Source organism: Azonexus sp. GW821-FHT04F04, from assembly GCF_059420025.1.
The window spans coordinates 1-54933 of sequence record NZ_JBWKSX010000019.1 but is presented as its reverse complement, the minus strand read 5'-3'; the positions used below and the strand labels follow the sequence as shown (position 1 = coordinate 54933).

General features: G+C 57.6%; 44 protein-coding genes, 1 tRNA gene and 2 pseudogenes. 30 read left to right on the top strand and 17 right to left on the bottom strand.

Annotation, left to right across the window (positions count from 1 at the left end):
* Positions 1–390 precede the first annotated feature (390 nt).
* The 8 genes from AC07TV_RS22245 to AC07TV_RS22210 are packed head-to-tail and all read left to right on the top strand — an operon-like array spanning position 391 to position 6943.
* Positions 391–1851 carry a 2-hydroxymuconic semialdehyde dehydrogenase gene (locus AC07TV_RS22245; protein ID WP_494650560.1) on the top strand — a complete coding sequence of 487 codons (1461 nt, stop codon included), beginning with the start codon at positions 391–393 and terminating at the stop codon, positions 1849–1851.
* Between the two features lie 8 nt (positions 1852–1859).
* Positions 1860–2657, top strand: coding sequence for a 2-oxopent-4-enoate hydratase (gene dmpE / locus AC07TV_RS22240; RefSeq protein ID WP_494650559.1), 798 nt, complete (start codon positions 1860–1862; stop codon positions 2655–2657).
* Positions 2654–3457, top strand: coding sequence for a 2-oxo-3-hexenedioate decarboxylase (gene dmpH, locus AC07TV_RS22235; RefSeq protein ID WP_494650558.1), 804 nt, complete (start codon positions 2654–2656; stop codon positions 3455–3457). Before dmpE ends, dmpH begins: the two co-directional genes overlap by 4 nt.
* A 22-nt stretch (positions 3458–3479) precedes the next feature.
* Positions 3480–3722 (top strand): tautomerase family protein, encoded by a 243-nt coding sequence (locus AC07TV_RS22230; protein WP_494650556.1) that lies wholly within the window; start codon positions 3480–3482, stop codon positions 3720–3722.
* An 18-nt stretch (positions 3723–3740) separates the two neighbouring features.
* Positions 3741–4655 (top strand): acetaldehyde dehydrogenase (acetylating), encoded by a 915-nt coding sequence (locus AC07TV_RS22225; protein WP_494650555.1) that lies wholly within the window; start codon positions 3741–3743, stop codon positions 4653–4655.
* Complete coding sequence (gene dmpG / locus AC07TV_RS22220; RefSeq protein WP_494650553.1) at positions 4655–5710, top strand: 4-hydroxy-2-oxovalerate aldolase; 1056 nt, start codon at positions 4655–4657, stop codon at positions 5708–5710. Before AC07TV_RS22225 ends, dmpG begins: the two co-directional genes overlap by 1 nt.
* 27 nt (positions 5711–5737) lie before the next feature.
* On the top strand, positions 5738–6493 hold the full coding sequence (locus AC07TV_RS22215; protein ID WP_494650552.1) for an SDR family oxidoreductase: 756 nt from the start codon (positions 5738–5740) through the stop codon (positions 6491–6493).
* A gap of 18 nt (positions 6494–6511) precedes the next feature.
* Positions 6512–6943 (top strand): tautomerase family protein, encoded by a 432-nt coding sequence (locus AC07TV_RS22210; protein WP_494650551.1) that lies wholly within the window; start codon positions 6512–6514, stop codon positions 6941–6943.
* Between the two features lie 472 nt (positions 6944–7415).
* Here the strand turns inward: AC07TV_RS22210 and AC07TV_RS22205 are convergent, their stop codons facing one another.
* From AC07TV_RS22205 to AC07TV_RS22195, 3 genes are all read right to left on the bottom strand, one after another.
* Positions 7416–9191 (bottom strand): sigma 54-interacting transcriptional regulator, encoded by a 1776-nt coding sequence (locus AC07TV_RS22205; protein ID WP_494650549.1) that lies wholly within the window; start codon positions 9189–9191, stop codon positions 7416–7418.
* Between the two features lie 75 nt (positions 9192–9266).
* Positions 9267–10064, bottom strand: coding sequence for an aldolase/citrate lyase family protein (locus tag AC07TV_RS22200; protein WP_494650547.1), 798 nt, complete (start codon positions 10062–10064; stop codon positions 9267–9269).
* Between the two features lie 343 nt (positions 10065–10407).
* Positions 10408–11220, bottom strand: coding sequence for an inositol monophosphatase family protein (locus AC07TV_RS22195; protein ID WP_494650545.1), 813 nt, complete (start codon positions 11218–11220; stop codon positions 10408–10410).
* A 66-nt stretch (positions 11221–11286) separates the two neighbouring features.
* Here AC07TV_RS22195 and AC07TV_RS22190 point away from each other — a divergent pair, with 66 nt between their 5' ends.
* Entirely contained in the window at positions 11287–12048 is a 762-nt protein-coding gene (locus tag AC07TV_RS22190; protein ID WP_494650561.1) for an RNA methyltransferase, read from the top strand.
* A 6-nt stretch (positions 12049–12054) separates the two neighbouring features.
* Here the strand turns inward: AC07TV_RS22190 and AC07TV_RS22185 are convergent, their stop codons facing one another.
* The 6 genes from AC07TV_RS22185 to tig all read right to left on the bottom strand — a co-directional run bounded on the left by AC07TV_RS22185 (position 12055) and on the right by tig (position 19361).
* Positions 12055–12933, bottom strand: a complete 879-nt coding sequence (locus tag AC07TV_RS22185) for an HDOD domain-containing protein (protein ID WP_494650543.1) — start codon at positions 12931–12933, stop codon at positions 12055–12057.
* 231 nt (positions 12934–13164) lie between these two features.
* Entirely contained in the window at positions 13165–13437 is a 273-nt protein-coding gene (locus tag AC07TV_RS22180; RefSeq protein ID WP_226495604.1) for an HU family DNA-binding protein, read from the bottom strand.
* Between the two features lie 163 nt (positions 13438–13600).
* Positions 13601–16015 (bottom strand): endopeptidase La, encoded by a 2415-nt coding sequence (gene lon, locus AC07TV_RS22175; protein ID WP_494650541.1) that lies wholly within the window; start codon positions 16013–16015, stop codon positions 13601–13603.
* Between the two features lie 67 nt (positions 16016–16082).
* Positions 16083–17345, bottom strand: a complete 1263-nt coding sequence (gene clpX, locus AC07TV_RS22170; protein WP_226495602.1) for an ATP-dependent Clp protease ATP-binding subunit ClpX — start codon at positions 17343–17345, stop codon at positions 16083–16085.
* Between the two features lie 14 nt (positions 17346–17359).
* Entirely contained in the window at positions 17360–17989 is a 630-nt protein-coding gene (gene clpP, locus AC07TV_RS22165; protein WP_117608969.1) for an ATP-dependent Clp endopeptidase proteolytic subunit ClpP, read from the bottom strand.
* A 67-nt stretch (positions 17990–18056) separates the two neighbouring features.
* Positions 18057–19361 carry a trigger factor gene (gene tig / locus AC07TV_RS22160; RefSeq protein WP_494650538.1) on the bottom strand — a complete coding sequence of 435 codons (1305 nt, stop codon included), beginning with the start codon at positions 19359–19361 and terminating at the stop codon, positions 18057–18059.
* 165 nt (positions 19362–19526) lie between these two features.
* Here tig and AC07TV_RS22155 point away from each other — a divergent pair.
* The 9 genes from AC07TV_RS22155 to AC07TV_RS22115 all read left to right on the top strand — a co-directional run bounded on the left by AC07TV_RS22155 (position 19527) and on the right by AC07TV_RS22115 (position 32882).
* A tRNA-His gene (locus AC07TV_RS22155) sits at positions 19527–19602 on the top strand.
* A gap of 177 nt (positions 19603–19779) precedes the next feature.
* Positions 19780–21018, top strand: coding sequence for a tyrosine-type recombinase/integrase (locus AC07TV_RS22150; protein WP_226495599.1), 1239 nt, complete (start codon positions 19780–19782; stop codon positions 21016–21018).
* A 28-nt stretch (positions 21019–21046) separates the two neighbouring features.
* A complete protein-coding gene (locus tag AC07TV_RS22145; RefSeq protein ID WP_494650536.1) occupies positions 21047–21538 on the top strand; it encodes a hypothetical protein in 492 nt (163 codons plus the stop codon).
* A 312-nt stretch (positions 21539–21850) separates the two neighbouring features.
* Positions 21851–22807 (top strand): tyrosine-type recombinase/integrase, encoded by a 957-nt coding sequence (locus tag AC07TV_RS22140; protein ID WP_494650534.1) that lies wholly within the window; start codon positions 21851–21853, stop codon positions 22805–22807.
* Positions 22804–23778 carry a tyrosine-type recombinase/integrase gene (locus tag AC07TV_RS22135; protein ID WP_494650532.1) on the top strand — a complete coding sequence of 325 codons (975 nt, stop codon included), beginning with the start codon at positions 22804–22806 and terminating at the stop codon, positions 23776–23778. The genes AC07TV_RS22140 and AC07TV_RS22135 overlap by 4 nt, the downstream gene beginning before the upstream one ends.
* Positions 23771–24784: a tyrosine-type recombinase/integrase gene (locus tag AC07TV_RS22130; RefSeq protein WP_494650530.1), complete on the top strand. Its 1014-nt coding sequence runs from the start codon at positions 23771–23773 to the stop codon at positions 24782–24784. The genes AC07TV_RS22135 and AC07TV_RS22130 overlap by 8 nt, the downstream gene beginning before the upstream one ends.
* 807 nt (positions 24785–25591) lie before the next feature.
* A complete protein-coding gene (locus AC07TV_RS22125) occupies positions 25592–27589 on the top strand; it encodes an alpha/beta hydrolase (RefSeq protein ID WP_494650528.1) in 1998 nt (665 codons plus the stop codon).
* A gap of 305 nt (positions 27590–27894) precedes the next feature.
* Positions 27895–29292 carry a transposase gene (locus AC07TV_RS22120; protein ID WP_494650527.1) on the top strand — a complete coding sequence of 466 codons (1398 nt, stop codon included), beginning with the start codon at positions 27895–27897 and terminating at the stop codon, positions 29290–29292.
* Positions 29293–29753: 461 nt separating this feature from the next.
* Entirely contained in the window at positions 29754–32882 is a 3129-nt protein-coding gene (locus AC07TV_RS22115) for a toll/interleukin-1 receptor domain-containing protein (protein ID WP_494650525.1), read from the top strand.
* A gap of 428 nt (positions 32883–33310) precedes the next feature.
* Here the strand turns inward: AC07TV_RS22115 and AC07TV_RS22110 are convergent, their stop codons facing one another.
* From AC07TV_RS22110 to AC07TV_RS22080, 7 genes and pseudogenes are all read right to left on the bottom strand, one after another.
* Positions 33311–33544: a hypothetical protein gene (locus AC07TV_RS22110; RefSeq protein WP_494650523.1), complete on the bottom strand. Its 234-nt coding sequence runs from the start codon at positions 33542–33544 to the stop codon at positions 33311–33313.
* 1257 nt (positions 33545–34801) lie between these two features.
* A pseudogene (locus AC07TV_RS22105) lies at positions 34802–34933 on the bottom strand (DUF3320 domain-containing protein); the annotation flags it as partial.
* A gap of 40 nt (positions 34934–34973) precedes the next feature.
* Positions 34974–37976 carry a TIR domain-containing protein gene (locus tag AC07TV_RS22100; protein WP_494650522.1) on the bottom strand — a complete coding sequence of 1001 codons (3003 nt, stop codon included), beginning with the start codon at positions 37974–37976 and terminating at the stop codon, positions 34974–34976.
* Between the two features lie 34 nt (positions 37977–38010).
* Positions 38011–39204, bottom strand: a complete 1194-nt coding sequence (locus tag AC07TV_RS22095; protein WP_494650520.1) for a patatin-like phospholipase family protein — start codon at positions 39202–39204, stop codon at positions 38011–38013.
* 35 nt (positions 39205–39239) lie between these two features.
* Positions 39240–41264, bottom strand: coding sequence for a hypothetical protein (locus AC07TV_RS22090; protein ID WP_494650518.1), 2025 nt, complete (start codon positions 41262–41264; stop codon positions 39240–39242).
* Positions 41265–41297: 33 nt separating this feature from the next.
* Positions 41298–41687 (bottom strand): hypothetical protein, encoded by a 390-nt coding sequence (locus tag AC07TV_RS22085; RefSeq protein ID WP_494650516.1) that lies wholly within the window; start codon positions 41685–41687, stop codon positions 41298–41300.
* A 540-nt stretch (positions 41688–42227) separates the two neighbouring features.
* Positions 42228–43136: a LysR family transcriptional regulator gene (locus tag AC07TV_RS22080; protein ID WP_494650514.1), complete on the bottom strand. Its 909-nt coding sequence runs from the start codon at positions 43134–43136 to the stop codon at positions 42228–42230.
* Positions 43137–43305: 169 nt separating this feature from the next.
* On the opposite strand from AC07TV_RS22080, the gene AC07TV_RS22075 reads away from it, so the two are divergent.
* The 6 genes from AC07TV_RS22075 to AC07TV_RS22050 are packed head-to-tail and all read left to right on the top strand — an operon-like array spanning position 43306 to position 46486.
* Positions 43306–43956 (top strand): class I SAM-dependent methyltransferase, encoded by a 651-nt coding sequence (locus AC07TV_RS22075; RefSeq protein WP_494650512.1) that lies wholly within the window; start codon positions 43306–43308, stop codon positions 43954–43956.
* Positions 43957–43964: 8 nt separating this feature from the next.
* On the top strand, positions 43965–44834 hold the full coding sequence (locus AC07TV_RS22070; protein WP_494650511.1) for an alpha/beta fold hydrolase: 870 nt from the start codon (positions 43965–43967) through the stop codon (positions 44832–44834).
* 42 nt (positions 44835–44876) lie between these two features.
* A complete protein-coding gene (locus AC07TV_RS22065; RefSeq protein ID WP_494650509.1) occupies positions 44877–45359 on the top strand; it encodes a hypothetical protein in 483 nt (160 codons plus the stop codon).
* Complete coding sequence (locus tag AC07TV_RS22060; RefSeq protein WP_494650507.1) at positions 45356–45757, top strand: hypothetical protein; 402 nt, start codon at positions 45356–45358, stop codon at positions 45755–45757. The genes AC07TV_RS22065 and AC07TV_RS22060 overlap by 4 nt, the downstream gene beginning before the upstream one ends.
* A 45-nt stretch (positions 45758–45802) precedes the next feature.
* Positions 45803–46273, top strand: a complete 471-nt coding sequence (locus tag AC07TV_RS22055) for a hypothetical protein (RefSeq protein WP_494650506.1) — start codon at positions 45803–45805, stop codon at positions 46271–46273.
* Between the two features lie 54 nt (positions 46274–46327).
* Positions 46328–46486, top strand: coding sequence for a hypothetical protein (locus AC07TV_RS22050; RefSeq protein WP_494650504.1), 159 nt, complete (start codon positions 46328–46330; stop codon positions 46484–46486).
* Positions 46487–46851: 365 nt separating this feature from the next.
* On the opposite strand, the pseudogene AC07TV_RS22045 reads toward AC07TV_RS22050, so the two are convergent.
* Positions 46852–47721 (bottom strand): annotated as a pseudogene (locus AC07TV_RS22045) (AraC family transcriptional regulator).
* Positions 47722–48241: 520 nt separating this feature from the next.
* On the opposite strand from AC07TV_RS22045, the gene AC07TV_RS22040 reads away from it, so the two are divergent.
* The 6 genes from AC07TV_RS22040 to AC07TV_RS22015 all read left to right on the top strand — a co-directional run bounded on the left by AC07TV_RS22040 (position 48242) and on the right by AC07TV_RS22015 (position 54899).
* Positions 48242–48865: a DUF4304 domain-containing protein gene (locus tag AC07TV_RS22040; RefSeq protein WP_494650503.1), complete on the top strand. Its 624-nt coding sequence runs from the start codon at positions 48242–48244 to the stop codon at positions 48863–48865.
* A gap of 82 nt (positions 48866–48947) precedes the next feature.
* Positions 48948–49694, top strand: coding sequence for a DUF695 domain-containing protein (locus AC07TV_RS22035; RefSeq protein ID WP_494650502.1), 747 nt, complete (start codon positions 48948–48950; stop codon positions 49692–49694).
* A gap of 208 nt (positions 49695–49902) precedes the next feature.
* Positions 49903–50175 carry a hypothetical protein gene (locus tag AC07TV_RS22030; protein WP_494650501.1) on the top strand — a complete coding sequence of 91 codons (273 nt, stop codon included), beginning with the start codon at positions 49903–49905 and terminating at the stop codon, positions 50173–50175.
* The gene (locus AC07TV_RS22025; RefSeq protein WP_494650499.1) at positions 50172–50495 is read left to right on the top strand and encodes a hypothetical protein; all 324 of its coding nucleotides are present in this window, start codon (positions 50172–50174) and stop codon (positions 50493–50495) included. The genes AC07TV_RS22030 and AC07TV_RS22025 overlap by 4 nt, the downstream gene beginning before the upstream one ends.
* Before the next feature lie 435 nt (positions 50496–50930).
* Entirely contained in the window at positions 50931–53936 is a 3006-nt protein-coding gene (locus tag AC07TV_RS22020) for a reverse transcriptase domain-containing protein (protein ID WP_494650498.1), read from the top strand.
* A 783-nt stretch (positions 53937–54719) separates the two neighbouring features.
* Positions 54720–54899: a hypothetical protein gene (locus AC07TV_RS22015; RefSeq protein WP_494650497.1), complete on the top strand. Its 180-nt coding sequence runs from the start codon at positions 54720–54722 to the stop codon at positions 54897–54899.
* Positions 54900–54933: the final 34 nt, after the last annotated feature.

Sequence of the window (54933 nt, the reverse complement as noted above, 5' to 3'; positions counted from 1 at the left end):
GGACTGTCTGAGGGCGAAGCCCGAGTTCCGCAGCCCCCGCCAGCACCGAGTAGCGCAGGGAACCGGCGCAGCCGGCATCGACCCAGGGTCGCCTTCTTCTTTGGCTACTTTCTTCTTGGCGAAGCAAGAAGAAAGTACGCCCGCCAATAAGGCGGAAACCCAAGCCAATTAACCGGACAGCCGCCAGCAAGGCAAAACCAACCCGATCCCACGGTCAACCAGAAATTTTGCCCAATTTCAAAAGATACCTAACGGGTATCAATTAACCAGAAACAAGGTATTGGACGGTATCGGCAACCCACCCCTAGACTGATTTCCATTCGGCCATGCCCGATGACCAAACAATTTTCCTGCTCGCCTTGAAGACGGGCAGCCAAGCAAGGAGATGCCGTGCAGCTGATCAAGAATTTCATCAACGGTGAGTTCGTCGAGGGGACGGAAGGCAAGACCTTCGAGAAGCGTTCGCCGCTCGACAACAAAGTCATTGCGCAGGTTTCCGAAGCCGGCAAGGCCGACGTCGACGCCGCCGTGCGCGCAGCTCACGCCGCCCGTCACGGCGTCTGGGGCGGCCTGACGACCGACCAGCGCGTCGATCTGCTTTACGGCGTGGCCGATGAAATCACCCGCCGTTTCGAAGACTTTGTTGCCGCCGAAATGGCTGATACCGGCCAGCCGAACCATGTCATGCGCCATGTTTTCATCCCGCGTGGCGCAGCCAATTTCAAGGTCTTCGCCGACGTCGTCAAGAACGTCCCGAGCGAGTCATTCCAGATGGCCACGCCGGATGGCGCTGGCGCGTTGAATTACGCCATCCGCGTCCCGAAAGGCGTGGTCGGCGTCATCTCCCCGTGGAATGCGCCTTTCCTTCTCATGACCTGGAAGGTCGGCCCGGCGCTGGCCTGTGGCAACACCGTCGTCGTCAAGCCCTCCGAAGAAACGCCGCTGACCACCACGCTGCTCGGCGAAGTGATGAACACCGTGGGCATTCCGAAGGGCGTTTTCAACGTTATCCAGGGCTTCGGCCCGAACTCGGCTGGCGAATTCCTGACTCAGCATCCGCTCGTCGATGCCATCACCTTTACCGGCGAAACGCGTACCGGCACGGCCATTATGAAGGCCGCCGCTGAAGGGATGCGCGATGTGTCGTTTGAACTGGGCGGCAAGAATGCCGGCATCGTTTTCGCCGATGCCGACTTCGATGCGGCGGTCGACGGCATTTTCCGCTCGGCTTTCCTCAATTCCGGGCAGGTTTGCCTCGGTACCGAGCGCGTCTATGTCGAGCGGCCGATCTTCGACAAGTTCGTTCAGGCGCTCAAAGCCAAGGCCGAAGCCGTCAAGTTCGGCCGTCCGGACGACAAGAATGCCAACTACGGCCCGCTGATCAGCGCCGAGCACAAGCAGAAGGTCATGTCCTATTACGCCAAGGCTGCGGCTGAAGGCGCCACGGTGGTGACCGGTGGCGGCGTTCCCAACATGCCGGCCGATCTGGCCGACGGTCACTGGGTGCAGCCGACCATCTGGACCGGCCTGCCTGAAACGGCATCGGTCGTCCGCGAAGAAGTTTTCGGGCCGTGCTGCCACATCAGCCCCTTCGACAGCGAAGACGAAGTGATCAACAAAGCCAACGACAACGACTACGGTCTGTCGACGACGATCTGGACGACCAACCTGGCCCGTGCCCACCGCGTTGCGGCGCGTATTGAGGTTGGCATCACCTGGATCAATAGCTGGTTCCTGCGCGACCTGCGCACGGCCTTCGGCGGCTCCAAGCAATCCGGCATCGGGCGCGAAGGCGGCGTCCATTCGCTCGAGTTCTATACAGAAACCCGCAACATCTGCGTGAAGCTCTGAGGCCAACCATGGACCAACAAAAAATCACCGCCTACGGCGACGAGCTTTACGAAGCCTGGCTCGCCTGCCGCCCGGTGCGCCCGCTACTCGAACGCGAGCCGGACATCACCATCGAGGACGCCTACCGGATTCAGGAACGCTTCGTCGCTCGCCGCGTGCAGGCTGGCGAAACGATCATCGGCAAGAAGATCGGCGCGACCAGCAAGCCGGTGCAGGATTTCCTCGGCGTCTATCAGCCTGATTTCGGCATGCTGCTGTCCGGCATGGTCTATCAGGAAGGCGACACCATCGACCTCGCCACGCTGATTCAGCCCAAGGCTGAGGCCGAGCTGGCTTTCGTGCTCAAGGAAGACCTGAAAGGCCCGGGCATCACGGCGATGGACGTCATCCGCGCCACCGATTACGTGTTGCCGTGCTTCGAGATCGTCGATTCGCGCATCACCGACTGGAAGATCAAGATTCAGGACACCGTCGCCGACAATGCCTCCTGCGGCGTCTATGTGCTCGGCAAGACCAAGGGCGACCCGCGCAAGCTGGACATCACGCTGGCCGGCATGGTTCTGGAGAAAAACGGCGAACTGTTCTCGACCGGCGTCGGCGCCGCCGTGCAGGGCTCGCCAGCCAATGCCGTGGCCTGGCTGGCCAACACGCTGGGCGAACTGGGCATTCCCTTCAAGGCCGGCGAAGTCATCCTCTCCGGTTCGCAATCGGCCCTCGTGCCGGTGGTCGATGGCGACGAACTGGTGTGCACGGTGGGCGGCCTCGGCTCCTGCTCGGTCAAATTCGCCGGAAGGAGCAAAGCATGAGTATGGACATCACCCTCGGCCGCGACGCCATCGCCCGCCTGTGCGACCGCGTCGAGGCTGCGCAGAAGGGCGCCTACGCCATCCCCAAGCTGACCGACGATTATCCCGGCATGACCATCGGCGACGGTTACGCCGTGCAGCTTGAACTGCGCCGTCGCTTTCTCGCCCAGGGGCACCGGCAGGTCGGCTGGAAAGCCGGCCTGACCTCCAAGGCCAAGATGATCCAGATGGGCGTCAATGTGCCATCCATCGGCTTTTTGACTGACCGCATGGCGCGTCCCGAAAGCTCTGCGATCAAGACCTCCGACATGGTCCATCCGCGCGTCGAGTGCGAGGTGGCCTTCGTCACCAAGAAGACGCTGAAAGGCCCGAACTGCACGCGGCAGGATGTCTTGGATGCGACCGACTACGTGCTGCCGGCCGTCGAGATCATCGACTCGCGTTTCTCCGGTTTCAAGTTCGACCTTCCCAGTGTCGTCGCCGACAACGGTTCATCGGCCCGCTTCGTTGGCGGCGGCCGCGCCCGTTATCCGGCTGATATCGACCTGCGCACGCTCGGCGTCGTCATGGAGAAAAACGGCGAGATCGTCACGCTCGGCGCTTCGGCGGCCGTGCTCGGCCATCCGGCCGAAGCCATCGCCATGCTGGTCAATATCCTCGCCGAATTGGGCGAGGAATTGCCGGCCGGCAGCTTCGTGATGAGCGGCGGCATAACCGAAGCCATTCCGGTAAAGCCGGGCGACAGCATTGTGGCGCGCTTCCAGGAACTGGGCAGCGTATCGATGCGGTTCATTGAATAAATAAAAACAGGAGGAGACACGGATGCCAATCATAGAAATGCATCTCATGCAGGGGCGCACCAATGAGCAAAAACGCGCCGTGGCCGAAGCTGTGGCAGAGGCCGTGACGCGCACGCTGGGGGTGGGGCCGGAGCAGGTTCGCCTGCTCATCACCGAGCACAGCAGCGAGGAATTCTCGGTTGGTGGGGTGACGGCCGGGCGCAAGCAGGAACTGGCTGTAATGCAGGCCGCAATGCCGGCCGCAACATCGGCCAAAAAATCGTAGTTTTTGGAGAGCAACAAGATGAAAAAAATCAGATGCGCCCTGATCGGTTCCGGCAACATTGGCACCGACCTGATCTACAAGATTCAGCGCAGCCCCTTCCTTGAGCCGGTGTGGATGGTCGGTATCGACCCGGAATCGGAAGGCCTGGCCCGCGCCCGCGACATGGGCCTGAAAACCACGGCGGCCGGCGTCGACGGCCTGTTGCCGCACGTGCTGGAAGACAATATCCAGATCGCCTTCGATGCGACCAGCGCCTACGTGCATGCCGAGAACTCGCGCAAGCTCAATGAGCTGGGCGTCATGATGATCGATCTGACGCCGGCCGCCATCGGCCCCCTGTGCGTGCCGCCGGTCAACTTGAAATCGCATGCCGAAAAGGTCGAGATGAATGTGAACATGATTTCGTGCGCCGGGCAGGCGACGATTCCCATCGTCTTCGCCGTGTCGCGCATTCAGGCCGTCGGCTATGGCGAAATCGTCGCCAGCCTCGCCTCGAAGTCGATTGGCCCGGGCACCCGCGCCAATCTCGATGAATTCACCTACACCACCTCGAACGCCATCGAAGTCGTTGGTGGGGCGCGCAAGGGCAAGGCGCTGGCCATCATCAACCCGGCCGAGCCGCCGATGATGATGCGCAACACCATTTCCTGCCTGACCGACGACGAGCCGGATCAGGCAAAGATCACCGAATCCGTGCTCGAAATGATCAAGGAAGTGCAGAAGTACGTGCCGGGTTACCGGTTGGTCAATGGCCCGCTGTTCGATGGCAAGCGTGTCACGGTCTTCATGGAAGTCGCCGGCCTCGGCGATTACCTGCCCAAGTACGCCGGCAATCTCGACATCATGACCGCCGCCGCGACGCGAACGGCCGAAATGTTCGCCCAGGAAATCATCGCTGGCGCGATCCAGCTCAAGTCACCGGAGGTCGCGTAATGAGCGCCGAGCAAAGTCTCAAGGGTCGCAAGATCATCATCCACGACATGTCCCTGCGCGACGGCATGCACGCCAAGCGCGAGCAGATGAGCATCGAGCAGATGGTGACCATCGCCACGGTGCTCGACGAGGCCGGCGTGCCGATGATCCAGGTCACGCACGGCGCCGGCATGGGCGGCAACTCGCTGCAGCACGGCTTTGCGCCGCACAGCAACGAGGAGTACATCACGGCCGTGGCGTCGCGGATGAAGCAGGCCGTGGTGTCGGTCCTCCTCATTCCTGGCCTGGGCACGATGAAGGAACTCAAGTCGGCCTACGACTGTGGCGCGCGCAGCGTGCACGTCGCCACCCACTGCACCGAAGCCGACACTTCTCCGCAGCACATTGCCTTCGCCCGCAAGCTCGGCATGGATACCACCGGTTTCCTCATGATGGCCCACCTCAATACGCCGGAAGGGTTGGCACAGCAGGGCAAGCTCATGGAATCCTACGGCGCGCAGACGGTGTACATCACCGACTCGGCCGGCTACATGCTGCCGGCCGACGTCAAGGCGCGGGTTGCGGCCTTGCGTGCCGTGCTCAAGCCGGAAACGGAAATCGGCTTCCATGGCCATCACAACATGGGCATGGGCATCGCCAATTCCATCGCCGCTATCGAGGAGGGCGCCAGTCGCATCGACGCTTCTGTCGCCGGACTCGGCGCCGGGGCCGGCAATACACCGCTCGAAGTGTTTGCCGCTGTTTGCGAGCGGATGGGCATCGAAACCGGTTGCGACCTGTTCAAGCTCATGGACATGGCCGAAGACATCATCGTGCCGATGATGGATCACATGGTTCGCGTCGATCGTTCGTCGCTGACGCTGGGCTTTGCCGGCGTCTATTCGACTTTCCTGCTCCACGCCAAGCGGGCTGCCGAGCGTTTCGGCGTCCCGTCGCGTGACATTCTGGTCGAGCTGGGGCGCAAGAAAATGATCGGCGGTCAGGAAGACATGATCGTCGATACGGCGATGACCATGGCCAAGGAACGCGGATTGCTCAAGGACGCGGCCGCCTGATTGGCGCCGGTAACAGGAGAAGAAATAATGGCAGAAGTCAGGGAATGGGTCGTCGTCGTTGGTGCCACCGGTGCTTTCGGCTCGGTCATGGTCGAACGCTTTCTTGCCCGCGGGCTGGGCGTGCTCGCCGTGGCGCGCAGTGCGTCGTCGCTGGCCGAACTGGCCGCGAAAAATCCGGGGCTGGTGCCCTGCGCGGCGGATATTTCCGATGACGCCTCCATCGAAATCATCAAGGCAGCGTTGTCCGGCCCGGTACGCATGGTCGTCCATGGCCCCGGCGTGGCGGTGGGCGGTGGCGTACTGACCATCGCCACCCAGGCGATGGTCGATGCGGTCAACATCAAGGTCGGTGGCTTCCTGCGGCTGGTGCGTGCAGTCGACGGGCACCTGTTGCCCAATTCGCGATTGGTCGCCATCGGCGGCCACTACGGTTTTGAGCCGACGGCCTACGCCGCCGCGGCCGGGGTCGGCAATGCCGCACTGGTCAATGTCGTGCGCCAGATGAGCCTGGCCTACGGGGCGCGCGGCATCACGGCGCACCTCGTCGCACCCGGCCCGGCCGATACCGAACGCCTGCGCCGGGTAGCGGCCGATCGCGCCAGGATGCTAGGCACGACGGTTGAAGCGGTCATGGACAGCATGCGGGGAGAGTCGTCGATTGGTGCCTTTACCGAACCGGGCCAGATAGCCTGGGCGCTCGAAATGTTGCTGGCGCCGGAGGCTTCGGCGATGACTGGTTCGTCGTTGATGCTCGATTCAGGCCGTCGCCACGGTCTACCGTAAAAAAGGGCCAAAATCGAAATGCCGATTCTCAACTTCCATCTCGTCCAGGGGCAGCATGCGCCGGCTCAAGTTGAAACCCTGCTGCTCAAAGCCAGCGCCTTGTTTGCCGAAGTGCTGGCTTGCCCGATCGAGCGCATCCGCGTGTTCGCTACAGAACATCCGCCGCAGCACGTCTGCATCGGTGGCCAACTGGTTAACCGGCAGGCGCAGGTCGCGCCGTATTTTTCCTTCATCGTCCTCGAGGGCCGTTCCCAGGCCGATCGCCAGCGCCTGCTCAGCGGTTTCACCGATCTCGTCGTCGACATTCTCGGCGCCCCGCGCGCCAATGTTCGGGGCGGTATCGTTCCGGTGGCGCCGTCTGACTGGAGCATTGGCGGTGTACTGGCCAGCGAGTTGCGGCAGGCCGAAATCGAAGCGCGGCGGCTGGCGGGGACAGCTGCGCCATCCTGACGATCTGCCCCTGTACGCTGGCCAGCCTGCGCTACCAGCGCCTTCCACGGCGACCCCATAGGCGCCCGGGCTTGACCGTTTTGCTGGAAAACCGGATTCCCACGGTCAACCGGAAAAAACGGCTAAAAATGAAATCTGCCGATTGTTCCCACCGGCCTCGTTCCCGTCACTCCCGCGGCCTCGACACGGCCCGGGACTCCGCTTCGCGGCTGGCGAAGCGGGAGTTGAGGGTGCTGGATTCCCGCTTGCGCGGGAATGACGGCGCCCAGATTCAGTCCGGGGTGTTTTATCGGGCCCCTTGAGAGGTGCCGAGCAACGCAGGGAATCGGCTCAGCCGGTATCGACCCAGGGTCGCCGTCTTCTTTGGCTAACTTTCTTCTTGGCGAAGCAAAAGAAAATACGCCCCCCAGCAAGGCGGAACCCGAAGCCCATTAAACCGACAACTGCCTAGCAATCAGCAAGATTGCTGCCGTTACCCTTTTTCCCCCGCCGGATGCGCCACCTTCTTCCCGGACAGCCGATAAGCCACCCGCGCCCGCGTCGTGCCAAGTATCTTGGCTGCGCCGGAAACATTGCCCTGTGCCAGATGCAGAGCCTGCCCGATGGCATCTTCCTCCAGGCTATCCAGTGAAAGCTTCCCCGAGGCGAGCGCATCCCGGAGCAGAGCAGACAGATTCGGGGCGTCGGCCGGCGGTTCCGGTCGGCTGACAGCAGCTGCCGTCCGGGCCGGATCACGCCGGATATTCTCGCCGCTGGTAAACAGGTGCGAGATGTCGATGCCCCCATCCTCCGGGGCCAGAATAACGCCGCGCTCAATGAGGTTTTCCAGCTCGCGGATATTGCCCGGCCACGAGTAGAACAGCAGCGCTTCGAGCGCCGCCTCGGTGAAGCCCGTTACTTTGCGCTTGTGCAGGGCGCAATAGCGGTTGAGGAAGTGTTCGACGAGCAGCAGGATGTCTTCCTTGCGCTCGCGCAGCGGCGGGATATTGACCGGGAAGACATTGAGCCGATAAAACAGATCGTCGCGGAATTTGTCGGCTTCAACGAGATCACGCAGGTTTTCGTTGGTCGCAGCCACCACGCGGACGTCGACCTTGCGTACCCGCGTGTCACCAATGCGCTCGATTTCGCCTTCCTGCAGCGCCCGTAGCAGCTTGCCCTGGGCAACCAGGCTCAGTGTGCCGATTTCGTCGAGGAAGAGGGTGCCGCCGTCGGCTCGCTCGAAGCGGCCGGGGCGTGACTGGCTGGCGCCGCTGAAGCCGCCTTTTTCAACACCGAAAAGCTCTGATTCGATCAGTTGTTCGGGAATGGCGGCGCAGTTGATGGCGATGAAGGGCTGTTCAGCGCGGTCGCTGATGTTGTGCAGGGTGCGCGCGAACTGTTCCTTGCCGACACCGCTTTCACCGAGAAAGAGCACTGTGGCCCGCGTCGGCGCGACACGCTGGATCATGTGGCAGACGGTATTGAAGCCAGAGGAGACGCCGACCAGATCGATCTTGTCGCTGACCTCGCCGGCGCTGGCATCGCTGCGCGGGAAGGCGAATTTCTTGTTACTCGGACTCTGCACGAAATCCTGCGCCTGCAGATAGCGAAAATCGGCATCCGGGTCGTCCCATTGGTCGAGCGCTTTGCCGACGATCTTGCAGGCCGGGGCCCCCATGGCCTTGCATTCGACTTCACGGACCAGCATCTGGCGGCCGAGGAAACTGCTCAGGTAGCCGTTGGCGTAGCCTTGTTGCAGCCAGCAGACTGGCGTGTTGCTGTCGCCAAAGGTGGCCAGGTGCTGTTCGGCTTCGGCCGAATTGCGCCAGATGAATTCGCCATAGAAATGCCCGGTTTCGACGTCAACGTCGAGGGCAAGGGTTTCCACCGAGACAAAGCCCTCCAGCGCGTGCATTTGCGGGCCCACGGCAAAGGAATCGAAGTCGTTGCTGTCCGGGCGAATGCGGCGGACCATTTCGGCATCGCGCGCGCCCGACTGGTAGCCCATGCGGGTAATCAGTCCCCGTGCTTTCTCGATGCCGACAGTTTCGATCAGCTCGCGCCGGATGGCGCCCAGCGATGAGTTGTGGAGCAGCACCATGCGCCGGTCGTCGAACCAGACTTCGCCCTTGCCCGGGACGAAACGCAGGCGTGCGGCGAGGTCGTCGATGTCGGGCAGGCGATGCTGGTCGTGGGCGCTCGGGCGCTGCAGGCGAATGCCCTTGTGCTGCACTGATTCCTGCATCGATTTATGGCCGTTGTCCATGCGGGTTCCTTCGCTGCGCTCGTCGTCTGCCAACGCTAAGTGACAGGATTCAAAACGCCGATTATCGCGCGTGGATCAATAATTAGCGGCACATTTAGCGCCAGGTTCTGGTCGGTATTCCTGGCGGAGATTGGAGGTGGCAGCGGCCAGCAGCAGGGCGTCGACGCCGACGGCAATGAAACGGGCGCCAGCCTCGAAGTAGCGTTGAACGATCGCCTTGTCGCCACACAGGACGCCGCCGCTTTTGCCGGCAGCGCAGGCTTTTTGCAGGCCGGTTTCAATGGCCTGGACGATGCTCGGATGGTTGGATTGGCCGAGCAGGCCATACGACGCAGCGAGGTCGGCGGCGCCGAAAAAGATGCCGTCGACGCCGTCGACCGCAAGAATCTCGTCAAGGTTGTCGTAACCCAGCTTGGTCTCGACCTGCAGCAACAGACACATCTGATCGTTGGCCTGGGCGCTGTAATCCTGAATTCGACCCCAACGCGAGGCGCGGGCCAGCGCCGCGCCTACTCCGCGGATGCCTTCCGGCGGGTAGCGCATGGCGCGGACCAGACCGGCCGCTTGCTCGGCTGTTTCAACCATCGGAATGAGCAGGGTCTGGACGCCCGTTTCGAGCAATTGCTTGATCAGCACATGGTCGCCCTGCGGCGGGCGAACGATGGCGTGCGAAGGGTAGGGCTCGACGGCCTGGAGTTGGGCCAAAATGCTGCGCAGATCGTTGGGGCCGTGCTCGCCGTCGATGAGCAGCCAGTCGAACCCGGCACCGGCACAGATTTCCGCGCTGAAGGTTTCGCTCAGGCCGAGCCACAGGCCAAGCAAGGTTTCACCCTTGCGCAGATCGGTTTTGAAGCTGTTGCGAGGTATGTCCATGACAGGATAGCGTTCCGGTGTTGATTGACGTCCGGTCGCCAATCTGCCCCTCGTCTTTCAGTTAGTGGCTTGGCCTTGCCGAACGGCAGTCAGTCAAAATCGAACACTATGTAGGCAGTGGCGCATGCTGTCCAATACGGATGCACGAGTGGGTCAATACCTGTTCGGTATGTCTGCGAGGAAGGCCGCAAATGCCTTTGTGCCTCATCCTGTGTGATGGCGGGGCGGGATCTGTTGACCGTTCGGGACTGGGAAGTCCCTTTCATTCTAGTGTGGCAACTCGCTGCTCGAAGCCAAAAGGATCAGATGGATCAAATGGATGGCTTCGAGTAAGTTGGCAAGCTCAGCCGCGGATGGAGTCCGGCAGTTTGTCCTCGATCAGCTTCAACAAGGGGGCGAACACCTTGGGGGTGCCGGCTACCAGATTGCCACTTTCCAGATAGGTTGCATCGCCGCGCAAGTCGCTGACGAGGCCGCCTGCCTCCGAAATCAGCAGCGCACCTGCTGCCATATCCCACGGCGAAAGACCGAATTCCCAGAAACCGTCGTACCGGCCGCAGGCTACATAGGCGAGATCAAGCGAGGCAGCGCCGGGGCGGCGCTGACCGGCCGTTTTCTGGGCCAGTTCCTTGAAAATCGCGATGTAGGTGTCAATATGATCAAACATCCGGTAAGGGAAACCCGTGCCAATCAGTGAGTCCTGCAGCTTGTTACGCTTCGAGACACGGATGCGTCGTTCGTTGAGGAAGGCCCCGGCGCCTTTGCTGGCGGTAAACAGTTCGTTGCGATTGGGGTCAAAAACGACAGCTTGCTCAATCAGGCCACCTTTTGCCAAGGCGATCGACACTGCATATTGCGGCATGCCATGGATGAAGTTGGTGGTGCCATCAAGCGGGTCAATGATCCACTGGTACTCTGCCTCGTTGCTCCCCTTGCCGGCGGTCTCGCCGGACTCCTCTGCTAGAATGCCGTAGCTCGGATAGGCTTCCATCAGGACTTCGATGATTGCGGCTTCGGCGGCCTTGTCGACTTCGGTGACAAAGTCGTTGGGCTGCTTGGTAGTGACTTTGAGCAGGTCCAGGTCGTTGGAGGCGCGATTGATGATCTGGCCAGCACGGCGCGCTGCCTTGATGGCGATATTCAGAGTTGGATGCATGAGCTTAAAGAGCTGACGGGTGGCCGAGGCCGCCCGATTTATATTGGAAAGATCGAATTTTACACCATGAACCCTGAAGTCCTGCTTTCACGTATCAGAGTGGTGCTGTGCCGAACAAGTCATCCTGGCAATATTGGCGCGGCGGCACGCGCGATGAAAACGATGGGCTTGTCGAATCTCTATCTGGTTGAGCCGAAACAGTTTCCGGATCCGGAAGCCGACGCGCGGGCGACTTCTGCGGTCGACGTGCTGCAAAAGGCAAAAGTTACATCGTCGCTCAAAGAGGCGCTGGTCGGGGCATCGTTTGTCGTGGCGCTGTCGGCGCGTCAGCGCGACATCGGGCCGGTGATCGGGGCGCCGCGTGAAACGGTGGCGCGTCTGATTGCCGAAGCCGGGCAGGGCGAAGTGGCACTGGTCTTCGGCAATGAAACGGTTGGCCTGAGCAACGAGGAAATCCTGCATTGCCATGCCGCGGTGACGATACCAACCAACCCTGAGTTCAGTTCGCTCAACCTGGGGTCAGCCGTTCAGGTTCTTAGCTATGAATGTCGGATGGCAGCCTATGCCGAGCAGCCGCCAGTGCTGGAACAGGGCGTCACTCCTTTTACGTCTCCAGTGGCAACCCATGATGAGGTCGAGGGCTTGTATTCGCATTTGGAAACGGTGATGACAGAGACGGGCTTTTTCAATCCGGAGCAGCCAGGGCGTTTGTTGCCAAAGTTGCGCCGCTTGTTCGGACGGGTTCGCCTGGAAAAGGACGAGATCAATATACTCCGCGGTGTTCTGGCTTCCACCCAGGTTAAAACCGGGCACGGCCGCAAGAGCTAGACGGACTCAGGCAAAAGAACTGCGCATCTCCGTAGCCAGCGCATCGATTTCAGGGCGCAGGTGGCCGTATTTTTCTTCCAGCAGTGACATTTCTGAAGGCATCTCCGGCTGGTCCTGCATCAACCATTCGAAGTGTCCGCCACTGAGCATATTGGCGACGTAAATGATGTCCGACAGATTGCGAATGGTTGTCGGCGTTGGTCGCATGTGATCATGGTCGATCGTTGCCTCGACAATTTCCTCTGGTAATCCCAAGGCATTGAGCAGCGATACACCAATACTTTCGTGCCACTGGATGATCAAGTACTTGACGCTGTCCGGGCGATGGCGAAGTTCTTCGTACTGGGTTGCACGATAGAGCATGTAGAAAGCGCCTAGATCGTGAATCAGTCCGGCCAGCATCGCTTCGTCAGGATTTTGTCGGGTCATCCGGCGAGCAAGAATATTCGCCGCGGCAGCGCTATTGATCGAATGCTCCCACAGAGAATGCGTAATCTCGGAAAATTCGGCCATTCCCTTGGCGCGCATTAGCTGGGTCATGACAATCGACATTGATGCAGTTCGCACCGCATTGAGCCCAAGTCGGGCGATGGCAGATTTCAGATCTACAAGTATGCGCCCATCCGGGTTGAAGGCAACGGAGTTCGCCAGATGGAGGAGTTTCGCAGAAATCAGTGGCTCCACTGCTACGGCGCGGGCAATATTGGCAATGCTTTGCTCTGGATCGTGCAGTACTTTGCGCAGACGGAGGACAGCGTCGAAATAGGTGGGGAAAACAACTTCGCCGGAAAGCTCCTGGGCTATGTCGGCGAGCATCTGGAAGCGTTGCGACTTGAGCGCATCGCCTTTTTTGTCCTGATCGTTTTCTGAACCTGCAATCATCATGGCCCTATTATTCAACAAAAACCCCACCTTGTGGGCGGGGTTCTGGTTTCGTTTTCTGGCTTCTGGTGGGTGCTGAGGGGCTCGACCCCATGACATTCGCCCTGTAAGGGCTGCGCTCTACCAACTGAGCCAAGCCCCCTATCTATCAGCGCGAAAATTTACCGACTTCACTTGGCTGTGCATCAGCACTGCCTGCAGCTTGTCTTCGGGGTTTCGCGCCGATAAAGCAAATTAGTTGCAGGCGTCTTTCAGACCCTTGCCAGCGCGGAATTTCGGCGACTTGGCAGCCTTGATTTCCAGTGTCTTGCCGGTGCGCGGGTTGCGGCCGGTACGGGCGGCGCGCTCGCCGACGTAGAAAGTGCCGAAACCGATCAGGTTAACGGTATCGCCGGCCTTGAGGGCTCCCTTGATGGTTTCAACGGCGGCATCCAGTGCACGGCCGGCGGCAGCCTTGGAAATATCGGCTTGGGTAGCGATGGCGTCGATCAGTTCAGTCTTGTTCATTTACGTCCCCTAATGGATGGATTTGGAGTGGTGAAAACTTTGTGAGGACGGATTTATATATCTGGCGAAATCCTTGTGTCAAGCGGATTTTCGGGGGCTTTCCCGATGGCTTGGCAAAGGAAAGGAGGCTAGCAATAAGACGCTGGCATCCTTTCCTTGCAAATCAATGAGTAAGGACTGTTGCCGCGGCTGCTGCCTCGGCCGATGCCTGAACCGCAGAATCTGCCACCGCAGGTTCGGGAAGGGCTTCCGGCATACGCTCAAGAGCTCGTTCAAGGACCTGATCAATCCACTTGACCGGGACAATTTCGATCTTGTTCTTGATGTTGTCAGGGATCTCGGTGAGGTCCTTGACGTTTTCTTCCGGGATCAGGGCCGTCTTCAAACCGCCACGCACAGCGGCCAAAAGTTTTTCCTTGAGACCGCCGATGGCCAGTACTTCACCACGCAAAGTGATTTCGCCGGTCATGCAAACGTCGCAACGAACCGGAATGCCGGTGTAGGACGAGACCAGCGCTGTTGTCATTGCACTGCCCGCTGACGGACCATCCTTGGGGGTGGCTCCTTCCGGAACGTGGATGTGGATGTCGGTCTTCTCGAAGGCCTCGTCCTTGATTCCCAGGCGACGAGCCCGGGCGCGCACCACCGAGCGGGCAGCTTCGACAGATTCCTTCATGACGTCGCCCAGCGAGCCTGTGCGCAGGATGTTGCCCTTGCCCGGCATGTTGGCGCATTCGATGGTCAGCAACTCGCCACCGACTTCCGTCCAGGCCAGACCTGTTACCTGACCAACCTGATTTTCCTTTTCGGCCATACCAAAACTGTAGCGACGGACGCCCAGGAATTTATCGAGGTTTCTGGCGTTGACCGCAATCTTTGTATCGCGTTTCTTAAGAACAAGTGTCTTGACAACCTTGCGGCAGATCTTCGAGATTTCACGTTCGAGGGCACGGACGCCGGCTTCGCGGGTGTAATAGCGGACGATGTCGCGTATGGCGCTGTCGGCGACGGCGATTTCTGTCTTCTTCAGGCCATTGTTCTTGATCTGTTTGGGCAGCAGATAGCGCATGGCAATGTTGACCTTTTCATCCTCGGTGTAACCGGCGAGGCGAATGACTTCCATCCGGTCGAGTAGCGCAGCCGGGATGTTCAGCGTGTTGGCCGTCGCCACGAACATGACGTCGGAAAGGTCAAAGTCAACTTCGACGTAGTGATCCTGGAAAGTGTAATTCTGTTCCGGGTCGAGCACTTCGAGCAGGGCTGACGAAGGATCGCCACGGAAATCCTGGCCAAGCTTGTCCACTTCGTCGAGCAGGAACAGCGGATTGCGCACGCCGACCTTGGTCAGGCTGCTCAGGATCTTGCCCGGCATCGAACCGATGTAGGTGCGGCGATGGCCACGAATTTCGGCCTCATCACGGACGCCACCCAGCGCCATCCGCACGAACTTGCGGTTCGTCGCCTTGGCAATCGACTGGCCCAGTGAAGTCTTGCCGACACCGGGAGGGCCAACCAGACAAAGAATCGGCGCCTTGACCTTGTCTACGCGTTGTTGCACGGCGAGATACTCGACGATACGTTCCTTGACCTTCTCCAGTCCGTAATGATCGCCATCGAGAATTTTCTCGGCTTCGCGCAGATCCTTGCTGATCCGCGTTTTCTTGCGCCAAGGCAGGCCGATCAGCGTTTCGATGAAATTGCGGACAACGGTAGCTTCTGCTGACATGGGCGACATCAGGCGCAGCTTTTTGAGCTCGCCCTCGGCCTTGGCCAGTCCTTCCTTGCTCATGCCGGCTGCCTTGATTTTCTTGTCAAGTTCCTCGAGGTCGGCACCTTCTTCGCCTTCGCCGAGTTCCTTCTGAATGGCTTTGACCTGTTCGTTCAGGTAGTACTCGCGCTGACTCTTTTCCATCTGGCGTTTGACACGGCCACGGATGCGCTTTTCGACCTGGAGGATGTCGATTTCGGCTTCGAGTTGGGAAAGCAGGCGGTCGATACGGTCGCGGATGCTTTCCATTTCCAGTACCTCCTGCTTTTGCTCAAGCTTGAGCGGCAGGTGGGCAGCAATGGTGTCGGCCAGACGACCGGCATCCTCTATGCCGGCGATGGAAGAAAGCACCTCTGGCGGGATCTTTTTGTTCAGTTTGACGAACTGGTCGAACTGGGCAACCACGGCGCGGCGCATGGCCTCGATTTCGTGGTCTTCAACGCCCGGTTGCGCCAGCGGCACAGCGGTGGCCATGAAGACCGAGGACTGCACCTCGATGGCTTCGACGCGGGCGCGCTGAGTGCCTTCGACCAACACCTTGACGGTGCCGTCGGGCAGCTTGAGCATCTGCAGGATGTTGGCCATGCAGCCAATGCGATAGAGATCTTCCGGTTCAGGTTCGTCCTTGGCTGCCGACTTCTGGGCGACCAGCAGGATGTTCTTGCCGGCTTCCATGGCCATTTCGAGCGCCTTGATGGATTTCGGGCGGCCAACGAAGAGCGGGATGACCATGTGCGGGAAGACGACGACGTCGCGCAGCGGCAGCAGCGGCAGTTCGACGGTTTCCGGGAGCGTGTTGGGGTTCGACATTACGATGCCTTTGAAATAGGTATGTGCCCCCTACGTGGGGGCGGGGAACCGCAATTCAAGTCCCGGCTCAGTTGGAGCCGGAAACCTTTGGCTGATCGGCGTAAATGAGCAGTGGCGGGGTGTCGCCAGTGATCATGTTTTCATCGATCACCACCTTTTCGACATTTTCCATGCCCGGGAGTTCGTACATTGTATCGAGGAGCGCATGCTCCATGATCGAACGAAGGCCACGTGCTCCTGTTTTACGTTCCAGTGCCTTTTTGGCGATGGCGGAAAGGGCGCCCGGACGAATTTCCAGTTCGACGTCTTCCATGTTGAACAGCTTCTGATACTGCTTGACCAGTGCGTTCTTCGGTTCGGTCAGAATCTGGACCAGGGCGTCTTCTTCCAGTTCCTGCAGCGTGGCGACCACCGGCAGGCGACCGATCAGTTCGGGGATGAGGCCGAACTTGATGAGATCTTCGGGTTCAGTTTCGAGAAGGATTTTGCCGACAGCCTTGCCGTCATCCTTGCTCTTGACCTCGGCGCCAAAGCCGATGCCGCCTTTTTCCGAGCGTTTCTGGATGACTTTTTCCAGGCCGGCAAAGGCGCCGCCACAGATAAAGAGAATGTTGGTGGTATCAACCTGGACGAAGTCCTGATTTGGATGTTTGCGGCCACCTTGCGGCGGGATCGAAGCTGTCGTGCCTTCGATGAGCTTGAGCAGCGCCTGCTGAACGCCTTCACCGGAAACGTCGCGGGTAATAGAAGGATTGTCCGACTTGCGGGAAATCTTGTCGATTTCGTCGATGTAGACAATACCCTGCTGCGCCTTCTCGACGTCGTAGTCACACTTTTGCAGCAATTTCTGGATGATGTTTTCGACGTCCTCGCCAACATAGCCGGCTTCGGTAAGTGTCGTCGCATCGGCCATGACGAAGGGAACATTGAGCAGGCGGGCCAGCGTCTGGGCGAGCAAGGTCTTGCCCGAGCCGGTCGGGCCGATGAGCAGGATGTTGCTCTTCGACAGTTCAACCTCACCGGCGTTCTTGGCGCTATGGCGCAAACGCTTGTAATGGTTGTAGACCGCCACGGCAAGAATGCGCTTGGCGACTTCCTGGCCGATCACATACTGGTCGAGGATGGAGCTGATCTCGCGCGGTGTCGGCAGGTCTGAGCGACCGGCCTTGGCTGCTTCTTCGGGCAACTCGTCGCGGATGATGTCGTTGCAGAGTGCGATGCACTCGTCACAGATGAACACCGACGGGCCGGCGATAAGTTTTTTGACTTCATGCTGGCTCTTGCCGCAGAAGGAGCAGTAGAGCAGTTTTTCCGGGGTCCCTTTGGTCATCTGTAGCGCTCCGTTCAAGCCGCGTCGCGGCGGGTCAATACCTTGTCGATCAAACCGTATTCAGCTGCTTCAGCGGCCGAAAGGAAATTATCGCGGTCAGTGTCTTTTTCGATACGCTCCAGCGGCTGGCCGCTGTGTTCGGCCATGATCCGGTTGAGGCGGTCACGAATGGACAGGATTTCCTTGGCGTGGATGGCGATATCCGAGGCCTGGCCCTGGAAGCCGCCCAGCGGCTGGTGAATCATGACGCGGGAATTGGGCAGGGCAAAGCGCTTGCCCTTGGCGCCGGCGTTGAGCAGGAAGGCACCCATCGAGGCGGCCTGGCCGATGCACAGCGTCGACACGTCCGGCTTGATGAACTGCATGGTGTCGTAGATCGACATGCCAGCCGTCACCGAGCCGCCTGGAGAGTTGATGTAGAAGTAGATGTCCTTGTCCGGGTTTTCGGCTTCAAGGAACAGCAACTGCGCCACGACCAAGTTGGCCGTGACGTCGTTGACCGGGCCGACAAGAAAAATCACGCGCTCTTTGAGGAGGCGCGAATAGATGTCGTACGCGCGTTCGCCGCGGCCGCTCTGCTCTACCACCATGGGGACCATGCCGAGTGCCTGTGGATCCCAGTTGCTTGCGTTGTCGATATTCATGTCAGCCCTTGTCTGTTGCCGTTTCGTTACATTCAAGACTATTGTCGTTTTCGCGACAAGGTCCGGATTACTGATTCTGACCCATTAGTTCATCAAAAACCGCAGCCTTGTCGGTGACCTTGGCTTTGCCCAGGACCCACGCAACCACGTTGTTCTCGATGGCGACGCCTTCAACTTCCTGCAGACGCTGCGGTTGAGCGTAATACCAGCGGATCACTTCTTCCGGGTGCTCGTAGCTTTGGGCGTTTTCTTCGACCATCGCACGAACTTGTTCCGGGGTTGCTTGAAGCTTCTCCGTTTTTACAACCTCAGCAAGGATCAGGCCAAGTGTGACGCGGCGTTTTGCCTGGTCGGCAAACCACTCGGGCTGGATCGGCATGTCCTTGACCTTCATGCCACGCTGTTCCATGTCCTGGCGGGCTGCCTGCATCAGGCGCTGGATTTCCATGTCAACCAGCGAGGTCGGCACTGAGATCGGGTTGGCCTTGATCAGGGCTTCCATGACCTGGTCTTTGAGCTTGCCTTCGATGCGACGCTTCACTTCACGTTTGAGGTTGGTTTCGATCTCGGCGCGCATCTTGGCCACGTCGCCGTCAGCGATGCCCATGCTGGTGGCGAATTCGGCGTTGAGTTCGGGCAGGACCGGAGCCTGCACTTGCTTGACGGTGACATCGAACTGGACTGTCTGGCCAGCCAGATCCTTGGCGTGGTAGTCGGCCGGGAAGGTCAGGTCGAAAGTCTTGGTTTCGCCAGCCTTGGCGCCTTCAACGGCTTTTTCGAAATCGGGCAGCATCATGCCCTGGCCGAGGACGAAGGGATAATCGCTGGCCTGGCCACCCTGGAACGGGACGCCATCCTTCTTGCCGAGGAAGTCGATGACGACGCGGTCTTCCTTGGCGGCGGCACGGTCGGTATCTTCATAGGAGACGCGTTGCTTGCGCAGGATGTCGAGGGTCTTGTCGACTTCAGCGGCGCTGACTTCGAGGATCGGACGTTCGACTTCTGCGGTCGACAGGTCGCCAGGGGTAAATTCCGGATAGACCTCGAAAATGGCCGAGAACTCGATGTGCGTGGTGCTTTCGGTGGTCTTCGGCTCAATGCGCGGATAACCGGCGACGCGCATCTTCTTTTCGGTGACGGTTTCGCCGAAAACGCGGTCGAGTTCCTCGGACAGCACTTCGTGGCGAGCCTGGTCGCCATGCTGCTGCTTGACGATGCTGAACGGAACCTTGCCCGGACGGAAGCCAGGTACCTTCATATTCTTGCCCATGCGCTTCAGGCGCTGTTCCATGACCTTTTCGACATCGGCAATGGCGATGGAGAGGTCGATGCGGCGTTCAAGTTCGTTAGCTTGTGCAGTAGTTGCTTCCATGAGAGTTCCTTGTGACTTCGGAGCCGAAAAATAAAGCGGACAATAATATCACGGCAGGCTCACTGCCGGATGCTTCTACCCGGTGGCGGCCGTCTTCGCAGAATAGACGTCGTTCCCTGTAGACAGACAGTTTGGTACTTCGTATAATGCGCGCCTTCTTCAGCGGCGGCTGTAGCTCAGTTGGTAGAGTCCCGGATTGTGATTCCGGTTGTCGTGGGTTCGAGCCCCATCAGTCGCCCCAAAATATCTTTTCACCAAGTATCAAGAAGCACCATAAACCCCAACAGCTATAGGCTCTTGGGGTTTTTTGTTGTCTCAATGCGTCCCAAGGATTACCATTAGATACCAATAGATTGTTGGTATTTATGTTGGTAGTTGATGTGCCAACATAGCCGTGTACCAACAAAGGAGCGCGGATATGACCACAGGTACGTTATCGGCGGTTGCAGTCAAGAATGCCAAGGCCAAAGAGCAGCCCTACAAGCTCTCAGATGGGGGCGGCATGTTCCTGCTTGTTGATGCCAAGGGCGGCAAATATTGGCGCTTAGCTTATCGGTTTTTAGGTAAGCAGAAGACGTTGGCGCTTGGCGTTTATCCGGAGGTGTCGCTAGAGCTAGCCCGAAGAGCTAGGGACCAAGCCAGGGAGCAGTTGCGCGAAGGTGCCGACCCCGGAATGGTTCGCAAGGTGGGCAAGTTGCTAGCGCACCAGGCCGCCCTAAACAGCTTTGAAGCTGTTGCCAGAGAGTGGCATAAGAGGTTCTCCACTGGCTGGACTGCCCATACGATTAACAAGAATATCCGAATACTCGAACTGAATGCGTTTCCCTGGCTTGGCGAGCGCCCAATTGATGAAATCAAGGCCCCCGAGTTGCTGGCTGTATTGCGACGGGTCGAAGAGCGTGGCTTGATGGACACGGCGCACCGCCTGAGACACACATGCGGTCAGATTTTCCGGTATGGAATTGCTACTGGTAGGTGTGAACGAGACATTTCAGTTGATCTTCGGGGGGCTATTGCGCCACGTCGGCCGCAGAATATGGCGGCCATCGTTGATCCGAAGGTGTTTGGCGAATTGTTGCGCGACATCTGGGAATACCAGGGAACACTGACCACGTGCTGCGCCTTTCGGTTATCTGCACTTTTCGGTCTTCGCCCAGGTGAGGTTAGGAATCTTGAATGGTCAGAGGTAGATAAGAATGAACGCCTGATCCGCATTCCGCTTGGAAAGATGAAGGCGCGTCGGCTTCACGTAGTGCCGCTTTCAAAGCAGGCCTTGGAGATCATTGAAGATATTCGGCCGCTGACGGGAACTGGTCACTACTGTTTTCCCGGATTGCATAGCCGGGAGCGGCCGATGAGTGAGAACACCATCAACGCAGCGCTGCGTAGGATGGGGTACGACACCAAAACCGAACATACCGCGCACGGATTTCGCAGCTCATTTAGCACCATGGCACACGGCTCTGGTTTGTTCCGTCCGGAGGTTGTTGAGGTGCAACTGGCCCATAAGCATGGGGACGCGGTGCGGCTTGCCTATGATCGGGGCGACTTCCTCGAAGAGCGGCGCAAATTAATGGACTGGTGGGCCGACCAATGCGATCAGATGCGCCAAGGGGCAAAGGTGATCAAATTGAAGGTTGAGGCGGAGCATAAATGATAGCGGCCTTGCGTGAGCAATCTTCCTGTTGTGGCTGATGATCAGGTTTATTGAGTCAAATATATTTTTACTTATCAAGAAAAAAGTCGCATATGGCGAGGATGGTATTCCACAGCTCCGTTATGAGTTCCTCGCGTACAGCCTTTGGATGTCCGAAATATATCTGAGTCGCTACCTTGGGGTTGGGTCTGGAGGCTTGATTGTCGGTCGCTGTTCTCCGACCAACCGTGAAGTCACAATCATTGATGTCCTGGATGCTCCACTGGATAGCAGGAGAGAGGCGAATGTATTTGTCTTTGGTGTAGAGGGATTGGCCGACACGGTGATTGCTTACAGCAATAGTGGTAAGGATGTCTTGTGGTGCCTTGGAACATGGCATAGCCACTTAGTACCTAGCGGCCCATCTACTCGAGACAAAGTCACCTCACATGAGATTCAAGGGTTAATGAGAGGGGCTACCGTTATGTTGATCAGGCATCCAATGGGGTATGAGGCAATTGTTGCTCAAGGAAGCACGTGATTCTTTGATGAATCGCCTCGAATGGACGATTAACGGAATGTGCTGAAATAGGTCAGCAAATGACACTGAGAATGCATTCACCGAATGGGGATGGCGCCGAATAGCAGCTATCCTGCCCGTTACTGACCGAAACGAATGGAGGGCTGGGCGGCGGCAATGGCCGATTATGTAGATGCCTCGATTATGTTGAGCATCCAGCGACGCGGTTCAGAGAAGCTCTGATCATGGGCCTTGCCGGCGGCTGATGGAATTTTGAGCTCGACATAATTTCAGCGTTCTCCTGAAGTGGAGTTTCCACTCCAGGAGACGCTCATGAACCAAACCTCACCGCCCCGGAGCGCGCAGCGTGTGCGCTCTTCTGCAGAAACCCCCGACCCCATCGCCGACGAACTGCGCCGGTACGACGACCACCTGCGTGATGTCCGCGGCCTTGCGGCAGGCACGCGTCGCAACCATTGCCGCATCGTCGCGCAGTTGTTGCGAAAGAAGTTCGCCGGTGGCGTCGTCAACATGGCCACGCTACGTGCAGTCGATGTTCGCCGCTTCATCGCTCGGCAACTGGGGGGCCACCCCTCGCATTCTGCCGCCGCCCAAGTGGCAACGGCCTTGCGAAGTTACCTTCGCTACCGGAGCGTCTGCGGCGACTCGGTTGCCGGGTTGAGTGCGGTTATTTCCTCGCCGGTACAGTGGAAACTTGCTTCCCTGCCGCGCGCTCTCAAACCGGACGAAGTTCAGCGACTGCTGGGCGCATTCCCCAGCGGACGCTGGCCCCGACGAGGCTATGCCATCGTCCGCTGCGCACTGGACATGGGACTGCGCGCTGGCGAGATCGCGAATCTGTTGATAGATGACATCGACTGGCGCGAAGGCACGGTCACGCTGAAAGGCACGAAGTCGCGACGGCAAGATATCCTGCCGCTGCCGATGGTCACCGGACAAGCCTTGGCGGACTACCTGCAGCATGAGCGGCCAGCAACCCAGAGCCGGGCGATCTTCGTTCGCCAACGCGATTCGCGTGACATCCAGATCACGACGGCTGCGGTCCAGAAGGTAATCCATCATGCCTGCCAACGAGCAGGTCTGCCCGATTCCGGGGCGCACGTGCTGCGTCACACGCTGGCCTGTCGCCTGGTCGAGCAAGGTGGCTCGCTCAAGGAGGTTGCCGATGTCCTGCGTCACCGTTCTCTGGAAACCTCCCGAATCTATGCAAAGCTCGACACACCAAACCTCGCCGGGGTCGCGTTGCCTTGGCCGGGGAGCGAATCATGAGCCGGCGCCCAAGCCTGCAGGCCAGAATCGACGACTATCTGGCTGAGCGCCGCCGCCAGGGTTTCCACCTGCGCTCCCGTGACGCCTTCCTCTCTGGCTTTGCACGCTTCGTCGAGGCAAAGGGCCATCGCAGTCCGCTGACGGCGGAACTCATGGTCGAATGGGTGCGTGCCGGCAAGAACGGCAATGGCGACGCGGGCACCTGGGCGCGCAGTTGGGGACGGCTGCGGCACTTCATTTGCTACCTGCAGCAGTTCGAGCCGGACACCGAGATTCCCGAGGCGTCGCTCTTTGGTCCGGAACCCGGCCGCGTTGCACCGCACATCTATCGTGACGACGAGATCGACGATTTGCTCGCTGCGGCAGGCAGACTCGGCCCCGCCGGCAGTATTCGGCCGTTTACTTACGAAACCCTGTTCGGCCTGATGGCCTCGACCGGGTTGCGCGTCTCCGAAGCCATTCACCTGCGCGATGCGGATGTCGATCTCAAGCGCGGGATGCTGACGATACGGCAGACCAAGTTCGCCAAGTCCCGGCAACTGCCGATTCATCCCAGCACGGTCAAGGCGCTGGTGCGCTACCGGAAACAACGGGAGCGGCATCTTCCAACGACAGACGGTATGCCATTCCTGATCGGCAGCCGTGGCCGCCGACTTGGTCTGCCGCTTAGCGAGCGGCAGGCACACCGCGTCTTTACCGGCGTGCGTGACAGTCTCGGCTGGGTCAATCGCGGCGGACACGAGGCCCCCCGTTTGCATGACCTGCGCCACACCTTTGCCGTCCGGCGGCTGGTGCGCTGGTACGCCGACGGTGCCGAGGTCGACCAGAAGATGCTGGCGCTGTCGACCTACATGGGTCATGCCGAGATCTTCTACACGTACTGGTACCTCACTGCCGTTCCCGAGTTGATGGCGATCACTGCCGGTCGGTTCGAGCAATTCGCCGATCTTGCGGGAGATGATGATGCGTAGGCAACCCAAACCACCGCCATCGTTTCCCGGGCTCGTACAAGCCTTCTTCGTCGAGCACCTGACGCAACAACGGGCACTCAGCCCGCAGACGGTTGCCGCTTACCGGGATGCCTTCATGCTCTTCCTGGGCTTTGCCGAGGCACGCCTTGGCCGATCGCCGGCACTGCTCACGCTGGCCGACATCACGCCGGACCTGATCACGGCCTTCCTCGATCATTTGGAACGGGAGCGGCACAACAGTGTGCGCAGCCGCAATGCCCGCCTCGCGGCGCTGCGTTCGTTCCTGAAGTTCGCCGCGCACCGCGACGTGTCATCGCTGCAGGTGATTGAGCACGCGCTCGGCGTTCCGGCAAAGCGCTTCGAGCGCCCGATGCTTGGCTATCTGTCCCGGGAGGAAATGCTGGCGGTGATCGGCACGCCGGATGGAACATGGTTCAGCCAACGGGATCATGTGTTGCTGCTATTGCTCTACAACACCGGCGCGAGGGTTTCCGAGATTACCGGCGTGAAGGTCGGCGGGGTGGTGCTCGAAGAAGGCGCCGCCTGTGTTCATCTGCATGGCAAGGGACGCAAGCAGCGCAGCGTGCCGCTGTGGCGCTCGACCGTCAGGGCGATTCGGGCCTGGCTCCGACGAAATCCGCAGTTCGATTCGGACTCGCCGTTGCTGCCCAATCGCGATGGTCAAGCGATGTCACGATGGAATGTGATACAGCGACTGGATCACGCCGTACAGCTTGCCGCGGAATCTTGCCCCGATTTGGCAACACATCACATCTCGCCGCATGTGATTCGCCACACGACAGCCATGCACCTGCTGCAGGCCGGCGTCGATATCAGCGTCATTGCGCTTTGGCTCGGCCACGAGAGTCCGGCAACGACACACCTGTACGTTGAGGCCGATCTGGCCATGAAGGAACGGGCGCTGGCCCGGCTTCAAGAGCCAGAGACCAAACTTCGCCGCTATCGGGCGCCTGACTCGCTGATCGACTTCCTGCGGACGCTCTGATTATGTGGAGCTCAAAATCGGCGCCTGCCGCTCAAGATGAGTGGTTGGCGCACGACAACGGTCCTGGCTCTACATAATCGAGGCATCTACATAATCGGCCTAAGCCGCCGTTGGCCTCCCCAAGAAAAATGGCCGGTTCTGATTTCAGACCGGCCATTGGAAATTTCTGGGACTTTGCGATACCCCATGGCAATTGCTAAAGCGGCTGCTACTGTTTGAAGTGACTGGCACCGTAGCGGAGCGGAGGGAAACTCAAAGGGTGTCTCACTCCAGCCAGAAATCCCTAAGCAATAATTGAAAGGGGCAGCAGTTCATTCTGCAAATATTTCCGCATTGACACCAATTCCGCGGAACTTTCATATGCAAATCGGTTGCATATAAAAAGATCTACTGAATCGTCCCGGCTTCCCTAGACACTCGGTAGCCTGCTGAAATACCGGTTTTCGAACTCTACTGAGAAATACCGGATGTATTCCTGTGGACAAAACACAGCAAAAAGTTATACTGATGACATACTAGGTTTTTATGACATCAACCTGCCACGCCCATGGTGGGAGCTTGTTCATAAACTTCCCGCATGGGTCATGGCCGCTCTCCATAACACGCTATTTGCATATTTTCTGAGTTTGTGGTGTTCCATTTGATCTTGAGACTATGCGGCTAAAATCGATTGCACCAAATAATTTTTTCCGTCACCTCCCCGTAGTCGTCGCTATCGGATCGGTTGTTACACTCTCGCGCGGTATCGATGTTCTCGGTTGGCTTGATAGTCTCATGCTTCGGGCGGTGGGAAGGGTAAGGCCACTTATGTTAGCAATTACCGCGCTTATCCTTTCTGGTTGTGGCGGGATGGCACAGACCAGCAATGCGCCAATAGCGACAACCGAGGCGACAACTGACGGTACTATTGTCGGCGCCAATCCGAGTCTCGAGCACTGCACGGTGCCGTTAGGGACCTTGGCCTTGGATGACGGCCGCAACAAGGACTGGTACGGCGCCTTCGGCCGGGCTACCAACGTGACGACCATCGAGCCGCTGATCCGCCTGGCCGTGCAGCAGTCCAACTGCTTCATCATTCCCTCGATCGGCAACGAACGCTTGGACAATATGATGTCGGCGATTACCGATAAACAGCGCAATTCCGGCGAGTATCGGGCGGGGTCGAAGCAGCAGAAAGGCCAGCGTGTCGCGGCCGATTACTTCATGGAGCCGACGATAGTCGTCGATCAGTCGCCGACCGGCCGTCTGGCAGGCGCTGTCGGCGGTGCGCTGCTTGGTGGACGGGGCAGTCAGTTGGTCGGTGCCGGCATGGAAAGCAGGGGTTCGGTCGTCACCCTGTCGCTATTCGACATTCGCTCTTCGGCGCAGATTGCCATTTCCGAAGGCAATTCGACAGCGACCAACTTCGGTGCCGTGCTCGGCGCCTTCGGTGGCGGAGCAGCCGGCGGCCTGGGCGGTTTCTCGCAGACGCCGGAGGGTAAGGCGACCGTTGCGGCATTTGTCGATGCCTACAACAGCATGGTCATCTCGCTGCGCAACTACAAGGCGCAGGACGTCAAGGGCGGCCTGGGTCGGGGCGGCACAATTAAACTTGGTGAGCCTGGAACTAAGACCGAAGAGAAAAATCAAGGGCGCACAAAAGCCAAACAGCTAAGCAGTAAGGCCCCAGGGGGATTGTCACTTGTCTGCCGGACGTCAAAAGGCATCTGTTTTGCTCCGGCGCCCGAAAAACCGACGACAGTTTGCTCATGCGCTAGCAAAGCCGGAATCATAAAGGGAGCGATTGCGGACACCCTACCTCCCGAGACTGAGGTCTCCCTGTCGACAGTGGTTCGGGTTTTCTATGCCACAGATCGAGCAAATGAGGGTACGGTGGCAGCCCCCATATTTGGATTCAAGCAGGGAACGGTCAGTTTCGGTACGGCAGATGTAAGCATTCCGGTTACACACCAGACGGGACATCTGGAAGCCCCTTCACAGTTAGTGAGGATAAAATTCCTCGAAAATTCCAAAAAACATGTCATTGTGTTGGATGTGATCCCGACAGATAAGGATCTGTTTATTCAACAACTGGAGGCCAGAGTAAGTAAGGGAAACCGTTCCGAGGCATTTGTTTTTGTCCATGGATTCAACGTGACGTTCGAGGATGCCCTTCGGCGTACGGCGCAAATGGCGTTTGACCTTGGATTTGACGGGGCACCAATCCTATATAGTTGGCCGTCGCGAGGAAGTCCTCTGCCGCTGGGCTATACGGCAGATTCACAAACGGTGGAGTGGAGTAGGCAGATTCTTAGAGAGTTCATCAGCGAACTTCTTGTTAAGAGTTCGGCCCAGAATATCTATCTGATCGCTCATAGCATGGGTAACAGGCCTCTCGTAACGGCATTGCTATCTCTGTTTAACGAGCAGCCTAGTCTGCGCAACCGGATTAAGGAGATAGTCTTGGCAGCCCCTGACATCGATGCGAATATTTTCAAGCGCGACATTGCCCCAGGTTTGGTTAAAGCAGGCAGACCCGTCACGCTCTATGCATCGTCAGTCGATATGGCAATGCGCCTATCTCAAATCGTGAGTGCGGGGCCCAGAGCAGGAGATTCTGGTGACGGACTCGTCGTAATTGATGGAGTCGAGACAATCGACGCTTCAAAAGTGGACGTTGGATTTCTAGGCCATTCGTACTTTGCTGATACGCGTGAGGTAATGACAGACCTCCAAGTAATGTTTGACCAAGGCCTACGTGCTGGACAGCGGGCCGGGCTGCGACAGGTTTTATCAAGCAGACCGTACTGGGAGTTCCGCAAGTAACTAGTGGCTCTACGCCAAAGTCATACAGCTATCCACTTTACAGCCAGTACCCTGCTAAGCATTGTTTGGGCAACTAGCTTACCTTTTTGACTTACAAACGTGACTTAGGCACTGTCCCGAGGCAACGTCTATTTTGGCCGAGGTGCTGTCTGTTGTCGTTGGCATCAGGCCGGATCTCGGCCATAACGGCCGTTGGCCCGAGACGCTCAATCGGGCGGCAATCCGCCGGATTCTGTTGAAAAACCCCTGCTGCCACCGGGTTAGCGGTAAAATATGCATACAGCATTGAATGCCGAGGTGGCAAGATGATGGGGCAGCAGAGAGGTGGGCAGGAGCGATTGTTCTACAGCTTCAACCTTGAGGATCGAATCCCGCCGAACCACCTGCTGCGGGCCATTGATCACCATTTGGACCTAAGCGGCCTGCGCGCCCACCTGGAAGACGCCTACAGTGCTACAGGCCGTCCTTCAGTCGATCCCGAACTGATGCTCCGGATGCTGGTCGTCGGCTACTGCTACGGAATCAGATCTGAGCGGCGGCTGTGCGAGGAGGTCCACCTTAATCTTGCCTATCGCTGGTTTTGCCGACTCGGCTTGGAAGATGCCGTTCCGGATCATTCCACCTTCTCGAAGAACCGCCATGGTCGCTTCCGGGAAAGCGGCACTTTCCGCTGGCTCTTCGAGCGCGTCGTGCACCAATGCATGACCACTGGCCTGATAAAGGGAGAAGGATTTGCTGTGGATGCGAGTATCGTGGCGGCCGACGCCAGCCGTCATCCGGCTGTGAGACCGGACCAGGCAATCGACTGGCCGGACAAGTCCGAGGCTAGTCGGGCGGTGAAGGAGTATCTGGCAGAGCTCGATGATGAAGTGGCCAAGCAGCCGGCTGCCCGCACCCTTTCCCTGACTGATCCACAATCCCGACTAACCGGGGCCACAGGGGAGCCGTCCTTCTTTGCCTATTCGACCAACTACCTCATTGATACAGCCCATGGCGTGATTGTCGATGTTGAGGCAACGCCCGCCCACCGGACGATGGAAGTCGAATCGACGAAGATCATGGTGGACCGTGTCGAAGAACGATTTCACCTCAAACCCGATCGACTCATCGGCGATACAGCCTATGGCACGGCGTCAATGTTGGGCTGGATGGTCGGTGAGAACGGGATCGAACCGCACGTGCGGGTTTGGGACAGGACCGGGCGCCAAGACGGCACCCTCTCCAGTCAGGACTTTGAGTGGAACGAAGCAGCCAACGAATATCGCTGCCCGGCAGGGAAGCCATTGCGTGGCGATTGGCGAAAGCTAGACCGCACGCATATCACTAAGGCCGAGACCATTATCTACCGCAGCCGTGCGGCGGACTGCGCCGACTGCCCACTGAAGGCCCGCTGCTGTCCGAACAGCACGTCCCGCAAGATTCACCGTAGCATCCATGAGAAGGCACGGGACATGGCCCGCCGTGTCGCCGGAACGGCGGCGTACCGGCAATCCTGCTTCGAGCGCAAGAAGGTCGAAATGCTCTTTGCCCATCTCAAGCGCATCCTGGGGCTGGACCGCTTGCGGTTGCGCGGGCTGAGCGGCGCAACCGATGAATTTACTTTGGCGGCCGTAGCGCAGAATCTCCGGCGTTTGGCCAAGCTGGCCACGCCAACCTCACCTGAATACAGGAGAGGTGCGCCTGGAGTAGCAAAAATGGCCTGAGTCGGGGGCAAAAACCCGCTCATCGAGGCAATTTAGGGCCATTAAATCCACAAAAACAGCTTGTGATGATCGGGCTGCCAGCTTTCCAGCGAGTTTTTCAACAGAATCCGCCGCTTACCTGCCGTTCATCAGTGAGAGGTAACAACGAATGGCAGCTTTCCGTTTTGGCGAACGCGTACCCAAGTTCGAATTCGATTAACGAATCGAGCGCTAGCAAGTATTTTCAAGTCAAAGTTGCACGGCGTGACCGCTCTTGACGGAGGCCAACGTGACGCCCGGCAATCTGCGTTTATTGCGCCTGCGACATGAAATATCGACAGGTGTTGCGGTGTGTCAGACGGGGATAGGGCAAAATCATACGGGGTACTCTGGCGTCCCCGCTTTAAACCGATTTGGATATTGCGGACGACTAATTCGCACCCTATCATGCAGTTGTTCATTGAAGCCGAGAAGACCCTAACATGAGCGAGGTGGATCGCCGCACCAAAGTCTTCATTTCATACTCGCGCAAGGATTCTCTTTTTGCGGAGCGGTTACGCGACGCACTGCTGGAGCGCGGGCTCGACGCTTTCCTCGACAAGAACGACATCGCCCCAGGCGAGCCGTGGCGCGAGCGCCTAAATGCACTGATCGTGGCTGCGGATGTCGTCATTTTCGGGGTGAGCCCACACTCGATTGAATCTAGCATCTGCGACTGGGAGGTCAACGAGGCCGAGCGCCTTGGCAAACGTGTCCTCCCCGTCGTGGCGAGGCAGACCGATCCAGAAACCGTCCCGGGCCGCCTAAACCGCCTCAACTTTCTTTTCCTGATCGAGGAATCGCAATGGAGGAGCGAGTTACCCAAGTTGCAGGCGGCCATCGAGATAGACATTGACTGGCTCCGCGAGAGTACGCGTCTCGTAGATCTAGCGGAGCGGTGGGCCAACGCCAACCATGCCGACAGGCGATTGCTTCGCGGCAGCGACATCGACAGCGCGGAACAGTGGCTGCTGAACCACCCGCCGTCGGCCCCGGAAATAGGCGCGACGGTTGCAGAGTTCGTAGCGGTGAGCCGGCACACTGCGCGTAAGCGCCAGCGCTTCGTCGTGCTGGGCTCAGTGGGGGTTGCAGCAATAGCGTTTGTGCTCGCTGTAGCAGCATTGTGGCAACGTCATGTAGCCGAGCAGGAACGCGACCAGGCATTGATAGCGCAATCGCGATACCTGTCAGACCAGGCGCAGGTACTTACCCAATCAGGCGACGCCGGAACTGCAGCACTGCTGGCGCTCGCGGCCCTGCCAAATGGTGATGCAGAATGTCCAATGCAGCGCCCGTTGGTGCCGGAAGCCTCGCTGGCACTTTACTCCGCCATCCACTCCTCACGTGAGATTGCCACTTTGGTGCACGACTCAGTTGCTCCTGGGCCGGCCATGGGCACACCCTCGGTGACAGGCATGGTGCGTCAGGGGCGGCCAGTCTATCATGGCCAGTTCTCACCGGACGGCAAACACCTGTTGACCATCTCCGCCGACGGCACGGCGCGTCTCCATAGCGCTCGCGGCGATCGGGAGCGTACGCTGCTTTCCGCTGAGCGTAGTTCATTCCCTTTCCATGGCGACTTCAGTCCCAACGGCAAACAGATTGTCATTGGTGACGTGGCTGGTGGCCTCTTCGTTTTCGATGCGGCGACGGGCGCAAAAATGCTTGATCGAAAGGCACATGAATCAACCGTACAGCGCGTGCGCTTTAGTTCAGATGGGAAGTTGATCGTGTCCTCCTCGTCGGACCATAAAGTCAAAGTCTGGCGGCTCACCGGCAACAGGCTGGAATTAGTGCGTACGGTTGATCGCCACTCTGACCCAGTTTACGAGGTCGCATTCTCCCACGATGGACGTCGCGCGATCTCCGCCTCGCGCGATTCGAGAGCATTCATCACGATCATCGCTACTGGGCGGGTAATTGAACTCAAGGGCCATGGCCCAGGAGCCGTTTTTCACGCAGAGTTCAGCCCAGATGGCATCCTGGCCGCCACGGCCTCGGAGGATGGAAAAGTCCGTCTGTGGAACTCAGCGAGCGGAAAACTGCTTGCTAAGTTGGAAGGTCATCGCGCCGGCGTGTCGCATGTGGAGTTTAGTCCCAATGGCCATTTGCTCGTGACGGCGGCACGCGATGGCGATGCACGGCTGTGGCGCATCGACAATCAGACGTCGACGCGGCTAATTGGCATCCTTCGTGGACATAATGATCGCGTCTATCACGCAGCTTTCTCTCCCGACGGCACGCGCGTCGTGACGGTGTCTGGTGACCACTCAGCCAGAATTTGGCGCGTGCCAGACGGATGGGTTGGCGAAGACCGACTGATCCAGTCTGCGGAAGTGGTATTGCGTGGCCATCGCAATTGGGTCTACCACGCCCAGTTCGATTCGACCGGCGAGCTGGTCGTAACGACATCTGAAGATGGCACAGCACGAGTCTGGTCCGTTTCCGGAGGCAAAACGGTTCGTCAACACGCACGACATCAAGCGCACGTGATCGGGCTAACCCTCGATCGCGATGGCCGACAACTCGTCTCGGTGGGAAGCGACGGACGGCCGTACATCACGGACCTAAAGACCGCTGCTGGCACATGGCTAGATGCAGCGTCAGGAAATTCAGGAGCAACTGCCCTCGATGTCAGCGACAACGCCGGCCTTGTTGCACTGGCAACCGATGATGGGAAGATCGCAATCTGGGACGGCTACCAGAAGAAACTATTGTGGCGTGCTGCGGTGCATGACGATCTAGTCACCAGCGTTCGGTTTGTCGACAGTGGCCGGCGCCTGCTGTCGACCTCGATCGACGGAACTACGCACCTTCTCGAGTCAGCCTCTGGCCGGGCAACAAGGACGTTCGCTGACCACGCCGGATGGGTGATGGGTTCGACGATTGAGCCGTCCGCCAATCGCATTGCCACTTGGTCTCTGGACGGTACTGTCAGGATGGCACGTCTTGATGATGCGTCCTCTGCGCTGACGGTCGTAGATGCGTGCGCAGGTGCCGTGACGGCCGCCAGCTTTAATCATCGTGGTGACGTCCTGATCACCGCCTGTATTGATGGAGAGGTTGGAGTATGGAATGTTGCGTCCGGTAAGGAGATCACCCGCCGGAAAGTGGACTTGCCGCGTGCAGCCAGGTCGCTCGCAATCAGCCCCGACGACAGACTGGTCGCGGTGGGGTCCGATGATGGCCGTGTGCGGCTTTTCGAGGTGCCAGCATATAAGGAGGTCGGCACCCTAATCGGCAGCCATTCCGAGCTAACTGATGTCCGCTTTAGTGGCGACGGTAGCTATCTCGCTGTCGCATCGCAGGACGGTACCGTCCGCATCTGGCGACGATCGGACCGTAGCCTGCACGCCTTAATCTCTGACTATACCTCTGGCGTAGACAGCGTGCGCTTTACCAGTGGTAGCCGTGAGTTGCTCGCGTCATCGAACAAATTGGTGACCGGCCACGTTTTTTTTGACCGCGTAGATGAACTGGTGGCTTATGCTCAGCGCGTCGTGGTCACACGCAAGCTTGAGAGTACGGATCGCAAAAAGTACGGGTTGGCGGCAGCAGGGCAATGTCGATGATCTGTCGCATTCTCACAGCAGCGCTACTTGCCTCACTCGGAGCAATGCCTTGGACCGGCGACATTGCCTATGCCAGCTCCTCTGGTAGCTCCAACGTAATGTTGGTCCAGCGTTTTCTGGGGGATGAGGATAGGGGCCAATGTGGTTACGAAAAGGGCGACATCCGCGCATCATTCGGAAAGTGGAGCAGGCCGATATACGTCAACACGGACAACCGTCGCGGCGGCTGTGAGTATTCGCTTGCACTGCTTGATCCATCAGGTTCTTTGGCTGGTCTAAGGCTGACATTCACTTTCTCCAAGGTTGGCCCCCAACCGCAGTGCGACCAAACCGGCGAGCACGTTGTACCAATCTCAAAGGATGCTGCTGCGCTCGTGTGGTCTCAAAAGATTCGGATCGACTCGGATGACCGAGAAGGTGGCTGCCAGCTAGCATTTGCGGTATCGGGGCGCCACGACATCGTCCTCGACGTTGAGTTCATTTCCGACGGCGACCCCAGTCAATGTCGCGGCGCAGGACGGCACACAGTTGCGACTGGCAAACCGTCCGCCATTGAGATTGATACCGATTCGCGACCCGGCGGCTGCTTCCTCCGACTTCGCCTGCGCAACGGTCCATAACTCCTGCATCACCGCGCAACCAGCGGCGAGCGTTATCGTCACGCACGTACGCCAAGAGTTTACATACTTGACCGGGCAATGGAGGCTTTTTTCAGATTCGGATCGGTCAGAGGAAATGTTGGACCAGGGCTGAATCGAGACGCCGAACTTTTGCGCGATCTTCGCAATCTCGCCGCGTCAAGCATCAAGTCATTGTTGCAAATGAGACATTGCTGATGTGCACAGACAGCAAGTACTTGGGCATGAGTATAAATAGATAACTTTCAACTCGTTCTTCTACCAAGTGGCGGGCACCGGAAGCGTTGCCGGCCCACAGCACCTGCTGGCTCAAGGCTGGCATGGTTAAGGGTTGTCGACGATGTTTCGCGCTGAGCGACTAGAACCCATCACTTACCTGCAGTTGCGCGCCGCAAATTCTTCGACCTGCACGCCAACAACCAGAGCCAGATTGCCCAACAGGCGCTGATTGCTGCCCCATCACTGCAGCCTGAAATCTCAGCCTAAACTAGAAATCAAGCTGGGTTCGCCGGGCGCTTACGAGTCTCGTGAAAGCGGCGTGCCAATTATCATCGTGAGCGAAGAGCATTGGGCTACGCTGTTGCGGTAATGCGAAGTGCAACCGCCGTTTTTACATCTAGTCATCAACGACCGTTTAGGCCGAGGGGCGGAATTAACGGGCGCTCCCCTACCTCTCATCGATTGACATTATCCCCAGTGAGACAAATATTTAGCTCGTCGCCATGCTTCCTGCATGCTTGAGTAGTCTTACATACCCCTCAACGAATTCCAGATGTTCTTTCCCGCGCTCGGTTATCAGTGCTCGGGTAATGCGTGACTCGGCATCAGCTATAGTACGAGCAATTCTTTGAAGTCTGCAAATGGACCGAGACAGTTCTCGAACACTAGTTCTTCCATGCTCCGAAAGAATGAACACCGCCATGTTGGCTAATTCCTCAAAACAAATTTCACCGAGTTGACGTTTGCTGTCATCGCTATCGTCAGCGACTCTAAACTCTTGCCATTGCTCAGGCTGTGAAAACTCGGGCCAATAGAAGGTTGTTTCACCTTCTATTGTGCTAAGAGGCTGTCCACGATCTTTTGAAAACCGAGAAGCCATTTCAATTGAAAAGACCGAAACCCCTCCTGGCCTCCCCTTGTCAGGGGAGGAGTACCCCTCATCGCGCGAGATCGGGCTCCCTCCCCTGACAAGGGGAGGGCTGGGGAGGGGTTTGCATGACAAGCAATAGATCGCGAACAGCTTCTAACTACCTTGGCCGCAAAAGAGACCGCAGTAGCTCTTCAATGCGTCTTCCGGTTCGAGCTAGGCCCCAGGCGAGTCACCTTCCGAAACAACGCTGAGTCAGCAATAGGCCCCTCGGCATTGATAACCTGCGAAAGCTGCCCTGCAAGAATCTTCCGAGATTCTGGATCATAGAAGTGATCCGAGTTTCCCTAAGGCATTTGGCGCAGATCACATCTTGCCCAGCTTCGCCTGCACCGCTTGGCGCAGCCGCTCACGCAGCCGTTCGCCCCAAGGAGGCACGCCGATCGAGGTTGTGCGGCTATTTTCTTGAAAATGTAATGTACGGCCATCACGCGCGAAGGCGATTAATAGGTCATTCGGCTCCTCCTCCGGTGTCAGGTTGTCCTCTACTAAAACCCGTGCGTCCGAAATGGGCCTTGACCTCACCACTTCGGTGGCCGCCCCATCTCGCGCCTCGTTTCCCTTGTTGCGGTCTGCTAACATGAAAATGGGTCCAGGTTGCGTCGAGTCGAGTCCCTGCAGTTGGTAGGCCAACGTTGCGCCATACCAGTCAGTTGAATGCACAGCCAGCAGGTCGGGCGTGAGGCGTTCAATCCTAACGTCGTTGCCGAAAGCTGGCACCACGGCCCCGCGCACTTTGCCACTCTCCGGCTCAAGCAAGTCGTAGCGGCAAGTGTCCGCTGGCACGGCCGCGAGTAGCGGCGTGCCGGCTTGGGTGTCGGCCGCAAAAAACCACACCGCTGGTATGTTGTCAGCCCCGGGCAATTCGCCCCTCGTGCAACCGGACATCACCACCGCCGGATCCTGACCTCGATGCAGCCGCCACCGGGCCCAGCCCTTGCAGACATTGTCGTCGTCGCTCACAGCCGCTACCACAGCGCTCCAACGCCCATCGGCCGATGTCGTCAACATCGCGCCCAGATCCTTGCCGGAACGCAGGTCGGCGGTTAGCAGCGGAAACTGACGCTGTAATTGCAGGCGACCCAGTAAAATGCCTTTGTTATTTTCATCAACTTGCAGGCGCCAACGTTCGTCGTCGGCTGTCAAGCTCACCCTGTGAATCATTGTTGACGTAGCCATTGATACAAGCGAAGTCGGTGCCGCCGATGCCACCTCAGCCTTTTGACTTGGCAGCGCAACACGGTGCCAATCGTCGCTATTCCACAGTCTATCGGGCCGTTCCGCCAGCGTCAGGAAGCGCAGTTGCGCCGGCGGCACGCATGCGCTGCGCTCGCTGGCGGGACCCTGCGCATCACGCCCGAACTGGTGCACCGGCAAGGCTTCCAACAGGCGTACGCGCGGCCATGGCGAGTCCTGAACACCGTCCTCACTCGTATCCCACATCAACAGCATGCGGCCCGTGGGGTCGAAACCCAACGGCTGTCCCGGTGCCATAAACCAAGTGGCGCCCGTATCGGCCGACAGCAGCTGGGTCTCGGCCCCATACTCCTGAAGCGCGATGAGAGGCTCACTCCAAGCCACCGTGCCCTCGCCACGCGCCCACAGCTCGCGGCCGCTGGCCACATCCATCACGACGGTACGCCCGAGTCCCACACCGGTGCCAGTGCCATAACGCAAGTTCTGGTAGCGCAGCTTCGTGCCTTGAGCGTCTAGTTGAACGCCCTGTGTCGCCTCGGCCAGGCGAGCCTTCAGCGTGCGTGGCTCCACGAGGCGCGGCCCAGCAGGGCCGGCCTCGATGCGGTAAACGACCATAGTCGGGTCCATGAATCTGCTGGCTACCAGCACCGGTGCGTCGTTAGCCAAGCTAAAGGTGTCGGCTTCGTCCTTCATTTCGGCATCAGTCGGGTGCAGTCGCAGTTTGAGCTGCAGTTTGCGGCCTGAATGCCTGTCTAACAACCACCAGGTAGGGGGTGAATTGGCAGACTCGCTGCTTAGCAGCACGAGTTGCTTGCCCGACATGCCCTTTACCCGCATCGCACCTTCGGAGGCGGCCACATAGCCTGTGTTGGCCGGCAGACCACCCACCGGCAGTTCAACGAGCGGCAGTAGTTGCGTAGTAGGCCCCTCGCTGGCGATGCAAGGTATCCACTGTTCACATAACGCCAGCGACAATGCCGTCACGCGGCCGCTCAGCACGTCCACGGACACCGCGCGTGACGTGGCACGCCCTTCGTTGCCTTCCGGTGCTGGTTCGGCCCCCTCGGCCACCACTAATGAACCGCCGCCCGCAAACGTGAGCCGCTCTGCCACGAAGGGCAGTGTTACCTGCGTTAGGCGTTGTCCGTCTACCGTGGACCACACGGCCAACTGCGCCCCCGCCGCCACGGCCACCCGGACGCCGCGCGCATCGAATGCGGTCGGCGGCGGCGTGAGGTCACCATCTTCGAGCCGAGGTGGAGCCGGGGCGCGCGTGTCGAATACGAGATCGGGCCCGCGCCGGTTCTCCACCAGGGTCGTCAGCGCTGCCTCAAGGAAACCCTCGGGTAGCTGCCCGTCTACCTGCGGCTGTGCCTGCACGAGTGCCTCCACCAGCCCATTCCAGCCCTCGTGCGCTCGGCCATCGCGTGACAGCAGCAGGGCCTGCCGCGCCGATGACGCCAGCAGCCCCTGCCGCGCACGATCCCGCTCCTGCGTCGCAAGGTAGCTCTGCAGCGTCGCGAACAAGGCCAGCAGTGCAAAGATGATCAACGCTGTACCCACTGCGATGCGTAGCCGCGCCAGCGAGCGCACCGCATGCGGTGCCGTCGCGAGGCGCTGCACCGCCTCGTCGCTAACACGGCCCGAGTCACAGGCCTCGGCCGTCTCGTCCACCCAGATGCGGTCCGCAAACGGCAGCCAGTCCTGGGTGCTCTCGGTCAGGGCTGGGTCCTGCAGCGCGCCGTCCACGCTGATCGGCACTAGAGTGCCACCGGGGCGCATGCGGCGGTACTCCTCCACCTCGGTGCGCACCCAGCGCGGCTCAGCCAGCGTACCGCGGTTGGCCACCACAACTAGGATACGGCTGCTACGCAGCGCTCGGCGGAGTGTGCTGTCCAGCGCTGCACCAACGGGCGCCTCGTCCTCGCTGAAGAACACCGTGAATCCTCGCTCACGCAACCGGCGCGCCAAGTCCGACGCGTAGGCCCGGCAACCCCGCGGCGCCGGGCCCAACGCAAAGGAGATGAAAATATCGTAGCCGAACAGGCGCGCCCACCCACTTTGCGCAGCATGCGGGGGCGGGGAAGGAGTGGCGTTTGCGAGAGAGTTCATGGCGTTCTCCAAGCCCATGTTTCGGGCGATAGGCTCAACACAAGTTCAACTTCACGCCGTTGTCGAATACCGACGGCAGATGCTCGGGTTGCACCTGCCTCGCCACGGCCTGGCCCAGGTCGCGCAGCGCATCCAGGTTCTCGGGCCGGTCCATCTCCTGCATGTTCTCGAGGTAGGCCGCGTCCACATCTTTGCCCAGTACATCCTTGAACCATTTCTTCGTAAACAATGCGTTGTAGCGCTGATAGGTTAGTAGGGCGTTGCCGCCCAGCGCCGGGCCGGCGTGGCCTATCTCGCGGTCGATCTCGCGGGATGTAGGCGTGGGCGCGGAGAACCATTGCAGCATCGTCTCCACGAGGTCGCCGCAGTCCTCCATCAGGTTCTTTAGCGCCAGCACGCCCTGCACCGCAGCCAGGCCGGCGAACTTGCTGCTGGTATCCACGGCAGGGTCGGCCTTGCCTGTGCCCACCGATACAAGCAGCAGTTTGTCGGCACCGGCCGACCATTGGAGCCGGTAGCCATCCATCGTCGCCGTCATTAGCGCCTGCAACGAGGGGTTGTTGTGTGGGCTGCAGCCGCCATCGACAAAGAAGCCATCGACATCCTCACGCCCGGGCGTGGCGCTGGAATGGATGCTGATCTTCTCCGGTGCGAAGAAGGTGGGTGCAGCCGTGCTGGCTCGCACCACCTGCCAAAGCGGGTACTCGCCGTTGGGGATGGTGCTCGGGCGAGCCGGGTTGGGTGGGAAATACTTGGCGTCGGGGTTGTTGGTCAGTACCCAAGTGCTGCCCGTATCTAGCCGCTTGGCTACGACCAGCAACCCGGTCCTAAAGTCCTCGCGCTTTAACGGACCGGGGCCGTAGACTCCGCGCAGGGCCTCGGCCACGGCCGAGGCATCGTAGGAGTCCTGCAGCAGGCCGCGACGCCAGAAGCTGCGCATGAACACCTTGTTACCCAGCCGCAGGTAATGTCCCTCGATCTCTTCTACGCTCATGCCAAGCGACAGGCCGGCGGCGATAATGGCACCGGTAGACGTGCCGGCGATCAAGTCAAAGTAGTCGGCTAGGCGCAGTTCCCCATCACTGAAGCGCTCCTTGAGCAGGCTCTCCAGCCGGTAGAGCACCTGCAACGACACCATGCCGCGCAGTCCGCCGCCGTCCAACGAAAGGATACGCTTGGGGCCGATATCTTTGTCTAGGTGCTGTTTGAAGGTGCGGTAGCGGGCCATAGGGTATCTCCTGTTAGTCGTGAAGATGCGAGGCGTTAGCCGGCTGCTAGCTGCCGGCAGTCAATGAGCTCGATGTAGATTCCGTCTGTCGCTTGAGCTAGCTTCAGCATTCCGGCGGTGCCGTTCGGGGATTTGTCGTCCTTGTTGTGGTCCCATAGAGCCAGCAACGTGACGCGGTCGGCGCCCCAGGCCTGGGCCTGGCGCAGCATCCAGCGGTTGCCGCGTGACCAGGGAGTCACGGTCTCGGACGCTTCTAGCCAAGCGGGCAGTCCCCCGTTGTCGCTGAGCACGAAGGTGCGGCCTTGCGGCTGAGCGTCGGCCAACGCGAAGAAGCGGTTGCGCCACTCAATGTCGTAGTGGCTAAACACGTCGCGAGCAACGACCTCGCGCTGCACTGGTAAGCACAGCCAAGTGGTTAGTTTGAGCTCCCTGCAGGCCTCCAACGCCAGGATATCGGCACCCGGCGCCGCGGAGACCAGGACATCGACCTCTTCGTCATCTCTCCTGAGACTCGCCAGCGCAGACTTGATCAGTTCGCGTGCCTTGCCCTGCGCTCCGCTTGGGAAGCGCGGTTCGGCCGGTTGGTCAGCGCCCGTCATGTCAACGTTATGGCCACTGAAGACAATGACATGTCGCTTTCCAGGCGTGGATTTCGCAAGCACATCCAGCACGGCCCGTGTCGCCTGGCCGCCGACCCCCAGCAGTTCAAACAACTCGAGTTGGCCGCACGCAGCATCGGCATAGAAACCCCCCTTAGGGACGACGGCATCCCGGTAGGCTTGCACGACACCAGCAATGCTTGCCTGCGATGGCGCATCTCCGATAGAGAGAAAGCGCAGGTCTGCGGCGCTAATGTTGGCCCAGATAAGGGAGTCGCCCTTTTCCATGGCAATCGCCCGTTTGATCGACGCACGTACCACATGCTCCAACGGCGTCAACTCGGCAGCGCGATCCTGGACGTAACGATCCCTTTCTTGCTCATCATCGAAAAGGTTCTGGAAGTTCGGGCTCTGAGCCAACGACTGCAGGATGCGCCCCATCTGTAAGGCCGCCAGGCCGGGGAAGAAATTATTGAGGTCGGCCTTGTAGGCGTCGCGATACGCCGCATAGGAGTCCATTGCCCGTTTGTCGATGGCCTGCTCGCGGCGCGCCTCTAGCGAGCCCAACCCGGCGAATCCTAGGCGCCACAATGTCTTCAAGTTGCGGCCTTCAAGGGCTCTGGCTTCTGAGCGCTGGCTTGGGGATAAATTCTGGCGCGCAAGCAAGCGTCGGACTGCCTGATTGGAGCGCTCGATATCTACCGGATCACCATCCTGCCTGTACAGACGCTCGTAGAGGTTGGCAAGGGCGAAGTCAGCTTCGGCGTCCGCCTGAGCGCCACGAAGCGCAGTTTCCCAAGTTCTCGTGGCCGCCTTGAAATCCTTCAGTTTCCACTGGGCGCGACCAATTAGTTTGTACCCCTCCCGCGCGAAGCGCTTTGTGCTCACGTCTTCAGCCAGCAGCCGCAACCAGCCTCTGTCCTTGCGGGCCTCGGCCAACTGCACCTCTTCGACGAAATCCAACGGTACCGTGGTCACGCTTTGGACGTCAGCCTCTGGCAGCGTGGGCATCATCAGAAATACGGGGCTATCGGTCACCTTGTCATCGGCCAGCGTCGCATTAATCACGTTCACCAATTCCGCCAGGGCTGCCCCGGGATCGCCCACGGGATAGGTCATGTAGCGTATGCCAGCGATGTCGAACGGCATTGAGTCAGCCGACGGCGTGCCCTTGATCAGCACCGTGCGCCGCTTGCGCAGCGCGTGGCGTACACCCAGTTCGTAGAAAACGTTGGGGTTGTGAACCGTGATGTCGCACAGAACGAGTTCCTCCTGCAGTATGAGCTGGAACATGTCCTGGTGAATGCTGCCAGCGCCAACCACCTCGGCCGTAGTGTTGCCGTCCAGCTTGCATGCCAGCAGCGCAGGGGCGATCAGCGCCTGATCGACCTTGTCGAAGTCGATCTCATTACCCTTGGCATCTGTCTTCTTCCCGAAACCTCGAATCACGAAGCAGCGCATTGCGCCTCCCTTCCCAAGCGGGACTTCAGTAGATCACTCGTCTAGTTCGTAGGACTGCTCGAATTTCTTCGCACTCATTGCGTACGCATCCGACCCGTCCTCTTCGTTTGACACTAGCCAGTCGCCCGCTTCGTACCTCGTGCTGCCTTCCTTCGTGACCACTCGGCCTGCCGAGCTGGCCTGTTCGGCCCACACCTTGCCCGTCTTCACAAAGGTGCCTGGCCCTTCGGCGGTGTAGGTGCGCTCAAAAGACTTGGCATCCACTGTGTAGACGTCGCCCGCATTGTCCACCACCCAGTCGTTAGCCTTGCAGTGCTGTTCGTCGCCCCACTTGCGGTAATTGAAGCCTTCCGTCTCTAACTTTCGTTGCACTGCAACAACCGGCTGGCCCGGTCGGCGGCGGTAGCGTTTTCGTTCACCCATTGCATATCCTCAGGTGTTGATAACTGGATATCCGAAGATAGGCTTGTAGACGAACATGACCCTGTCCTTAATATAACAACCAAATGGAGTATGGAAATTGCATTTTGTTCCCTGGCTATGCTAAAAATCTTGCCTCGTTCCTCTTCGCGAATCGCCCTAACTTATTATCATGTAGGCGCCTTGAGGGAGCGTTTATCCGCCAAGCGGTCTGTTGATCGAGCAGAGCCGAACGTCAGCAACTGCTGAGTAGTACGCAGTCAGCCTTCGGGCAGTACGACTGCTCCGCTCAGCAACCAGCCACTAAACTGCGGAGATAGTGAATGTCTCTTGTGGGCACTGAGTACGCGTTCGCTGAATGGGAAAGCTGCCATTCGTGGCCTCTCAATGTGGAACGGCAAGTAAGCGACAGGTTGCTGCCCGATTCAGCGCATTCGGCCAACGGCCTGATCGGCCGACTTCTGGTCCTCAGCCAAAGCATTCACTGATGCAAATGACAACGACTGCTTTGCACAAAAATCCGGACACCCTCAATCATGAGCGTTACTTCCAATCGCCATGCGTACTCTCCGGCACGACTTGCGCCAACCCTTCTGCCAAGAAGTCGAAAACCACACGAATTTTTCGGGAAGTATGCAATTCAGTGTGCGTGACCAGCCAAATGGGAAATTGCACCGGCGGAATATCGTCCAGAACGCGAACGACACTCGGGGTTTCTCGGGCAATTTCATCCATCATGGCGCCAATACCTAGCCCTTGACGAACCAGACCCCAATGAGCAACAGAGTGGTCAGCATAGCTGCTGAAGTTGGCCTCGCTCAGCGCCAGGCCGTGCTGGTGCAAATACGCCAAGTAGCGGCCTGCGCGGTCAGAGCCGACGAACGGCACGCTGGCAGCGTCTTGCGCATTGCGCGGGTGGCCATGCGTTTCCACCCAGTCTTTCGAGGCGTAGAAGCAGGCGGTAGCTTGGCGTATCAGGCGGGCAATCAGCTCAGGCCGGTCTGGATTGACGTGACGAATCGCGATGTCCGCTTCGCGTCGCTGCAAGTCGCTGATCGCATTGGTAGCAATCACTTCAATCGCAATGCCGGGCACCTCCTGCCGAAGCCGCCGTACCAAGCTGGGTAACAGGTAGGCTGCGACCATATCGCTGGCCGAGACCGAAACGACACCTTCTACCGCCTGCGACCGGCCTGTGGCCGCCATCCCCAGAGCGTCGGCAGCTGAGCCCATAGTGCGGACGTGCTCAAGCAGATCCAGCCCGGTAGCGGTGAGCACCATGCTCTTTCCCGCCCGCTCAAACAAGGTCACACCCAAACACTTTTCGATTGCAGCCACTTGGCGGCTCAGTGTTGGCTGCGTCAAGCCCAGCTTGCGTGCCGCCGCCGACAGTGAGCCGGTTTCCGCTGTTTCCAAAAACGCCCTGAGTTGGTTCCAGTCAACTTTATCCATGCATAAATGTATAGGTTAATTGCAAATTTTGGGGATTTTAATGCGAATTTATACAGGTAACATCCAAACCTCGCCACATGAGTGCTTCAAGCCTGCCCAATCCATGTCATTTCCAAGCAACAAACATCTAACCGACGATATGCATTCGACTTGTGCAGACGCTGCCACGATGCGCAAAGCACGTTTCTGGAACCGTATTGCCCGCAAATATGCGGCTGACCCGATTCCTGACATGGCGGGCTACGAGACCTCGTTGCAGCGCACGCGCGGCCTGCTGTCCACCGAGCACAATGTACTGGAGATTGGTTGCGGTACGGGGACCACGGCATTGCACTTGGCTGCCAGTACCGGATGTTTTCTGGCAACCGATATCTCGGCAGAGATGATTGCCATTGCAAAAGAAAAGCTGGCCTCACAACCCACCCCGCAACTGTCGTTTGCATTGGCCGACGCCGATTTGCCGATGTCCGGATCGGCGACCTACGACAGGGTATTGGCATTCAATATCTTACATTTGGTGAGCGACCTCGACCAAACGCTGGCCAAGGCTGCGCAGGCCTTGCGGCCTGGCGGATTGTTCATATCCAAGACGGCCTGCATTGCCGAGATGAACCCGCTAATTCAACACTTGGCCCTGCCTCTGATGCGTGTCATCGGCAAGGCCCCCCTGATTGTGCAGTGCCTCAACGAAACCCAATTGCGGGCGGCGCTGACCCGGCAGGGTTTACAGATCGTGTCCGTCGAACGACACGGAACCAAGAAAAAAGATTTCCGGGTTTTTATTATCGCGAGCAAACCGCTCGCCACTGACCCTAGTTAGGCATCAACATGCTGAACACAATACGCCCCGCCCATAGGCGACAGACGGCAGCTTTCTGTTTGTTTTTGGCTCTGAGTGGCTGCGCTTCGATCAGCGGCGTCACCACGTCACCTCTGGATGGCAGGAACGTTGAGCATGTCGTGACAGGACATGGCACGCCGGCTGTCGTGTTTGAGAACGGACTGGGCGGCCGACTCCAATGGTGGGCGGAAGTCCTTCCCACAATCGCCCGGGAAACGACGGTATTTGCCTATAACCGCGCAGGTACCGGCACCAGTACTGAAACGTCGACGCCGCGAGACGGCGAAACCATCATCGACGAATTGCGGCGCAATCTGCGTGACAAAGGCATAGCCCCGCCCTATGTCCTGGTGGGTCACTCCCTCGGCGGACTCTACATGCAGCTTTACGCGCGGCGTTACCCGCAAGAGGTCGCGGGTCTGGTGCTGGTGGACTCGACCCACCCTGAGCAATTGAAAGGCGCTGGCGCGAAGGATAACTGGCCGACCTGGATAAAACTGATGTTCAATGTCTTGCTGTCCGGTGCCGCCAGTAACGAGTTGGAAGCGCTTCCCGCGACAGGTGCCGCCATGCTTGCCCTGCCTCCACTTACGGGCAAACCGGTGATCGTTCTCAGCGCGCAAAAACCAATGAGCGAAACATCGGAGCTCGCCCGTGATGCCAATGCCAAACGCAGCGACATTGCGCGCCTGCATCCTGGGGCCAAACAAGTGTGGGTTGACAGCGGCCACGTCATTCCCCTTGAGAGGCCGGACGCGGTTATTGCGGCGATCCACGAGGTCTTGCTCAGTGTTCAGGCAGCGCAATCGCACTCTCCATCGACGGGCGGCAATGAGACCGGGGAAATTCAAAAATGATGAGCGGTGGCATTTTCTTGGCAAACCCCAACGAGGTTCCAGATGATTTCGAAAAAAAAAGCAAATAACTTTTCCATGCTGGCACTGGCGGTGATGCTTTCTGGCTGTGCACTTGACCCCGGCGCACGCAATGGTGGCTTGTTCAGCAACGCCGCCAAGGCCTATATCTATACGCCGGAAGAACAAGCAAACATGACTGCCGAGGGCACCATCCCAACGATGGTCGCGCCGTCCGAAATACGGGCGTACTTTGAAAACGCAAAAAAGGTGACCAAACCAACGGGTGAGGTTAACTACTGTGACGCGGGTTTGTCTTCGCTTGTCCAGTCAAGAAGGAATGAAGCCCTTGCCGCAATAGATGACGCTTGTGGCGGCAAAGATCAATACTCGATTCGACATGAAGGCCCCGGTCACATCAAAGCACACTACGCGGGCAACATCCAGCTGACGCCTGGTTGCAACCGGAGCAAGGTGATTATCTTCAGGTGTTCAGGTGCGCAACCCAAGCCGGACATGCGCAAATGAACAGTGGAATCAGGCTGAAAATCGTCACTCCCTTGCTGCTGAGCCTGCTGCTGGCGGCCTGTGTGAGTACAAACGATTTACAACTCAGCAATGGCAAAGGTAAAAGTTTTATCGTCAGCGGCCGGAGCTACGAGCAGATTTGGCATGCGGCAACGGTGGCCATGAGCACCGACATGAAGATCGTTGATAGCCACAAACCCTCCGGTGTCATTAAGTCCCGCGTCGTCAATGGCACGCAGGGAAAAGTGGTTGGCTTCTTCATTCAGCCCACGGATGAACAGGCGCCAAACTACACCATCACCATCGTGAGCAAGAAACCGCTTCAAACCGAGTTCGTGGACCGCGACTGGGAGCCCTCTGTTTGGGAAGACTTCAAAGCTGCGATCAACCCGAAATAGACAGGCAGCAAGGATTTTTAAATAGTATTTGAGGAAGATTTGACCATGAAGCTAAAGAAGCTGATTGCATTGCTACTGCTTTTGCCGCTAGCCGGCGCTTTTTCTGGCTGTGCGACAAACGAGAGGAAGTCGTCCGAGCCAAGTGAGGGCAGCAGCGCCAACAGCAACGTCAGCAGCAATTCCGAAAAAAAGGCCGCTAACGAGGACAAGGGTAAAGCCATGCAAAAAATATCCATGGCGATCGGCGTGGAAACAAGAGGATTTACCATCACCAGCCAACAGCCAGTCGACGCGCCCGGCGGCTACAACGGCACCCAATACACGGTTAAAACCAGCGCCGGGAAGACATACAAGTGCGAGATCCTTGAGCCATCAGGCTTTGGAAAAGTGATGACTTGGGGAATGGCCAGTGGCGCCAGTGCCATGTGCACGGACTTCACCCCGGGCTCGAAAGACAGGGGAAAAACGAATAAAGCTAGCTGCAACGACCTGCTCAAGGCCGCCGGTAAGTGTTGATGAAAAGCGAAGATCCCTTCCCGGTGGAGATCATGCCCGGCTGAACAAAACCTGATGAGCGCGCGCTCGATGGGCATCAGCCTGACGTATGCCATTGAGGGCGATCAACTGATCCGGCGAATAGGGTTTCCGGTGGTCTCGGGGGGCGGTACGGCCCAAATAAGCATTTCCATCAAGCGGATCAGCCGCATCGGTTATCGTGAGTTCGCTTAGCGCATATTCTGTTGAAAAACTAAAAACCGAGTTTTTCCAGGGTATGTCGAAACCATCCGGGAGACGAGATCGTCGAAGACGGAGCGATTGTGAACGTCGAGCTTTTCAGTCCAACCTCACTTTTCGGCAATAAGTGAGTTTTTCAACAGGATACGCACGATGCTGACGTAGCTAGGATGTGAAAGCCACCACATTCACTCCCAGAAATTTCAAATGGCCGGTCTGGAATTAGAACCGGCCATTGCCATTTTTAGACGGTGAGAGCCTATTGATCCTACGTTCGACCTCAACAAAAGGCAGCTTCCGAAAAATTGCATGGAGCATTCAGTGCCATGTCGGTTTCCCCAGAAGCAGCGGCCATAGATCTACGACTTCAACGGCAAGTAAATATCAGTCTCCAAATCATGCTCTGGTGTTTCCGGCATCAAGTTGAGGTAATGGAAATAGAGCGGAAAATCGCGTAACTCCTCACCACTGTCCGGTAGCCAGTTGCGCTAGAGGGGGTAAATGCTTTCGCCGATTCTGACATGGGAGCCGTAATGCCGCACCCGCGCGCAACGGCCGCCGGGAATACTTTTCGTGACCACGCCCTGTCGGTTGAGAGGCACTTCGTCGGTTACTTCTCCGCAGATGTCAAAGCGGAATTCTGCCGGCTCGGTTGTGTCCGGATTGTCATAAGCAATACCAAAGCATCGGCTACTTTCTTTAGGCGAAAGGCCGCTTTCCTTACGCCAAGCGATAAATTGTCCGACGGAGTCATTGACTCTTTCGGTTGGGCCGCGATGCTCCATGACGGCGACACGGATAGATTTGAAATCGACGATCTCGACTTGCACGGTTTGTTTCCTTTCCGGGATACGGAAGCGATAGCGCTCATGCCAGGATTCCCAGTCCGGTTGCTGCCTGAATTCTGATGGCGACTGGCCGAAAGTGTTCCTGAAGGCGCGCGTAAACGATTCCGGGTTTTCGAAGCCAGCGTCTAGGGCGATATCGATAACCTTGTTCAGGGGGCTGAAGGCGAGCTGATAGCTGGCTTGCCGCAAACGCAACAACTGGATATATCGTCCAACACTGGTACCGACGTATTCGGCGAATTGCCGATGAAAGTGAAATTTGGAGAAGTTCGCGATCCGGCTAAGGTATTCAGTGCTTAGCGATTCGTCTAGATTGGACTCGATGTAGTCGAGCACCTTCTCGAAACGCTTCGCGTGGTTTTTTGCCTGTGTATCGCTCATCATTCATCCTTCGTTCACAGCGCACACTATGCGCGGAACGCGATGGCAAATCCCGACCGCGATTGCTCAATATGCCGGCAAAGAAATCAATTGGAAGGGAACAATTGCTGAAACTTGCTAAGGATATTCGCTTTCCAATTGCTTGACGATTGCGTTTGGCTCGGACTATACGTGATAGCAGTCGCTTGTAGCTATGGCCGCTCTCGGGAAAAGCAGATGGCCGGACCGTGCCCATTCCGGCCATCCAGGTTTCTCCATAGCTGCCATTCGGCCAAACCCGTGTTTTACAAGATGGAGCTCTACTAAGCGGTCGTTGGCGAGCTGACACAATCGGCCAGGAGCAGCCACTCAAGAAACTGCTCCAAAGCGGACATCGGCTCTGTCCGTTTGATTGCTGATTGATAAGGAGACCTGCATGGGATAATCTCTATGTCATTCAAAACCTTACAGGCGATTCAATCGTGTCCGTATTATTAGCAATAACCCGGACGTTTCTGCTCGTGAATGACTGTTCGGCGTCATGAATACAACCGCCGCTCCCCGCCTTGAATCCGCAATTCGTTCAACCTTAATGCCACTCTTACGGGAAGATGGCTTCGCCGGCTCAGGCAGAACGTTCCGTCGAAGTAGAGATGGTTGGGTGCAAGTCGTCAATATCCAAGGCTCACGGTATGGCGGCAGGTTCGCAATCAACCTTGCCATCCATCCAATGGCAATACCTGACCTACGAGGCAATTCGCCAGATCCGAAGAAGATCACAGCGGAACTCTGTGAATTTCGATGCCGCCTTTCCGAAACAATGAGCGATCAATGGTGGACGCACGAGGCCACTAGCGAAAGTATGGTTTCCGCTATGGAGGCGGCTGCAAAAGTTTATCTGAATGTGGGCCGTCTAATTCTCGAACGTATCTCAGGGCCGGCTGCCCCTCTGATGACTGTTACACCCACCGAGTTTCGCTCTGGGGCCTATGACTTCGCGGGATTCGGCACGACCAAGGTTCGGATGGCACTTGCTCTATCGCTTATGCGGAAGGCCGAGGGACGTTTTGAAGAATCGAAGGCATTCGCTGCCTACGGTATTGAGAACATAGGAAGCGCCTCGTTTCTTCGCCACGAACTCCAAGCTCTTGCGGGTGACCAATGACGCCGAACAATCCAATCCACCGGACCGCCGGCAAGCTGCGCTTGCCTGCGTCCGGTGATTTTCAACGTTCGGCGTCAATATCATGAGCGACCATTGGGAGCAGTTTCCCTGCACGATTGGTGACCATTCGGCCTTCATCGCCTATGACCACGGCGTGAGGGCCGATCTCGAATCGTTACCATTCGAATTCTTTGCTCGCTTCAATGTGGCCTTGCTCGACCCCGATGATCGCGGCCTGCCGCACGGAAACGAGTTTTCATATTTGAACGAAGTGGAAGACTTTCTTTCCGCTCAACTCCAACCAAGCGATGGACTTCAAGTTGGCCGCGTCACAACTAATGGTCATAGATATTTTTGTTTCTACACATCGTTAAGCTCCTCCGCATGCGCGGCTCTTACAAAGAGCGCAGGTTCTCTTCATGGTCATCGAATTGAGCTATTTCACGAGCCAGACCCACAGAGGTCGCATTACTGGAACGACCTTTTCCCGACAGATGACGACTGGCAAGTCATTCTGGACTTGCGCGTTCAGAACGCACTTGTGAAGGAAGGGGATTCTCTTCAAACACCACGTCCGATTGAACACTGGGCTTACTTCAAAACAGAACCTCAACGCGCCGCATTCATCGCCAGCGTCAAAGATGTATTCGAGGGCATCGATCTCTATCTAACGCCCGAAGCGAAGGGTGGCCAATTCACCGCCAAACTGAATCATGTTGGCCTGCCAGATTACCGCTCAATGAATAGAACTACGCTTCAGCTTAGTCGTGCCGCTCGTGAGAATGGCGGTGAGTACGACGGCTGGGAAACTCAAGTATGCAAGCAGTGACGCCGAACATTCCAATTCACCGGACCTCCGGCAAGCTACGCTTGCCTCCGTCCGGTGATTTTCAACGTTCGGCGTCATGACTGTGCGGCTCGTGAGAACGTACGAGGAAATCCGAGGGTACAAACCCGACTTCGTGGTGAGCTATCGCCTCTACTCACCCTCCGAGGGTGGGCGAAAGGCAACATACCAGCATCTTCGATGTGATTTCATGTACGAGGGTGATGATCCGGTGAAAGATGGCATATTCATGATCCACCCAGAGTTCATCGAACGGGATGGCCGTCCCCTTGATGAAGGACTTCCCGTCCCCTTGGAAGGAAAAGCAACTATGTGGGTGCTCGTTCCCGCAATGCGTGCGTCCATCCATTGCTCACGAATCGCGGTTGGAACGCGAGGACACTTCATGGAAGGGCCGCGAAAGATCGGCGACGTCACGGTTGAACAGATTGTCGCTCTACGTGAGAATCCTCAAACCTCATGACCTCTGACGATCTCTTGAACTCATGGAAGCGAACAGAAGGGTTTCTGCTTGATGCCAGGGCTCACCTGTCTGAAGCAGCAGAGGGCATCTGCGCAGACGAAAGTCAGGAGTTTCTCGGGTATCTCGAACACAATGAGTTGGAGCTAGCGTTGGACGCGCTTGAAGATGCATTCAACAAATCAGAATTCGAGTCTTGGCGAGTCCTTGAGTTGTTGGCCTTGGCGGCCGCCAGCATGGGCCTGACGGACCGACAAGAGAACTACGACAGAACGCTTACCAAAGCTCGTGGTTGGAACTACAAGACGGTGTTGCCCTCATGACGCCGAACCCTTCAGTCAACCGGACCTGCCGCATAAAGCCGCGGCAGGCCTGTTACTTCCGACGTTCTGAGTGACCGCTTTCCAATAGTGGCTACGGCCTATAATGGGCACGAAGGGAACCGTCCTCCCTTCAGATTCATCGGCGGAAAGCAGTCACTGAGGTTCAGCTTCCCGAAAGCAGCCAGTCGTCACTGAGTGCTGCGTGCCCATTGCTGCCTAATGACTTATGAATAGGCCATGTCGGCTTACCGCTTACAAAGCTGCCTCTCTGGGCATTAATTTTTCGAGATACCTCAAAGGTTCGCGCTCTTTTGTTCTCGAATAGGAACTTCCTGGTCCAAACGAGCGCTCAAAAGACGCTTTTGTAAGTTTGCATCTAACAAAGCATGGGAAGATAGATGCATAAAATTAGCATTGGCATAAAGAATCGGTCCCATGAACTTCTCAATTGCAGACCTTGGCCTAGCCTACCGCAAAGCGAAGGTAGATTTGTACTACTCTTCCCACTCGTCCCTATTGGCAATCGCTGACTACGAAAGTCAGATTCTGGATAGGCTTCAGTCGCTTTTGACACAACTCAACGGCGCTGACGAAGAGTGGGTCAAGACTGATATCTTTCTCGGTAACTGGTTCTTGACCCCGAAGAGCATTGAGCCACCCACAATCGACAAACATGCCAATGGACTCGTCTTTGCTTCACCGATCGCAAAGTGGCAGCATATTTGCGATCATGCTGCGTTAATAGATTTAACGAACAAGCCTAAGGCTGAATTTCGCCTGATGGCTCAGTGCAGCTTGGACTTTCATGTTCTATCTACACTGTGGATGATCAAAGTCGGCCAGCAATACGACAAACTGCTGAGTGGCTGCGCTTATGGTAATCGCCTGCGCAGAGGGCAGGATGGCAATGTCAATCCATTGTCATTTGGATCGTTCAAGCCTTACTTGAAGCCATTCCGAAATTGGCGTGATGGTGGCATCGAGGCTATGCGCAGTTCTCTAGAGCAAGGCAAGAGCGTTATCGCACTCACAGCGGATGTCACCAGCTTCTATCACGAGCTGAACCCCGACTTCATGTTAGACGATGCGTTCAACCAACTTTTCGATATCAAGTTGTCGGACGACGAGCAAAAGCTGCATCGACTGTTTATTACCGCACTGCAAACCTGGGCCAAAAAAACTCCGCTGGGTAAAGGTTTACCGGTAGGACTTCCAGCATCAGCCGTCGTTGCCAACATGGCGCTGATTGAGTTGGATCGCTTGATCGAGCAGCAAGTAGTACCACTGTATTACGGCCGTTATGTTGACGACATTCTATTGGTGATGGAGAACGGCGCAAACTTTCACTCTACCGACGAGCTTTGGACATGGTTGTTTGAACGTTCTAACGGCAAACTCGGTTGGATTGAAGACAATGGGCAAAAGAAAATCCGCTACCGGCCAGATTATCTGGACGATAGCCAGATCTGCTTTGCAAATGACAAGAACAAGGCGTTCTTGCTGGAAGGAGAAACAGGTCAGACGCTGGTTGACTCCATTTCTCACCAGATTCACCTGCGCGCCAGCGAATGGCGTGCCATGCCGAATTTACCTACTTCGGCCCGTTATGTTGGTACCGACCTAATTGCTGCGACGCAAAGTGATGGTGAAATCGCTGACAACCTGCGAAAAACAGATGCTCTAACCATGCGTCGTGCAGGCTTCGCGATCAAGTTGCGCGACTTTGAGGCCTATGAACGTGACCTGCCTCCAGATAGCTGGAAGGATCATCGTCATGCCTTTTTCTCGGCTTTTATTCAGCATGTTCTGGTGCTGCCCCACTTCTTCGAATTGGCGGTATACCTGCCTCGCGTGGTACGACTGGCGACTGCCTGTGAGGACTTTTGGCATCTACGTAAGATCATAGAAGCATTGAAGAATGTCTATGCGACGGTAGAGGAGCGGTGCATCGTCGACATCAAATCGTGCCCGAAAGCACAACTCCCTGATAAAGCCAATGTGCTATTACGCTGGCACTGGCAGCTATTCTTTTCTGTTTACGAAAGTGTTCTCGCTGCGTTCCCGCCTCGCTTGTCCAAGAAAGGCAAAGTTGCGTGGCAAAAAGAATTTGAGTGTAGTTGGTACGCTCCCTTGCCTAGCCTCGTTTTTCATCCCCATTGGGCCGCAGACATAAAGAACATTCAAGCGGCGCACGCATGGTTATTCTCGTATGACTTAGCACACATGCCGTTCCGTTTTGTCGGCCTACCAAAGGAGATGGTTTCGCAGCGAGGGATTCCGCCAAAAAAAAATGTTCGTATATTCGAGGAGGCAGAACATCTATTGCCTGGCAAGATTACTCAAGGTATTTCCACTTTGGCGGGCTGGGTAAAGTTCAACAATGGTTTGCCTTATGGGCTGGTTTTTTCCACCCGACCGTTCAACCTCGCCGAGTTGTTCGTACTGGCCAAAGACCCATTCGCCGCGATCAATCTGCCGAAGATGCAATCGGTGGTGATGGCGTTACGCGGTTTCAACCTAAATGAAAAAATGCCACGATGGGATAAGCAAAATGTGCTGCAAATCCCGGATGGAGGAGCTCGGGATCGGCAAATCATCGCAGTGTCGAGTTGGAAAACTGAATACAACAGTTGGGTGGCTTCCGTTACTCGAATGCCCGACCCGGATCTAGGTCGTTATGCCCGCCTAAATCGGCTAGTTAACAGCGTTATTTCGCAACCGAAAGGTGCACATTACTTTGTCCTGCCAGAATTAGCCTTGCCGGCGCACTGGTTTTTACGGATGGCCCTCAAGTTGCAAGGGCGCGGCATTTCGCTCATTGCTGGTATCGAGTACCTGCACACAAGCAAGGGACGGGTACGTAATCAGCTCTGGGCAGCACTGTCGCATGATGGACTGGGGTTTCGCTCAACGATGATCTATCGCCAAGATAAGCAGCGACCGGCCTTGCATGAGGAACAAGAGTTGCAGTGCCTAAGTGGTCTGGAGATGAAGCCGGAGACAATCTGGAAAACGCCACCTATTGTGCAACACGGAGATTTCCGCTTTGGGTTGTTGGTTTGCAGCGAGCTAACCAACATCAGCTATCGTGCAAATTTACGCGGCCAAGTAGACGCGCTTTTCGTACCCGAATGGAACCAGGATACTGAAACCTTCAACTCTCTGGTTGAATCCGCTGCGCTAGACATTCATGCCTATATCGTCCAGTGCAATGATCGCCAATTTGGTGATAGTCGGATCAGAGCACCCAATAAAGACATCTGGCGTCGGGACGTACTGCGGGTCAAAGGTGGCATCGACGACTACTGCGTCACTGGTGAAATTGATGTTCAGGCATTACGCCAGTTCCAGTCCAGCTATCGTTCTCCCCCTGGGCCGTTTAAACCGGTTCCAGACGGATTCGAGATGGCGCATGACAGAAAAACATTACCGGGTGCATAAACACTACGAATGTAAGCAGGGGCAACGCCGAACGGCAGGTAGCTGAATAGCAACCTGCCGTTCGTATAGCTTTATATTTCGTGCCGGCTACGTCGGCTCCTGGCCGAGTTGCGGCAGTGCCACAATCAATTTGATCGCCAAATAGCGGACACTCATCTCGATCACAGGGCCGCTACATGTAGAAATTGGAACGTAACCATGGCCGGCGGCTCATGGCCGGTAGTACGCGTCGCTGAGGAACAGCCGTAAGCAGCCATTGAGATTCCTGCTTGCAACTCCGATGACTGCAATGCGGCTTTGGGGCTCTCAGGCGCCTCCCGGTCAAGAGCGGTCGTTTGATAAGTGGCCATTCGTAGGTGGCGACTCAATGTGCCGCCCGACGCTGTATTTGATTTTCAGTTCGTGCGTCACTAGGCCGTCAAAACAGTGATGGGTATAGGGGTGATCGTTGATCGATAACATCACCTTCTGACCGTCGGCGCTGTGGTGCCGTGGTCGCCGTTCCGACGGGACACTTGATTTTGAGTTGCCTATAGTCAGCGTCCCCAGCTTTTCATGGCAATTACGGCAGCAAATCTCTTTCATGTTTAATGCCATGCGTGTAGGCTTTATCCCGCCGCGACCGCTAAAGATTGATTATTTAGTCAGAAAATCAGAAAGGTTTTTGCTTGTGCGCTGTGAGCTTCGTTAGGACAAATTGGGGTCGTTTCATAGGCGAAGCCGCGCAAATTTATTCTGGAGGGTGTTAAACGCCGCTTAGTGCCCAAATCGATAGGAATGAAAATGGCCGATGACACGTTTGATGTTCTTGCGGGGGATTTTTTGACGGGAACAGTGAGCTTTACTGAGTGGGAACTCCACATCAGCACAGGCTCGGGGTTCGGCGAAATGCTTTACGCCAAGGAGGTTGCTTGTCTAGAAGAGGTGGCCCCGCGCAGTTGGACAGAAATTCGGTTTTCTTAAGTGAACTCTCTGCGGGTTAAGCCGCTGCGGCGAG

Coding starts and splice junctions, on each gene's coding strand:
- dmpE (WP_494650559.1), top strand. CDS start 1,860: ATGGACCAACAAAAAATCACCGCCTACGGCGACGAGCTTTACGAAGCC.
- dmpH (WP_494650558.1), top strand. CDS start 2,654: ATGAGTATGGACATCACCCTCGGCCGCGACGCCATCGCCCGCCTGTGC.
- AC07TV_RS22230 (WP_494650556.1), top strand. CDS start 3,480: ATGCCAATCATAGAAATGCATCTCATGCAGGGGCGCACCAATGAGCAA.
- AC07TV_RS22225 (WP_494650555.1), top strand. CDS start 3,741: ATGAAAAAAATCAGATGCGCCCTGATCGGTTCCGGCAACATTGGCACC.
- dmpG (WP_494650553.1), top strand. CDS start 4,655: ATGAGCGCCGAGCAAAGTCTCAAGGGTCGCAAGATCATCATCCACGAC.
- AC07TV_RS22215 (WP_494650552.1), top strand. CDS start 5,738: ATGGCAGAAGTCAGGGAATGGGTCGTCGTCGTTGGTGCCACCGGTGCT.
- AC07TV_RS22210 (WP_494650551.1), top strand. CDS start 6,512: ATGCCGATTCTCAACTTCCATCTCGTCCAGGGGCAGCATGCGCCGGCT.
- AC07TV_RS22205 (WP_494650549.1), bottom strand. CDS start 9,191: ATGGACAACGGCCATAAATCGATGCAGGAATCAGTGCAGCACAAGGGC.
- AC07TV_RS22200 (WP_494650547.1), bottom strand. CDS start 10,064: ATGGACATACCTCGCAACAGCTTCAAAACCGATCTGCGCAAGGGTGAA.
- AC07TV_RS22195 (WP_494650545.1), bottom strand. CDS start 11,220: ATGCATCCAACTCTGAATATCGCCATCAAGGCAGCGCGCCGTGCTGGC.
- AC07TV_RS22190 (WP_494650561.1), top strand. CDS start 11,287: ATGAACCCTGAAGTCCTGCTTTCACGTATCAGAGTGGTGCTGTGCCGA.
- AC07TV_RS22185 (WP_494650543.1), bottom strand. CDS start 12,933: ATGATGATTGCAGGTTCAGAAAACGATCAGGACAAAAAAGGCGATGCG.
- AC07TV_RS22180 (WP_226495604.1), bottom strand. CDS start 13,437: ATGAACAAGACTGAACTGATCGACGCCATCGCTACCCAAGCCGATATT.
- lon (WP_494650541.1), bottom strand. CDS start 16,015: ATGTCGAACCCCAACACGCTCCCGGAAACCGTCGAACTGCCGCTGCTG.
- clpX (WP_226495602.1), bottom strand. CDS start 17,345: ATGACCAAAGGGACCCCGGAAAAACTGCTCTACTGCTCCTTCTGCGGC.
- clpP (WP_117608969.1), bottom strand. CDS start 17,989: ATGAATATCGACAACGCAAGCAACTGGGATCCACAGGCACTCGGCATG.
- tig (WP_494650538.1), bottom strand. CDS start 19,361: ATGGAAGCAACTACTGCACAAGCTAACGAACTTGAACGCCGCATCGAC.
- AC07TV_RS22150 (WP_226495599.1), top strand. CDS start 19,780: ATGACCACAGGTACGTTATCGGCGGTTGCAGTCAAGAATGCCAAGGCC.
- AC07TV_RS22140 (WP_494650534.1), top strand. CDS start 21,851: ATGAACCAAACCTCACCGCCCCGGAGCGCGCAGCGTGTGCGCTCTTCT.
- AC07TV_RS22135 (WP_494650532.1), top strand. CDS start 22,804: ATGAGCCGGCGCCCAAGCCTGCAGGCCAGAATCGACGACTATCTGGCT.
- AC07TV_RS22130 (WP_494650530.1), top strand. CDS start 23,771: ATGCGTAGGCAACCCAAACCACCGCCATCGTTTCCCGGGCTCGTACAA.
- AC07TV_RS22125 (WP_494650528.1), top strand. CDS start 25,592: ATGTTAGCAATTACCGCGCTTATCCTTTCTGGTTGTGGCGGGATGGCA.
- AC07TV_RS22120 (WP_494650527.1), top strand. CDS start 27,895: ATGATGGGGCAGCAGAGAGGTGGGCAGGAGCGATTGTTCTACAGCTTC.
- AC07TV_RS22115 (WP_494650525.1), top strand. CDS start 29,754: ATGAGCGAGGTGGATCGCCGCACCAAAGTCTTCATTTCATACTCGCGC.
- AC07TV_RS22100 (WP_494650522.1), bottom strand. CDS start 37,976: ATGAACTCTCTCGCAAACGCCACTCCTTCCCCGCCCCCGCATGCTGCG.
- AC07TV_RS22095 (WP_494650520.1), bottom strand. CDS start 39,204: ATGGCCCGCTACCGCACCTTCAAACAGCACCTAGACAAAGATATCGGC.
- AC07TV_RS22090 (WP_494650518.1), bottom strand. CDS start 41,264: ATGCGCTGCTTCGTGATTCGAGGTTTCGGGAAGAAGACAGATGCCAAG.
- AC07TV_RS22085 (WP_494650516.1), bottom strand. CDS start 41,687: ATGGGTGAACGAAAACGCTACCGCCGCCGACCGGGCCAGCCGGTTGTT.
- AC07TV_RS22080 (WP_494650514.1), bottom strand. CDS start 43,136: ATGGATAAAGTTGACTGGAACCAACTCAGGGCGTTTTTGGAAACAGCG.
- AC07TV_RS22075 (WP_494650512.1), top strand. CDS start 43,306: ATGCGCAAAGCACGTTTCTGGAACCGTATTGCCCGCAAATATGCGGCT.
- AC07TV_RS22070 (WP_494650511.1), top strand. CDS start 43,965: ATGCTGAACACAATACGCCCCGCCCATAGGCGACAGACGGCAGCTTTC.
- AC07TV_RS22065 (WP_494650509.1), top strand. CDS start 44,877: ATGATTTCGAAAAAAAAAGCAAATAACTTTTCCATGCTGGCACTGGCG.
- AC07TV_RS22060 (WP_494650507.1), top strand. CDS start 45,356: ATGAACAGTGGAATCAGGCTGAAAATCGTCACTCCCTTGCTGCTGAGC.
- AC07TV_RS22055 (WP_494650506.1), top strand. CDS start 45,803: ATGAAGCTAAAGAAGCTGATTGCATTGCTACTGCTTTTGCCGCTAGCC.
- AC07TV_RS22050 (WP_494650504.1), top strand. CDS start 46,328: ATGAGCGCGCGCTCGATGGGCATCAGCCTGACGTATGCCATTGAGGGC.
- AC07TV_RS22040 (WP_494650503.1), top strand. CDS start 48,242: ATGAATACAACCGCCGCTCCCCGCCTTGAATCCGCAATTCGTTCAACC.
- AC07TV_RS22035 (WP_494650502.1), top strand. CDS start 48,948: ATGAGCGACCATTGGGAGCAGTTTCCCTGCACGATTGGTGACCATTCG.
- AC07TV_RS22030 (WP_494650501.1), top strand. CDS start 49,903: ATGTACGAGGGTGATGATCCGGTGAAAGATGGCATATTCATGATCCAC.
- AC07TV_RS22025 (WP_494650499.1), top strand. CDS start 50,172: ATGACCTCTGACGATCTCTTGAACTCATGGAAGCGAACAGAAGGGTTT.
- AC07TV_RS22020 (WP_494650498.1), top strand. CDS start 50,931: ATGAACTTCTCAATTGCAGACCTTGGCCTAGCCTACCGCAAAGCGAAG.
- AC07TV_RS22015 (WP_494650497.1), top strand. CDS start 54,720: ATGGCCGATGACACGTTTGATGTTCTTGCGGGGGATTTTTTGACGGGA.